The sequence below is a fragment of the Thiothrix nivea DSM 5205 genome, from assembly GCF_000260135.1.
GTDB classification, from domain to species: Bacteria; Pseudomonadota; Gammaproteobacteria; order Thiotrichales; family Thiotrichaceae; genus Thiothrix; species Thiothrix nivea.
In genome coordinates, this window is record NZ_JH651384.1 from 234,379 (window position 1) to 292,049 (window position 57,671).

54 protein-coding genes and 2 pseudogenes (2 of these 56 only partly in view) are annotated in these 57,671 nt (G+C 55.9%); 38 read left to right on the top strand and 18 right to left on the bottom strand.

The genetic code is table 11. The annotated features are described in order from the left end of the window. Nucleotides 1–133 carry the final stretch of a nickel-dependent hydrogenase large subunit gene (locus THINI_RS01425; RefSeq protein ID WP_002706902.1) on the top strand. Its footprint begins 1,589 nt before the window's first position, so only the last 133 of its 1,722 coding nucleotides appear in the window; the start codon falls outside the window, past its left edge; the stop codon is at nt 131–133. 48 nt (nt 134–181) lie between these two features. Here THINI_RS01425 and THINI_RS01430 read toward each other — a convergent pair. Beyond that, a pseudogene (locus THINI_RS01430) lies at nt 182–1,194 on the bottom strand (IS3 family transposase). 148 nt (nt 1,195–1,342) lie between these two features. Next, nucleotides 1,343–1,516, bottom strand: coding sequence for a hypothetical protein (locus THINI_RS24890; RefSeq protein WP_002706903.1), 174 nt, complete (start codon nt 1,514–1,516; stop codon nt 1,343–1,345). A 77-nt stretch (nt 1,517–1,593) separates the two neighbouring features. Here THINI_RS24890 and cmk point away from each other — a divergent pair, with 77 nt between their 5' ends. The 5 genes from cmk to pyrF all read left to right on the top strand — a co-directional run bounded on the left by cmk (nt 1,594) and on the right by pyrF (nt 6,404). Continuing rightward, nucleotides 1,594–2,250 (top strand): (d)CMP kinase, encoded by a 657-nt coding sequence (gene cmk, locus THINI_RS01435; protein WP_002706904.1) that lies wholly within the window; start codon nt 1,594–1,596, stop codon nt 2,248–2,250. 122 nt (nt 2,251–2,372) lie between these two features. Further along, nucleotides 2,373–4,040, top strand: a complete 1,668-nt coding sequence (rpsA, locus tag THINI_RS01440; RefSeq protein ID WP_002706905.1) for a 30S ribosomal protein S1 — start codon at nt 2,373–2,375, stop codon at nt 4,038–4,040. Between the two features lie 132 nt (nt 4,041–4,172). Continuing rightward, entirely contained in the window at nt 4,173–4,478 is a 306-nt protein-coding gene (locus tag THINI_RS01445; protein WP_002706906.1) for an integration host factor subunit beta, read from the top strand. 73 nt (nt 4,479–4,551) lie between these two features. Beyond that, nucleotides 4,552–5,700 carry a tetratricopeptide repeat protein gene (locus tag THINI_RS01450; RefSeq protein WP_002706907.1) on the top strand — a complete coding sequence of 383 codons (1,149 nt, stop codon included), beginning with the start codon at nt 4,552–4,554 and terminating at the stop codon, nt 5,698–5,700. A gap of 17 nt (nt 5,701–5,717) precedes the next feature. Continuing rightward, nucleotides 5,718–6,404 (top strand): orotidine-5'-phosphate decarboxylase, encoded by a 687-nt coding sequence (gene pyrF, locus THINI_RS01455; RefSeq protein ID WP_002706908.1) that lies wholly within the window; start codon nt 5,718–5,720, stop codon nt 6,402–6,404. Here pyrF and hflD read toward each other — a convergent pair. The 5 genes from hflD to THINI_RS01480 all read right to left on the bottom strand — a co-directional run bounded on the left by hflD (nt 6,388) and on the right by THINI_RS01480 (nt 11,802). Then, the gene (gene hflD, locus THINI_RS01460) at nt 6,388–7,029 is read right to left on the bottom strand and encodes a high frequency lysogenization protein HflD (protein ID WP_002706909.1); all 642 of its coding nucleotides are present in this window, start codon (nt 7,027–7,029) and stop codon (nt 6,388–6,390) included. The genes pyrF and hflD overlap by 17 nt on opposite strands. Before the next feature lie 65 nt (nt 7,030–7,094). Then, complete coding sequence (gene mnmA, locus THINI_RS01465; protein ID WP_002706910.1) at nt 7,095–8,204, bottom strand: tRNA 2-thiouridine(34) synthase MnmA; 1,110 nt, start codon at nt 8,202–8,204, stop codon at nt 7,095–7,097. 1 nt (nt 8,205) lies between these two features. Beyond that, on the bottom strand, nt 8,206–8,667 hold the full coding sequence (locus THINI_RS01470; protein ID WP_002706911.1) for an NUDIX hydrolase: 462 nt from the start codon (nt 8,665–8,667) through the stop codon (nt 8,206–8,208). An 80-nt stretch (nt 8,668–8,747) separates the two neighbouring features. Next, a complete protein-coding gene (locus THINI_RS01475; RefSeq protein WP_002706912.1) occupies nt 8,748–9,941 on the bottom strand; it encodes an efflux RND transporter periplasmic adaptor subunit in 1,194 nt (397 codons plus the stop codon). A 61-nt stretch (nt 9,942–10,002) separates the two neighbouring features. Next, nucleotides 10,003–11,802, bottom strand: coding sequence for an endonuclease (locus THINI_RS01480; RefSeq protein WP_002706913.1), 1,800 nt, complete (start codon nt 11,800–11,802; stop codon nt 10,003–10,005). Nucleotides 11,803–11,969: 167 nt separating this feature from the next. Here THINI_RS01480 and icd point away from each other — a divergent pair, with 167 nt between their 5' ends. The 3 genes from icd to clpA all read left to right on the top strand — a co-directional run bounded on the left by icd (nt 11,970) and on the right by clpA (nt 16,035). After that, nucleotides 11,970–13,223, top strand: coding sequence for an NADP-dependent isocitrate dehydrogenase (icd, locus tag THINI_RS01485; protein ID WP_002706914.1), 1,254 nt, complete (start codon nt 11,970–11,972; stop codon nt 13,221–13,223). 185 nt (nt 13,224–13,408) lie between these two features. After that, nucleotides 13,409–13,741, top strand: a complete 333-nt coding sequence (gene clpS / locus THINI_RS01490; protein WP_002706915.1) for an ATP-dependent Clp protease adapter ClpS — start codon at nt 13,409–13,411, stop codon at nt 13,739–13,741. A 5-nt stretch (nt 13,742–13,746) separates the two neighbouring features. Further along, entirely contained in the window at nt 13,747–16,035 is a 2,289-nt protein-coding gene (gene clpA, locus THINI_RS01495; RefSeq protein ID WP_002706916.1) for an ATP-dependent Clp protease ATP-binding subunit ClpA, read from the top strand. Nucleotides 16,036–16,083: 48 nt separating this feature from the next. Here clpA and infA read toward each other — a convergent pair whose 3' ends face one another. Continuing rightward, nucleotides 16,084–16,302 (bottom strand): translation initiation factor IF-1, encoded by a 219-nt coding sequence (gene infA / locus THINI_RS01500; RefSeq protein ID WP_002706917.1) that lies wholly within the window; start codon nt 16,300–16,302, stop codon nt 16,084–16,086. Nucleotides 16,303–16,518: 216 nt separating this feature from the next. Between infA and fabD the strand changes: the two genes are divergently transcribed. From fabD to THINI_RS23035, 22 genes are all read left to right on the top strand, one after another. Next, on the top strand, nt 16,519–17,466 hold the full coding sequence (gene fabD, locus THINI_RS01505) for an ACP S-malonyltransferase (RefSeq protein ID WP_002706918.1): 948 nt from the start codon (nt 16,519–16,521) through the stop codon (nt 17,464–17,466). Next, on the top strand, nt 17,466–18,221 hold the full coding sequence (gene fabG, locus THINI_RS01510) for a 3-oxoacyl-ACP reductase FabG (RefSeq protein ID WP_002706919.1): 756 nt from the start codon (nt 17,466–17,468) through the stop codon (nt 18,219–18,221). Before fabD ends, fabG begins: the two co-directional genes overlap by 1 nt. A gap of 81 nt (nt 18,222–18,302) precedes the next feature. Next, nucleotides 18,303–18,539, top strand: coding sequence for an acyl carrier protein (gene acpP, locus THINI_RS01515; RefSeq protein ID WP_002706920.1), 237 nt, complete (start codon nt 18,303–18,305; stop codon nt 18,537–18,539). A gap of 80 nt (nt 18,540–18,619) precedes the next feature. Beyond that, the gene (gene fabF, locus THINI_RS01520) at nt 18,620–19,864 is read left to right on the top strand and encodes a beta-ketoacyl-ACP synthase II (protein ID WP_002706921.1); all 1,245 of its coding nucleotides are present in this window, start codon (nt 18,620–18,622) and stop codon (nt 19,862–19,864) included. A gap of 6 nt (nt 19,865–19,870) precedes the next feature. Continuing rightward, complete coding sequence (locus THINI_RS01525) at nt 19,871–21,211, top strand: aminodeoxychorismate synthase component I (RefSeq protein ID WP_002706922.1); 1,341 nt, start codon at nt 19,871–19,873, stop codon at nt 21,209–21,211. Further along, complete coding sequence (gene pabC / locus THINI_RS01530; RefSeq protein ID WP_002706923.1) at nt 21,198–22,007, top strand: aminodeoxychorismate lyase; 810 nt, start codon at nt 21,198–21,200, stop codon at nt 22,005–22,007. Before THINI_RS01525 ends, pabC begins: the two co-directional genes overlap by 14 nt. After that, on the top strand, nt 22,004–23,035 hold the full coding sequence (mltG, locus tag THINI_RS01535) for an endolytic transglycosylase MltG (protein ID WP_002706924.1): 1,032 nt from the start codon (nt 22,004–22,006) through the stop codon (nt 23,033–23,035). Before pabC ends, mltG begins: the two co-directional genes overlap by 4 nt. After that, the gene (gene tmk / locus THINI_RS01540; protein WP_002706925.1) at nt 23,032–23,667 is read left to right on the top strand and encodes a dTMP kinase; all 636 of its coding nucleotides are present in this window, start codon (nt 23,032–23,034) and stop codon (nt 23,665–23,667) included. The genes mltG and tmk overlap by 4 nt, the downstream gene beginning before the upstream one ends. After that, nucleotides 23,664–24,611 carry a DNA polymerase III subunit delta' gene (gene holB / locus THINI_RS01545; protein ID WP_002706926.1) on the top strand — a complete coding sequence of 316 codons (948 nt, stop codon included), beginning with the start codon at nt 23,664–23,666 and terminating at the stop codon, nt 24,609–24,611. The genes tmk and holB overlap by 4 nt, the downstream gene beginning before the upstream one ends. Nucleotides 24,612–24,644: 33 nt before the next feature. Next, nucleotides 24,645–25,022 (top strand): PilZ domain-containing protein, encoded by a 378-nt coding sequence (locus tag THINI_RS01550; RefSeq protein WP_002706927.1) that lies wholly within the window; start codon nt 24,645–24,647, stop codon nt 25,020–25,022. Nucleotides 25,023–25,478: 456 nt separating this feature from the next. After that, a complete protein-coding gene (locus THINI_RS01555) occupies nt 25,479–26,171 on the top strand; it encodes a GntR family transcriptional regulator (protein WP_002706928.1) in 693 nt (230 codons plus the stop codon). Nucleotides 26,172–26,210: 39 nt separating this feature from the next. Then, nucleotides 26,211–26,588: a succinate dehydrogenase, cytochrome b556 subunit gene (sdhC, locus tag THINI_RS01560; RefSeq protein WP_002706929.1), complete on the top strand. Its 378-nt coding sequence runs from the start codon at nt 26,211–26,213 to the stop codon at nt 26,586–26,588. 25 nt (nt 26,589–26,613) lie between these two features. After that, on the top strand, nt 26,614–26,994 hold the full coding sequence (sdhD, locus tag THINI_RS01565; RefSeq protein WP_002706930.1) for a succinate dehydrogenase, hydrophobic membrane anchor protein: 381 nt from the start codon (nt 26,614–26,616) through the stop codon (nt 26,992–26,994). An 18-nt stretch (nt 26,995–27,012) separates the two neighbouring features. Beyond that, nucleotides 27,013–28,800: a succinate dehydrogenase flavoprotein subunit gene (gene sdhA / locus THINI_RS01570; RefSeq protein ID WP_002706931.1), complete on the top strand. Its 1,788-nt coding sequence runs from the start codon at nt 27,013–27,015 to the stop codon at nt 28,798–28,800. 24 nt (nt 28,801–28,824) lie between these two features. After that, on the top strand, nt 28,825–29,604 hold the full coding sequence (locus THINI_RS01575; RefSeq protein ID WP_002706932.1) for a succinate dehydrogenase iron-sulfur subunit: 780 nt from the start codon (nt 28,825–28,827) through the stop codon (nt 29,602–29,604). A gap of 79 nt (nt 29,605–29,683) precedes the next feature. Further along, on the top strand, nt 29,684–29,920 hold the full coding sequence (locus tag THINI_RS01580; protein ID WP_002706933.1) for an FAD assembly factor SdhE: 237 nt from the start codon (nt 29,684–29,686) through the stop codon (nt 29,918–29,920). Continuing rightward, nucleotides 29,913–30,197, top strand: a complete 285-nt coding sequence (locus THINI_RS01585) for an FAD assembly factor SdhE (RefSeq protein WP_002706934.1) — start codon at nt 29,913–29,915, stop codon at nt 30,195–30,197. The genes THINI_RS01580 and THINI_RS01585 overlap by 8 nt, the downstream gene beginning before the upstream one ends. Further along, nucleotides 30,190–30,612, top strand: a complete 423-nt coding sequence (locus THINI_RS01590; RefSeq protein WP_002706935.1) for a rhodanese-like domain-containing protein — start codon at nt 30,190–30,192, stop codon at nt 30,610–30,612. The genes THINI_RS01585 and THINI_RS01590 overlap by 8 nt, the downstream gene beginning before the upstream one ends. A 179-nt stretch (nt 30,613–30,791) precedes the next feature. Continuing rightward, entirely contained in the window at nt 30,792–31,919 is a 1,128-nt protein-coding gene (locus THINI_RS01595) for an OmpA family protein (protein ID WP_002706936.1), read from the top strand. A gap of 19 nt (nt 31,920–31,938) precedes the next feature. Beyond that, nucleotides 31,939–32,070, top strand: a complete 132-nt coding sequence (locus THINI_RS26945; RefSeq protein ID WP_002706937.1) for a hypothetical protein — start codon at nt 31,939–31,941, stop codon at nt 32,068–32,070. 3 nt (nt 32,071–32,073) lie between these two features. Next, nucleotides 32,074–32,715, top strand: coding sequence for a hypothetical protein (locus THINI_RS23030; RefSeq protein ID WP_002706938.1), 642 nt, complete (start codon nt 32,074–32,076; stop codon nt 32,713–32,715). A 92-nt stretch (nt 32,716–32,807) separates the two neighbouring features. Further along, on the top strand, nt 32,808–34,193 hold the full coding sequence (locus tag THINI_RS23035; protein ID WP_154724320.1) for a hypothetical protein: 1,386 nt from the start codon (nt 32,808–32,810) through the stop codon (nt 34,191–34,193). 1 nt (nt 34,194) lies between these two features. Here the strand turns inward: THINI_RS23035 and pgsA are convergent, their stop codons facing one another. Next, nucleotides 34,195–34,743 (bottom strand): CDP-diacylglycerol--glycerol-3-phosphate 3-phosphatidyltransferase, encoded by a 549-nt coding sequence (gene pgsA / locus THINI_RS01610; protein WP_002706940.1) that lies wholly within the window; start codon nt 34,741–34,743, stop codon nt 34,195–34,197. Nucleotide 34,744: 1 nt separating this feature from the next. Further along, nucleotides 34,745–36,580, bottom strand: a complete 1,836-nt coding sequence (uvrC, locus tag THINI_RS01615) for an excinuclease ABC subunit UvrC (RefSeq protein ID WP_002706941.1) — start codon at nt 36,578–36,580, stop codon at nt 34,745–34,747. Between the two features lie 154 nt (nt 36,581–36,734). On the opposite strand from uvrC, the gene THINI_RS01620 reads away from it, so the two are divergent. Together THINI_RS01620 and ppdK are read left to right on the top strand one after the other, a co-directional pair. Beyond that, nucleotides 36,735–37,934, top strand: coding sequence for a S8 family peptidase (locus tag THINI_RS01620; RefSeq protein WP_002706942.1), 1,200 nt, complete (start codon nt 36,735–36,737; stop codon nt 37,932–37,934). Between the two features lie 156 nt (nt 37,935–38,090). Beyond that, nucleotides 38,091–40,862 (top strand): pyruvate, phosphate dikinase, encoded by a 2,772-nt coding sequence (gene ppdK, locus THINI_RS01625; RefSeq protein ID WP_002706943.1) that lies wholly within the window; start codon nt 38,091–38,093, stop codon nt 40,860–40,862. A 49-nt stretch (nt 40,863–40,911) separates the two neighbouring features. On the opposite strand, the gene THINI_RS23040 is transcribed toward ppdK, so the two are convergent. From THINI_RS23040 to THINI_RS01645, 5 genes are all read right to left on the bottom strand, one after another. Next, complete coding sequence (locus tag THINI_RS23040; RefSeq protein ID WP_002706944.1) at nt 40,912–45,012, bottom strand: nSTAND1 domain-containing NTPase; 4,101 nt, start codon at nt 45,010–45,012, stop codon at nt 40,912–40,914. A 7-nt stretch (nt 45,013–45,019) separates the two neighbouring features. After that, a complete protein-coding gene (locus THINI_RS01635; protein WP_002706945.1) occupies nt 45,020–45,445 on the bottom strand; it encodes an nSTAND1 domain-containing NTPase in 426 nt (141 codons plus the stop codon). Next, the gene (locus tag THINI_RS01640; RefSeq protein ID WP_002706946.1) at nt 45,442–46,797 is read right to left on the bottom strand and encodes a toll/interleukin-1 receptor domain-containing protein; all 1,356 of its coding nucleotides are present in this window, start codon (nt 46,795–46,797) and stop codon (nt 45,442–45,444) included. Before THINI_RS01640 ends, THINI_RS01635 begins: the two co-directional genes overlap by 4 nt. 119 nt (nt 46,798–46,916) lie before the next feature. Further along, nucleotides 46,917–47,000 (bottom strand): tetratricopeptide repeat protein, encoded by an 84-nt coding sequence (locus THINI_RS27070; protein ID WP_154724502.1) that lies wholly within the window; start codon nt 46,998–47,000, stop codon nt 46,917–46,919. Next, nucleotides 46,979–47,317: a tetratricopeptide repeat protein gene (locus THINI_RS01645; protein ID WP_081485738.1), complete on the bottom strand. Its 339-nt coding sequence runs from the start codon at nt 47,315–47,317 to the stop codon at nt 46,979–46,981. Before THINI_RS01645 ends, THINI_RS27070 begins: the two co-directional genes overlap by 22 nt. Nucleotides 47,318–47,376: 59 nt before the next feature. On the opposite strand from THINI_RS01645, the pseudogene THINI_RS23995 reads away from it, so the two are divergent. Continuing rightward, nucleotides 47,377–47,994, top strand: a pseudogene (locus THINI_RS23995) (putative PEP-binding protein). A 90-nt stretch (nt 47,995–48,084) separates the two neighbouring features. Beyond that, nucleotides 48,085–49,659, top strand: a complete 1,575-nt coding sequence (locus tag THINI_RS01655) for a bifunctional GNAT family N-acetyltransferase/carbon-nitrogen hydrolase family protein (protein ID WP_002706947.1) — start codon at nt 48,085–48,087, stop codon at nt 49,657–49,659. 18 nt (nt 49,660–49,677) lie between these two features. Here the strand turns inward: THINI_RS01655 and THINI_RS01660 are convergent, their stop codons facing one another. Continuing rightward, the gene (locus THINI_RS01660; RefSeq protein WP_002706948.1) at nt 49,678–52,317 is read right to left on the bottom strand and encodes a cation-translocating P-type ATPase; all 2,640 of its coding nucleotides are present in this window, start codon (nt 52,315–52,317) and stop codon (nt 49,678–49,680) included. 275 nt (nt 52,318–52,592) lie between these two features. Here THINI_RS01660 and asd point away from each other — a divergent pair, with 275 nt between their 5' ends. Next, entirely contained in the window at nt 52,593–53,441 is an 849-nt protein-coding gene (asd, locus tag THINI_RS01665; protein ID WP_040839844.1) for an archaetidylserine decarboxylase, read from the top strand. Here asd and THINI_RS01670 read toward each other — a convergent pair. After that, on the bottom strand, nt 53,431–55,230 hold the full coding sequence (locus THINI_RS01670; RefSeq protein WP_002706950.1) for a cation:proton antiporter: 1,800 nt from the start codon (nt 55,228–55,230) through the stop codon (nt 53,431–53,433). The genes asd and THINI_RS01670 overlap by 11 nt on opposite strands. A gap of 69 nt (nt 55,231–55,299) precedes the next feature. Here THINI_RS01670 and pyrE point away from each other — a divergent pair, with 69 nt between their 5' ends. Continuing rightward, nucleotides 55,300–55,941: an orotate phosphoribosyltransferase gene (gene pyrE / locus THINI_RS01675; RefSeq protein ID WP_002706951.1), complete on the top strand. Its 642-nt coding sequence runs from the start codon at nt 55,300–55,302 to the stop codon at nt 55,939–55,941. 11 nt (nt 55,942–55,952) lie between these two features. Here the strand turns inward: pyrE and THINI_RS01680 are convergent, their stop codons facing one another. After that, nucleotides 55,953–57,395 (bottom strand): cytochrome-c peroxidase, encoded by a 1,443-nt coding sequence (locus THINI_RS01680; RefSeq protein ID WP_169314576.1) that lies wholly within the window; start codon nt 57,393–57,395, stop codon nt 55,953–55,955. 201 nt (nt 57,396–57,596) lie between these two features. Between THINI_RS01680 and THINI_RS23045 the strand changes: the two genes are divergently transcribed. Next, on the top strand, nt 57,597–57,671 hold the beginning of the coding sequence (locus THINI_RS23045; RefSeq protein WP_002706953.1) for a helix-hairpin-helix domain-containing protein. Its footprint extends 540 nt past the window's final position; only the first 75 of its 615 coding nucleotides appear in the window; the start codon lies at nt 57,597–57,599; its stop codon lies off the right edge, out of view.

Here is a 57,671-nt window from a genome sequence, read left to right on the forward strand (position 1 = left end):
TCACGAATTGCACGACCCGAAACAGCCGGTCGAAATCCTGCGCACCATCCACAGTTTCGACCCGTGCATTGCCTGCGCCGTGCATGTGACCGACCCGGATGGGGAAGAGCTGATCAAGGTACAAGTGAGGTAATGGTGATGGATAGGTTGAAAGTGATCTGACCCAGCAATTCCGGACATCTCAAGAAGTGAGAGCTTTAGCCTCAAAGTCCACCGGGCTGAGATAGCCAAGTGTACTGTGCAGGCGGTTGCGGTTGTAGTCCGTTTCGATATATTCAAACACGGTTTGCTTCATATGTTCACGGGTGGCAAAGCGTTCACCCTGGATGGCCTCCACTTTCAGGGAATGGAAGAAGCTTTCAGCACAGGCATTGTCATAACAGTTCCCTTTGGCACTCATGCTGCCAAGCAGTTGATACTTTTGTAACAAATCCCGGTAGGCATGTGAACAGTATTGGCTGCCACGGTCAGAATGCACAACCACGCCTTTGGGGCGTTTGCGCTTGAAAATGGCCATTTGCAGGGCATCACACACCAAATCAGCGGTCATGCGCTCACCCATAGCCCAGCCAATCACCTGGCGTGAAAACAGGTCAATCACAACGGCGAGATAGGGCCAGCCTTCGTCTGTCCCCAGGTAGGTGATGTCACCCACCCACTTTTGGTTGGGTGCTGTGGCGGTGAAGTCTTGCCCCAGCAGGTTATCAAATACCGGCAGGTTGTGGTTACTGTTGGTGGTGGCCTTGAACTTACGGGCAGCCTTGGCAACCAGCCCTTGGCGGCGCAGGCTGGCAGCAACGGTCTTGCGGTTACAGGCATGGCCTTGTTTGACCAATATACGTTGCAACCGGCGTGCGCCGGAACGGCTTTTGTGTTTGGTAAACAAGCGGGCAACCTCCTGATCAAACTCAGCTTTTTGTTGCCGCTGGCTTTTTTTAGGATGGACACCTCTTCCTGTGCTACTGCCAGTTCACGGCGCAAGCGGGCGTTTTCGGTTGACAGTTCCTGTTCACGTTGGCTGACCGTCTGTTGGTGCTGTTGCTGGCTGCGCCATTGGTACAGTTGCGGTTCGCGCAAGCCCAATTGCCGCGCTGCTTCAGGTACACCAAGCCGCTCTGCCAGTTTCAGGGCTTCAGCCTTGTAGCTGGCGCTGTGGCGGGTATAGGGCTTTTTGTCGGTTTTTGCAGTTTTCATCGTTCACCTCAAGGTCAAGTACGTAGTGTACTCACTTCTTGCTGTGTCCGGAGGTGCTGGGCCGGATCAGAAAACCGAATTTTCATTTGCCGACGGTATACAACCATTGGGGACAAAGCCCCGATTGAATTTGAGACGGGGCAATGGGCTAAATCCGCTTAACAAGGTGTCCGGTTTTACTTGACCAGAACACCCCCAACAGGTTGGTCAATCCGGTCGCCGTCGCGTAGTCAAAGGTGACGCTCAGGTAGTCTGTGTAGAAGTCGAGGCAGTTCTGTTCATCCTCGAAATATCGCTGGCCACACTGGCTACTGCGTAACATCAGCTATGAATTCCAGATGCCATCCGGAGAGCGATATAGTATCCTTCAGGCTCCGTTTCAGAACCCCTCGTAATGCCATGCACATTGATACTGTTCCTGTCATCACCATCGACGGCCCCGCCGGAGCGGGCAAGGGCACGATTGCCTGCCTGTTGGCGCAAAAACTCGGTTGGCACATGCTCGACAGTGGTGCCATTTACCGCGTAGCCGCATTGGCTGCGTTACAACGCAAGCTGGATTTGCAGGATGAAACCACACTCGCAGCCATGATTCCCATCCTGAAAATCGAATTTCGGGATGGGGAAGCCTGGCTGGATGGCGAAGTCGTTACAGGTGAAATCCGCAACGAAAACTGCGCCAGCGCCACGTCAAAAATTGCCGCTTTGCCTGCTGTACGTGCAGCCCTGCTTGAGCTTCAGCGCAGTTTCCAGCAGTCTCCCGGGCTGGTTGCCGATGGCCGTGATATGGGTACGGTCGTTTTCCCTGGGGCAAACCATAAGTTTTACCTGACGGCCAGCGCCGAAATACGTGCCGAACGTCGCCTGAAACAGTTGAGTGAACAAGGGCTTAGTGCTAAACTCTGCGACCTTATTCAGGACATCAATGCCCGCGATGAGCGCGACGCCAGCCGCCCGGTAGCCCCGCTAAAACCTGCTGATGATGCAGTGTTAATAGATACCAGTTCGCTGGATCGGGGCGAAGTATTCGCGGTAGTTTTACGCCATATTGCGTAACCATTTGATTTGAAAAATAATTTCGAGCTAGCCCTGACCAGGAAGTCCGGGCTTTTTACGTTTTAACCCGTCATGCAAGGAATGCGTTGGCGATAATCATTGTTTAACAGGTATTTTTATTCATGACTGAAAGTTTTGCTGAACTGTTTGAAGAGAGCCTTTCCTACACCCAAATGCAGCCGGGCGCTCTGCTCAATGCAACAGTTCTCGAAGTACGTAACGATTTCATCATCGTTAGCGCTGGCCTGAAATCCGAAGGCGTTATCCCAGCCGAGCAGTTCAAGAACGAGCGCGGCGAAATTACCGTCAAAGTTGGTGATCTGGTAGAAGTGGCTCTGGATACCGTGGAAGACGGTTTCGGCGAAACCCGCCTTTCCCGTGAAAAAGCCCGCCGTCTGCGTGCTTGGGAAATTCTGGAAGAAGCCTTCAACAACGAAGAAATCATCACCGGCACCATCACTGGTAAAGTCAAGGGCGGCTTTGTGGTTGAACTGGGCGACATCCGTGCGTTCTTGCCGGGTTCCCTGGTTGATGTACGCCCTGTGCGCGACACTTCCTATCTGGAAAACAAGGAACTGGAATTCAAGCTGATCAAGCTCGACCAGAAGCGCAACAACGTGGTTGTTTCCCGCCGTGCAGTAGTAGAAGAAGAATACAGCGCGGAACGCGAAGCGCTGATGGAAAACCTGCAAGAAGGTCAGGTAGTCAAGGGTATCGTCAAGAACCTCACCGACTACGGCGCGTTCCTCGACCTGGGTGGCATCGACGGTTTGCTGCACATTACCGACATGGCCTGGAAGCGTGTCAAGCATCCTTCCGAAGTGGTCAATATCGGTGATGAAATCGACGTTAAAGTCCTCAAGTTCGATCGCGACAAGAACCGTGTATCCCTCGGCCTCAAACAGCTGGGCGAAGATCCATGGCAAGATCTGGTGCGCCGTTACCCATCCGGCACCCGCATCTTTGGCAAGGTTAGCAACCTGACCGACTACGGCTGCTTCGTTGAAATCGAAGATGGTGTTGAAGGTCTGGTGCACGTCTCTGAAATGGACTGGACTAACAAGAACGTCAACCCTGCGAAAGTTGTAACCCTGGGCGATGAAGTGGAAGTCATGATCCTCGACATCGACGCAGAGCGCCGTCGTATTTCCTTGGGCATGAAGCAGTGCCAGCCTAACCCGTGGGATGAGTTCGCAGCCAACCACAACAAGGGCGACCGCGTTTCCGGCAAGATCAAATCCATCACTGACTTCGGTATCTTCATCGGTCTGGATGGCGGCATCGACGGCCTGGTTCACCTGTCTGACATTTCCTGGAACATGCCGGGCGAAGAAGCTGTGCGTAGCTACAAGAAAGGTGACGAAGTGGAAGCGGTCGTACTGGCTGTTGACCCAGAGCGTGAGCGTATCTCCCTCGGCATCAAGCAGATGGAGCAGGATCCGTTCTCAAACTTCGTGGCAGCCCATTCCAAAGGCAGCGTAGTCAAGGGTACTGTGGTTGAAGTCACGCCCAAGGCCGCCAAAATTGATCTGGGTGAAGGCATCGAAGGCATCCTGCGCGCTTCTGAACTGTCCCGTGACCGCGTGGAAGATGCTCGTACACTGCTGAAAGAAGGCGACACCATTGAAGCCAAGTTCATGGGTGTTGATCGCAAGACCCGTTCCATTAACCTGTCCATCAAGGCCAAGGATGATGAGGAAGAAGCCCGCGTGATGCGTGAGTACACTGGCCGTTCCGGTGGTGCTTCCACGTCTCTCGGCGATATCTTCAAGGAACAGATGGGCGAATAATAATCGCCATCAGGAAGGTATAAGGGCTATGGATAGCCTATAGTTCTGGCAGATGCGGTTAACCCACATCTGCCAGTTCCCCGGTAAATGCCAATCAGCAATAATCCCGTCGCTTGATCAGGAGTGGAATGGATGACCAAATCTGAAATCATTGATATTTTGTCACGCAAACAAAGCCATCTCAGCAGCCGCGATGTAGAGCTTTCCGTGAAACTGCTGCTGGACAAAATGAGCGAATCACTGGCCGATGGTGGACGTATAGAAGTGCGTGGTTTTGGCAGTTTCTCGTTGCACCACCGCGCTGCGCGTAAAGGCCGCAACCCGAAAACCGGTGATCAAGTAGCCTTGCCGCCCAAGCACGTGCCCCATTTCAAGCCCGGCAAGGAATTGCGTGAACGGGTCAACGAATCCCGCGAACAGTATGCTATTCAGGACTAATTGGGCTGTTGCTGTTTTTGCGCACAAATGCACAAAGGGAGGCACAATGCCTCCTTTTTTATATTAAGCACCCATGCAAGAAATCCTCTTTTTATTATTGCCGATAGCCTTTTATTCAGGCTGGCAAGCTGCCCGCAAACGCTATAAAGGGCGTCAGGAAAAGCGCAAGGAAATTTCCGTGCGTTTTGTCCGTGGGATCAACTACCTGTTGAGTGAGGAACCCGACAAGGCGCTGGATGTCTTCCTCAATTACCCGGAAATTGACGAGTACACAGCCAATACCTTCCTGTTGCTGGGCAATCTTTTCCGTAACCGGGGGGAAATCAATCGCGCCCTGCGTATCCATCAGAATCTGGTGGCACGTTCCGACCTGAGCAAATCGCAGCGCCTATCCGCGATGCTGGCGCTGGGGGAAGATTTTTTTGCTGCTGGTATGCTGGATCGGGCTGAAAGTGTGTTTTCCGAACTGCTCAAGGATGACCCTAAACGTGCTGATGCTTGTGAGCCATTACGCAATATTTATGAACAGCTGCATGAATGGGACAAGGCTATCGAAATTGCCCAGTGCACCCAGCAACGCAGCAAGGTGGATCAGAGCCGCCTGATTGCACATTACTATTGCGAGCTGGCAGCCCAGGAATTGCAGAAGCAAAACCTGTTCAAAGCCGAAGAGACCATCAAAAAAGCTGCCAAAGCCTATCCCGACTCGGCGCGGGTTTTAGTTTTAAAGGGTGACCTTGCTTATGCCCGCGCCCAGCGGGATGAGGCACTGGAGATCTATCAGCAGGCTATTCGCCAGGATACCCGCCTATTAGGTATGCTTTTCAATCAGTTAATTAATAATTTTAAGTATTCACATGAACTTGAGCGCCTGTATGCCTTTATCCAACAAACATTCGCCAAAACGCGGGATGCCAGATTGTTTGGCTACCTGCTGCAATTGGCCTACAAGCTGGGAAAAATCAGGGAAATGCGTGCCGAAGTTGAAGAGCATCTCAACAAAGGCAAGCCGACTTTGAACACCTTGGCCAGTTCTGCCCAAGTATTGGCTTCCTTGTGGCAAGAGGAACACACCTGTGAAATAACCCAGGTGCAAACCGCCTTGCAGCGTCTGGCCGCCAGCCAACCTGATTTTCAATGCAGCCATTGCGGTTATAAAATGCATGGCTACCTCTGGCGTTGCCCAGCTTGCCATCAGTGGGATACTGTCAGTAATGTCTAATTTTCAGGAATGATTGCATGTCCAGCCGTTTAATTATTGCTCTTGATTTCCCTTCCGCCGAACAAGCACTGGCCTTTGTCGCTCCGCTTGATCCTGCCCAATGCAAACTCAAGGTGGGATTTGAATTATTCGTGGCGGCAGGCCCTGATTTTGTGCGCCAACTGACGGGGCGTGGGTTCGATGTTTTTCTGGATCTGAAATTCCATGACATCCCCAATACGGTGGCCTCTGCCTGCAAATCCGCCGCTGCCCTTGGGGCGTGGATGATCAATGTCCATGCTTCCGGTGGCTCCAAAATGATGGCGGCGGCGCGGGCTGCTTTGCAGGAAGTGGGGAACCCGCCCAAGCTGATTGCCGTTACGGTACTGACCTCCATGGACAAGGCGCAACTGGCCGGGACAGGCGTTGGGGCAGAACCTGCCGTACAGGTCAAGCATTTAGCGCAACTGGCTGCTACTAACGGGTTGGATGGGGTTGTGTGTTCAGCGCAGGAAGCGGCTATGCTGCGGGAGGCGCTGGGGAACGATTTCCTGTTGGTGACGCCTGGCATCCGTCCAGCAGGCAGTAGCCAAGGCGACCAGTCACGGGTAATGACGCCTGCACAGGCACGGGAAGCAGGGGTCAGTTACGTCGTTGTGGGCAGGCCAATCACGCAAGCTGCCGACCCGCTAGCGGTGATTGCGCAGATCAATGCGGATTTGTAAGCAGCCGTTGCGCTTCTTTCTGCATCGCTCCACGGGCAAAGATCAGCTTCCAGCGGCTGCCGCCTGCCTGCCGCCACAGCAGGGCAGCACGCACACCAGCCAGTAACAGGGCGCGGATTTTGGCAGCATTTTCAGGTTGGGCAAGGTGGTTCTGGTCACCCTTGATCATGATGCGCGGGCCAATCTTGCTGATGGTATTGCTGTAAATTTCTGCTAGCCGTGCCACCATGTTGGGGTGGTTCATGGCGAAGAAATTGAGTTGCTGCTGGGCATTTTCAATATTTCTCAGTAGTGCTTGGAACATATCCGGGTCATTCGCCAACTTTTTTTCCAGATACAACAGGTTGACAGCGTAGCGGGTGGCTTCAATGTCCTTGAGGCGGCCATCTGGGGTCATGCTACCGGTGCCCAGCTGATGCATCAACACTTTGAAACCAGTGCGTAACTTTTCCAATCCACCGTAGAGGGATTCTGCCGAGTGGTTATCTTCTGTCAACACGCTGTTGATACAAGCGTCGAACAGTTCGCTGTCAACCCTGCCGTGAGTGGCAATCTGGGTGACGCCTTCCACGCACTGGAACAGGGCGGCGAGGGCAATGGTTCGGTTGCGGGTGTTAGCTTCCACGGTTTGTTGTCGTTCCGGATGTCTTTACCAGGGTACAGGATACGGCTTGGGCTATATAATTCAAGTTATCCCTTTGCATTGGGGCAGTCTGTGGCCATGGTTTCAATAATGCCACCGCCAAGACAAGTGTCGCCCTGATAGAACACGATGGATTGCCCCGGTGTGATGGCGCGCTGGGCATCAGGAAAACAAACGTCGCAACTATTGTCTGGCAGAAGCCTCACTTCGCAGGTTTCTTCCGTCTGGCGGTAGCGGATTTTGGCTTTGCATCCAAACCTGTCAGCAGGTGGTTTGCCTGCTATCCAATGAAGTTGGGATGCCAGCAGGAAATGTTTCATCAGGAGTGCGTGCTGATGCCCCTGGGTAACGATCAGGCGGTTATTGGACATGTCCTTGTCAACCACGAACCAAGGGGCTTCCGTTGCATCTTTGCGCCCGCCAATACCCAAGCCCTGCCGTTGGCCAAGGGTGTAATACATCAGACCGTGGTGTTTGCCGATCACTTCGCCATCCGCCGTTACGATGCCCCCAGGGCGCGCAGGCAGGAAGCGTTGCAGGAAATCACGGAATTTGCGTTCACCGATGAAGCAGATGCCGGTGCTGTCCTTCTTGCGGGCGGTGCTGAAACCGACCTCAAGCGCAATGTCCCGCACCCGGCTTTTTTCCAGTTCACCAACAGGAAACAGGCTGCGTTGCAACTGGTGTTGTTGCAGGGTGTAGAGGAAATAGGTCTGGTCTTTGTTGTCGTCCACGCCTTTGAGCATCTGCACACTGCCGTCGGGCTCGTGGGTGATGCGTGCGTAATGGCCAGTAGCGATATAATCCGCCCCCAGTTCCAGTGCGAGATCAAGAAAAGCTCTGAACTTGATTTCCTTGTTGCACATGATGTCTGGGTTGGGAGTACGCCCGGCACGGTATTCGTCGAGGAAATAGGTGAACACCCGATCCCAGTATTCGGTGGCGAAATTACGCGTGTGCAGGGGGATACCCAACTGGTTGGCCACCGCCTGGGCATCGGCGAGGTCAACGGCGGCGGAACAGTAGTCTTCCGTATCATCTTCCTCCCAGTTTTTCATAAACAACCCTTCAACCTGATAGCCCTGCTGGAGCAGGAGAAGGGCTGCAACAGAGGAATCTACCCCGCCGGACATGCCGACCATTACGCGCTTGCCCATCTCAGTCTTCGCTCAGGAAATAGTGCAGCAGCGCCAACGGATGGCGTACCCCAGCTTCATACGCCTCCAGTGACCGCCCGACCAGTTCACTGCGCCACAAGTGTTGTTGGTTACGGATTTCATCGCAGGTCAGCCAGTGGGCGGCGGTAATGTCCGGGTCTATCTGGTAACCTTTGACCGGTTCTGTTTCCAGCAGCCTGCCGGTGAAGGTGAAACGCATGTATACCCGGTCAGAGTCAGGATGCTGGCGGTGAAATACACCCAGCAAGGCCGTCGGCTCGAAGCGGTAGGCGGTTTCTTCCAGGGTTTCGCGGCGCACGGCATCCAGCAGGCTTTCGCCATACTCCATGTGCCCGGCAGGTTGGTTGATGACCAATTGCCCGGCGTGCATTTCTTCCACCATCAGGAAGCGGCCTTCATGTTCAATGACGCTGGCGACGGTGACGCGGGGTTTCCATACCATGTGAGGGGTTCCGTTGCTGGATGAGTTCGCCCGGAACGCTCAGGGGGGAAACCCAAACGCACCGGGCAAGGGGATGCGGCTTACTTGGCAGCTGGGGTCGCTGCCGGTTCGGCAGGAGCAGCAGCTTTAGCTGGTTTTGTCCCTTCTGGCATCCAGCCAGAGGATACGCCAGCAGGCGGGTTGTTGATGATCCTGTCACCGGCTTTCAGGCCGGAAACGACTGCTACCTTGCTGCCGCCATTCTGGTCTGCGCCCAAACGGATCATGCGCAGTTCTGAAGTATTGTCTTCCTTCACCACCAGCACGCCGGGCAGGCTGCTGCCTTTCAGCAGGGCTGATTTGGGGATGACAATCACTTGGCTGCCTTTCTTGCTTTCCGGCACATAGATTTCAGCGTACATGCCGGGGGCTGTGGTGATTTCCATCGGAATGTCAAACTTCACCGTGACGGTATGGCGGCTGGGGTCAGCCACGGGGTAGATTTCCGATACCCGCACCGAGGTATTGGTGCTGCCATCGATACGCGCTGGCAGCAGCATGTCCTTGTTCAGGTTGCCGACCAGACCGGAAGGCACATCCGCCTGCAAGCGCTTGTATTTGACGTAACCAAATTTGATCAGTGGTTGGCCGGGTTGGACGGTATCGCCGACTTCGACCATTTTTTCCATGATGATGCCTTCAAATGGCGCGTAGGCACTGGCGTCACGCAGCGAGGAGTCAATTTCCTGCAATTGTGATAAGGCCTGTTGCACTTGGCTTTGTGCCTGGGAAACACCTGACATGGCGTTGTTCAGATCCGCCTGACGGACTGTGTCTGAATCGTAATTGCCCATAAACGAGTTGGCGAATGGGCGTACCGCCATGCGGTCGAACATGGCAGGCAGGCCAAAGCCGGGCATGGCACCGATGTCCTTGCTGCGCGGTGATGTCAATTCCCGGTAATACTGAGCCTGGGCATTCTGGTAGCCTGCCTGGGCCATGGCGATTTGGGAAGCGACTTCGTTGCGTTTGGCGCGCAGCTGGGTGTCGTCGATCTGGAACACAACAGCGCTTTGCGTCAGGCTGGTGCCGACTGGGCCTGCAACATACTTGACGACGCCGGGTATCTGCGCGCTCAGCGTAACTTCCTTGTACGGGACTACGGTGCTACCTAGCACGGATTGTGAACGTGCCCCGGTTGACTCAACCTGGATGATTTCAGCGGCCTGAGCAGACAGTATGCTGGCACAAAAACCAATCATTGCCAGTCCCAATGCCTTTTTATATCTAGTCATATGGTCTTTTTCCTCAAAAGCGGACGATTCAATATTGCCGCCATTCTAACATAGCATGTGATTATTTCCGGTATTCAATCGCAGACAGCAGGTCATGGTTGTCAAGCAGCAGCAAGGCGTTTTCCGGGGTGTCAATAAACGGGTTACGGATGCCATGGCGCGTATAAACCCAATTATTGTAAGCAATTTCCCAGGCGCTGGGGCTATCGACCTTGGCCCAATGCACCAGGGTATGGATGTGACGATTATAGAGTTCATCAATTTCGTATACCAGCAGCATGTAGAGGATGGCGCGGGCAATATCACCCCGGTTACGGGAGGGGATAACCCATTCATTATCCGCATCAAAGCCAGTGCCGGAAAAATTATCCGGGTGCAGTTCCATGTGGTAAGGGCGCACAATCTGGTCACCATCCAGATCGAAGCGGAAATTGGAACGCTTGGCATTGAGGCCGCGCTCTGACGGTGCGAAATTTAGTGGGTTGACCGTAGCACCGTTACGTACATGGCGCGGCACTCCCTTGCGGGCAAGGTAACGGTCGAGGAAATCACGCGGGATTACGTGTTCGATACTGTGGCGCTGCTTCTGGTAAAGCTCGCTGACCGGGACTGTGCCGTAAATCGAGGTTACCCAGCCGTATTCGCTGTCAAAGAAAAATGACCAGAAGTTTTTCCATTTGTCTTCGCTGCTCCATTGCTTGAAGTGCTTGTAGGACTGGAACACGCCCCCGGCATATTCAACGAAATCCTGCCGGGTAACAATATCGGCCAGCGTCCGTACCGTGTGCGCCGGGCGCTGGTTGATGCCAGTGGCAGCATCCGGTTGCACCGCGCATGGGCGCAGTTCCACGCATACCTGGCCGTGGTCAGATTGCAAGCGGTCATCCACCCCATCGGTGTCCAGATGCCGGTTCCAGATCTGGTAATCGGCGACTTCTGCCCTGGCAGCCGGATTTTTGGGGTTAAGGGCATTGGAGACGAGAATATAATCCAGTACACCACCTGTGCCACGATGGATTTTGGTGAACGGGCGCACACTAAGGCGCATATTGGGCGCGAGCCGAAAGCTGTCGGCCAGCCGGTAATCATAGAGCCAAGTGGTGACATCTTGCGGCCACTGTTCCGGTTCCAGCCCGCCAATGCTGTAAATGCGCTCCTGCATGGTCAGGGCCGCCAGTGGGATAGAGTCCTGGCTGTCATTCATGTCGCCCAGCACCACAATAGGGTGGGAAGCATCAACCGCCAATCGTGCCATCGTGCTGTGGTAGAGCAGGGTGGCTTCCAGCCCGCGTTGCAGCAGGGAGGCGACCGTGCCACGCGAAAGCCGTTGCAGGGTATCGCTGACCCGCTGCCGCCACGCCACTTTGTCAGCGTATGTCATGTCGAGGCTGACCGGGCGCTTGGATTTCAGATGCACGACATATACCGTCAGGGTTCCAATGCCGGGGAAGTCGACATCTGCGCAGACAGGGCGGCGGCTGAAACGGAAATCCACCGGTAGTGGCAAATCAGTGCGGATAGCGGCAGGCACGTCCACCGGGTGTACGGCCTGTATCGGCCAGCGCGACGCCAACGCCACAACCGACTTGATGTAGACCGCCGGGTCGTCTTCCCGGCTACCGGACTCATCAACCGTAATGAAGTGCGGGTAACCGGCTTCTGCACAAAGTTGGCGCAATTCCGGTACGCTGAAAACTTCCTGGAAGCCGACCATATCCGCATTCATTTCCCGCAGACGGGTAGTTACCCAGCGCTGTTTCTGTTCCCATTCCGCCTGCGTGTAGGTGTTGCGCTCGGTTTTGTTATGCCAGTAGTGTCCATGGGCAGCGAACTGGTACAAGTTGAAAGTGGCTAGTTTCATATTGTCAGGCTCATGTTTTTATTGTCGGCCAGGATAGTCAGCATGGCGCGCCATTTGCATCATTGGCCATAGCGTCGGCTCTTGTGGCATTGTATGCCAACTGCGAAGCTTTTTGTTTATAATCCGTCGCAAACGCGCTGAAAGACAACTTCAAATGGAGAGAGTGAATGTACCAACATATCAAGGTTCCCGCACAAGGCGAAAAAATAACGACCAATGCCGATTACTCCCTGAATGTGCCGGATAACCCGATCATCCCTTACGTCGAAGGGGATGGTATTGGCGTCGATATTAGTCCGGTCATGATCAAGGTAGTCGATGCGGCGGTGGGAAAAGCTTATGGTGGCCAGCGCAAAATTTCCTGGATGGAAGTCTATGCGGGCGAGAAAGCCACTCAGGTCTACGGCGAAGATGTGTGGCTGCCGGATGAAACCATTGATGCGGTCAAGGAATACGTCGTTTCCATCAAAGGCCCGTTGACCACCCCGGTTGGCGGTGGCATCCGCTCATTGAACGTGAAACTGCGCCAGGATCTGGATTTGTACGTATGCCTGCGCCCAATCCTTTATTATGACGGCGTTCCCAGCCCCGTGAAAGCGCCGGAAAAAATCAACATGGTTATTTTCCGTGAAAATTCCGAAGACATTTACGCGGGCGTTGAGTGGGCTGCTGGCTCACCAGAAGCGCAAAAGGTCATCAACTTCCTGCTGAATGACATGGGTGTGACCAAAATCCGTTTCCCGGAAACCTCCGGCATCGGCGTCAAACCGGTTTCCGCCGAAGGCACCAAGCGCCTGGTGCGCAAGGCCCTGCAGTACGCCATCGACAATGACCGTGATTCTGTGACCCTGGTGCACAAGGGCAATATCATGAAGTTCACCGAAGGCGGTTTCAAGAACTGGGGCTATGAACTGGCCAAAGAGGAATTCGGTGCCAAGGAACTGGATGGAGGCCCATGGTGTGCTTTCCAGAACCCCAAAACTGGCACTACCATTACCGTCAAGGATGTGATTGCCGACAACTTCCTGCAGCAGATTCTGCTGCGCCCGGAAGACTATTCCGTGATCGCGACCCTGAACCTTAACGGTGACTACATCTCCGACGCATTAGCTGCCCAGGTGGGTGGTATCGGTATTGCACCGGGTGCCAATATGTCCGATACCGTCGCCATGTTTGAAGCGACCCATGGGACAGCCCCCAAGTTTGCCGGTTTGAACCGGGTTAACCCAAGTTCGCTGGTGCTGTCGGCTGAAATGATGCTGCGCCACATGGGCTGGACAGAGGCCGCCGACCTGATCAACAAGGGCACGGCAGGGGCGATTTCCTCCAAGCGTGTCACGTTCGACTTTTCCGACATGATTGACGACGCCGAGGAACTGAGCTGTTCTGAATTTGGGGATAATGTCATTGCCCACATGTAAACGGCCAGCCCGCGTTTCGTGTTGTTGCTGAAACAGGCGGCCAGTGTGCCGCCTGTTTTTTTATTAGCTGCTATTGCAATTGCAGAAGTTGCACCAATCTATGGCAGGAATAGTGACAGCAGGCTGTCAAACCGTTTATAACATATGCATATCAACCCGCAAGCTTGGGGCAAGGTAAATCAGGAATGGCGCAAAAACCCAAAGAAGATCACGGTAACGGCCACGATTCCGGCGTAGCGGTGCAGGAATCCCGCCCGGAGGTGAAAGAACCACCGCGCTTTAAAGTTATACTCTTGAATGATGATTTCACGCCGATGGATTTTGTGGTGGAGGTGCTGCAAACGTTTTTTGGCATGGATCGTGAGAACGCTACCCGCATTATGTTGCACGTACATACCAAGGGCAAAGGCGTGTGCGGCGTCTATACTCGTGACATAGCGGAAACCAAAGTGGCCCAGGTCAGCCGGTTTGCGCGTGAACACCAACATCCCTTGTTGTGCACAATGGAAGAGGCTTGAGTCTTATGCTGAGCGCTGAAGTAGAATATTCGATCAATACCCTGTACGGTGATGCACGCACGCGACGTTACGAATTCGTCACGGTTGAACACCTGTTGCTCATCATGCTGGATAACCCCAGTGCTGCTGAAGCGCTACGCGCTTGCACCGTAGACATCCCGCAATTGCGCCACGAGCTGGAGGCATTTGTGGATGAAAATACCCCACTCATCCCGGAAACTGACCAGCGCGATGTGCAGCCAACCCTCGGGTTCCAGCGGGTCATCCACCGCGCTGTTTACAGCGCCCAAGCATCCCGCAAAGGGGAAGTGACCGGTGATGCCATCCTCGTCGCCATTTTTGGTGAGCCGGATTCACACGCGGTGTATTTCCTGTCCCGCCACCGGGTTTCCCGGCTCGACATCATTAATTTCGTCGCACATGGCATCCGCAAAGACCGCCAGTCCGAACCACCGGGCACGGGGCATGACGATGACGCCCAACAAGGTTCACCCGGCCAGCAGGATGCCGAAGCTGAAGGCAATGACAACGGCAAGCCGCTGGAAAAGTACGCCACCAACCTGAATGAGCAGGCGTTGGAAGGCAAGATTGACCCCCTGATCGGGCGTGATTTGGAAATTGAGCGTACCATTCAGGTGTTGTGCCGCCGCCGCAAGAATAACCCGTTGCTGGTAGGCGAGGCAGGCGTGGGCAAAACCGCGATTGCCGAAGGTCTGGCAAAGCGTATCGTGGATGGTGAAGTGCCGGAAATCCTGGCGGATGCCGTCATCTACTCGCTGGATATGGGCGCATTGCTGGCGGGCACCAAGTACCGGGGTGATTTCGAGAAACGCCTCAAGGCGGTATTAAAACAGATCAAGGCTGAAGCCCATGCGGTACTGTTCATTGATGAAATCCACACCATTATTGGCGCGGGCGCGACCTCTGGCGGCACTATGGACGCTTCCAACCTGATCAAGCCGGTATTGTCCACTGGCGAACTCAAGTGCATTGGTTCTACTACGTTCCAGGAATACCACGGGATTTTCGAAAAAGACCGCGCCTTAGCGCGCCGCTTCCAGAAAATCGACATCAATGAGCCGACGGTGGAAGAAACCATCGACATCCTCAAGGGGCTGAAAACCCGTTTCGAGGTGCACCACAATGTACGTTATACCTTCCCGGCGCTCAAGGCGGCGGCGGAACTGTCCGCTAAGTACATCAATGACCGTCATTTGCCCGACAAGGCGATTGACGTGATCGACGAGGCAGGAGCCAACCGTCAGTTGCAGCCAGCGGCTTCACGCAAGAAAACCATTGGTGTACACGATATTGAAGACATCGTAGCCAAAATTGCGCGGATTCCACCCAAATCGGTTTCCACTTCCGACATGCAAGTCCTGCGTAACCTGGAGCGTGACCTGAAAATGGTCATCTTCGGCCAGGATAAAGCCATTGACCAGTTGACTACCGCGATCAAGATGGCGCGTTCCGGCCTGCGTGATGACAGCAAACCGATTGGCTCCTTCATGTTCGCAGGGCCTACCGGGGTCGGTAAAACCGAGGTTTCCAAGCAGCTTGCACAACGCCTGGGGATTGAGCTACTGCGTTTCGACATGTCGGAATACATGGAGAGGCATACCGTTTCCCGCCTGATTGGCGCACCTCCTGGCTATGTCGGTTACGACGAAGGTGGCCTCTTGACGGATGCCGTCAACAAGCACCCTCATGCCGTACTGTTGCTGGATGAAATCGAAAAGGCACACCCGGACGTGTTCAACATCCTGTTACAGGTGATGGATCACGGCACACTGACCGATGCTAACGGGCGCAAGATTGACTTCCGCAATGTCATCCTGATCATGACCAGTAATGCGGGCGCGGAAAATATCAGCCGCAAATCGCTCGGCTTCACCGTGCAAGATCACACCCTGGATGCAACTGAAGCTGTTAACCGCACCTTTACGCCGGAATTCCGCAACCGTCTGGATGCCGTCATCCAGTTCAACCCACTGACTGCCGATGTGGTTGCATCCGTGGTGGACAAATTCATCATCAAGCTGGAAGCGCAACTCGAACCCAAAAAGGTCATCCTGGTGGTAGATGAAGCTGCCCGCCACTGGCTGGCGGAAAAAGGTTATGACCGCCTGATGGGCGCACGCCCAATGGAGCGCGTAATTCAGGAGCACATCAAGAAGCCACTGGCAGATGCCATCCTGTTCGGGGAGTTAAGCCAGGGTGGCAGGGTCGAAGTATCGGCAGATGATGATGGGCTGGTTATCGAGATGAGCGGCACGGAAGCCGTCCCAGCCTGAACATGATCGGGAAACTGTGACACTAAATGCGCCCTGCGGGGCGCATTTTTATTTGTTGCGGTAGCTGATGCGGCCTTTGGTCAGGTCGTAAGGGGTCAGTTGCACTGTCACCCGGTCGCCAGTCAGGATGCGGATATAGTTTTTACGCATACGCCCGGAAATATGGGCATTGACGACATGTCCATTATCCAGCTCAACCCGGAAAGTCGTATTGGGCAGGGTTTCAACAACCGTGCCTTCCATTTCGATATAATCTTCTTTGGCCATAATGCCTTCAAACACTTGGAAATAATAAACGGCGTATTATCCTTGCCGCACGCCAGATGACAAGCTCTTTTTCCCTAACCTGCGTATATTTAGCCGACAAAACAGCGGAATTCTCAACTTGCTGGTTTTCACGGCATTCCGTTTTGATTAGGATAGGCAGATTTTACTTTGCAGGGCACGCAGATAGCCCGTTTTGACGCTGGAGCAACAAACAAGATGACAATAGCAGGTATTTTTCCGGGACAAGGCTCCCAATCGCTGGGAATGCTGTCGGCGCTGGGCGCAGATTTTGCGGAAGTAGGCGAAACCTTCCAGGAGGCTTCGGCAGTACTGGGCCGTGATTTGTGGCGGCTTGCACAGGAAGGCCCTGACTCTGCCCTCAACAGCACCGAAAATACCCAGCCGCTGATGCTGGCAGCCGGGGTCGCCGTCTGGCGCGTCTGGCTCAAGCAGGGTGGCTGCCAACCTGCCGCAGTAGCAGGGCACAGTCTGGGGGAATATTCCGCGCTGGTCGCTGCTGGTGTGCTGAATTTTGCTGATGCCGTTGCCTTGGTGGCCGAACGCGCCAGCCTGATGCAATCAGCCGTGGCTGAAGGCGAGGGCAGCATGGCCGCAATCCTGGGGCTGGAAGACGCCCAGATTATTACTGCTTGTGAACAGGCTGCGCAAGGTGAAGTCGTGGAGGCGGTCAATTTCAACTCGCCTGGTCAGGTTGTGATTGCCGGTAATGCCGCTGCGGTCGACCGTGCCATTCAGGCGGCTACTGACATCGGGGCTAAAAAAGCGGTCAAGCTGTCCGTCAGCGTGCCTTCGCATTGCGCCCTGATGAAACCGGCTGCGGAAAAGCTGGCTGTCCGGCTGGCTACCATGGCTTTCAGTCCAGTGCAAATGCCTGTGTTGCACAACGTGGATGCCATGGCCCGCAGTAGCGCAGAGGAAACCCGAGCAGCTCTGGAACAGCAACTTTATCGGCCTGTGCGCTGGGTTGACACTATTCAGCGCCTACAAAGCGACTATGGCGTGACGGCGGCGGTTGAGTTTGGCCCCGGCAAGGTGCTGACTGGCCTGAACAAGCGGATTGACCGCAAATTGGGCGCGGTTTGCGTCATGGACAGCAAAACACTGGAAGAAGCATTGAAACTTTGTGAGGAGGCGGGCGCGTAATGGATTCATTGATCAGTTTGCAGGGTGAAATTGCCCTGGTGACCGGCGCAAGCCGTGGTATCGGGCGCAGCATCGCCGAAATGCTGGGCAAGGCTGGCGCAACCGTGATTGGAACTGCCACCAGTGAAAAAGGTGCGGAAGCCATTTCCACCTATATGTCCGAGTTGGGCATCAGCGGCAAGGGCATGATGCTGAACGTTGCCGACAAGGATTCCATTGATGGCATAGTCAAGGCTGTTAATGGCGAATTCGGCGCCATTACCGTACTGGTCAACAATGCGGGTATCACCCGCGACAACCTGTTGATGCGTATGAAAGACGAGGAGTGGGACGACATTATTGCCACCAACCTGACCTCCATTTTCCGCATGAGCAAAGCCTGTATGCGCGGTATGACTAAGGCGAAGAAAGGCCGCATCATTTCCATTTCTTCAGTGGTGGGCGCATCCGGCAACCCGGGGCAGACGAATTACGCCGCTGCCAAGGCTGGTCTGGTCGGCTTTTCCAAGTCACTGGCGCGTGAAATTGGCTCCCGTGGTATCACGGTGAATGTGGTTGCGCCGGGCTTCATCGACACCGACATGACCCGCGAGCTATCCGAAGACCAGCGCAGCAGCCTGTTGCAAAACATTCCGCTGGCGCGCTTGGGGCAGCCTGATGAAATCGCCGGGGCTGTGCTGTTCCTGGCCTCATCACTGGGAGCCTACATAACAGGCGAGACAATTCACGTCAATGGTGGTATGTATATGGCCTAAACCTGCTGGTATGATGGGTGGGTTTTAAATACAATATGCTACCGCTAACGAACACTTTTTATTTACGAGGAATACAAAACCATGAGCGATATCGAAGAGCGCGTCAAGAAAATCGTTGTTGAGCAACTGGGCGTTGACGAAGCCGAAGTGACCAATACAGCTTCCTTCATTGACGACCTCGGCGCGGATTCTCTGGACACCGTCGAGCTGGTTATGGCGCTGGAAGAAGAATTTGGTGCTGAAATCCCTGATGAAGAGGCAGAAAAAATCACTACGGTTCAAGCTGCCATTGACTACATCAAGGGTCAGCAAGGTTAATTCCTGCGCGCAAACCGCAGTCCGTTACTGATGACGGATTGCGGTTTTCTCATTTTTTACGCAAAGATAGGGGCACAAGTTTGTCTAAGCGACGTGTAGTAGTAACAGGACTTGGTATCGTTTCTCCGGTAGGTTCCCAGCTGGAAATAGCCTGGGGTAACATCAAGGCTGGCCATAGCGGCATCAACCGCATCAGTCCTGACCTGTTTGACGCCAGCGCCTTCAGTGTGCAGATTGCGGGCAACGTCAAGGGTTTCAACGCCGATGACTACATCAAACCGAAAGACCAGAAGAAGATGGATACCTTTATCCACTATGGTATCGGCGCTGGGGTTGAGGCCATCCGTGACGCTGGCTTGGAAGTGACCGAAGAAAATGCCGAGCGTATCGGCGTGCTGATGGGTTCCGGTATCGGTGGCCTGGAAACAATTGAACGCAACTACAATGCCTTCCTGAATGGTGGGCCGCGCAAGATTTCCCCGTTCTTTGTGCCTGCAAGCATTATCAACATGGTGGCGGGCAACCTTTCTATCATGTTTGGCCTGAAAGGCCCCAATATGTCCATCGTGTCTGCCTGCGCGACTGCTACCCACAGCATTGGTGATGCGGCACGCATGATCGTTTATGGCGACGCAGACGTAATGGTCGCTGGTGGTGCTGAAATGGGTTCCACCCCACTGGGTATTGGTGGTTTTGCCGCCGCCCGCGCACTGTCTACCCGCAATGATGACCCGGAACGCGCCAGCCGCCCGTGGGATGTTGACCGCGACGGTTTCGTCCTTGGTGACGGTGCTGGCGTGCTGGTGCTGGAAGAATACGAATTTGCCAAAAAGCGCGGTGCACGTATCTACTGCGAATTGGTCGGCTATGGCATGAGTAGCGATGCTTACCATATGACTTCCCCATCCGAAGGTGGTGAAGGCGCTGCCCGTTGCATGGTCAATGCCATGCGCGATGCAGGCCTGAATGCAACCGACATTGACTATATCAACGCGCACGGCACTTCCACGCCTGCGGGTGACAAGGCAGAAACCATGGCGGCCAAACGTGCGCTGGGTGATCATGCCTACAAGGTCGCGGTCAGTTCCACCAAGTCCATGACCGGTCACTTGTTGGGCGCCGCCGGTGGTATCGAAGCGGTGTTCAGCGTGCTGGCAATTCGTGACCAGGTGCTGCCACCAACGATCAACATGGAAAATCAGGATCCCGAATGCGATCTGGACTACGTTCCCAATGTCGCGCGTGAAACCACGGTCAATATTGCCATGAGCAACTCCTTCGGCTTTGGTGGTACCAACGGAACCCTGATTTTCAAGAAAATCTGAAGCTGATTGCATACGAAAATCCTTAAGGGCGAGTTTGATCTGCTCGCCCTTCATGAGCAAAACCCCTCTCGCTACCCGTTTCTGCTGGAAAGCGTTTCTATCTCCCCTCACGCCCGTTACAGCCTGCTGTTTGCGTTTCCGCAGGAGACTTTGCGTCTGGATGATTTGGGGGAGGAAAGCTTTTGTGCGCGGTTGGATAAGGTTTGGGAAGAAACCCCTCCCAGCCTACCCTTGTCAGGGGAGGGGCAAGAGATCCCGTTTCGGGGTGGATGGTTCCTCTATTTGGGGTATGAGCTTGCCGGACAGTTGGAGCCAACCCTGAATTTACCGGCAGAGCAGGGTGGTTTGCCGATTGCGCTGGCTGTCAGGATTCCCGCAGCCATCATTATTGATCATCACACTGATAAAACAATAATTGTTTCAGAGGAAAGTGTTAGAAATGAATTTTCAAGTATTTTAGCAGATATTCAGGGTTTGCCCTCTTGTCCCTCCCCTGATAAGGGGAGGTTAGGAGGGGTTTCTTTAACCGAAGATCCCCCCGAACAATTCACTGCTGGAGTAGAGCGTATCCGCGACTACATCGCTGCTGGTGACGTGTTCCAGGTCAACCTGTCACGCGCATGGCAGATGGAACTACCGGTAGAATACTCCCCCGCCGACCTTTATCGCCTACTGCGTAAAGCAAATCCGGCACCGTTTGCCTGCTTCGCGGATTTCGGTGATTTTGCCATCGTCAGCTCATCGCCAGAGCGTCTGGTAAGGGTGAAAGAAGGGATCGTCGATACACGCCCAATTGCCGGAACCCGCCCGCGTGACGACGACCCTGAACGTGACCAGGCGCTGCTGAACGAACTGGTTGCACACCCCAAGGAACGCGCCGAACACATCATGTTGATTGACCTGGAGCGCAATGACCTTGGCCGCATCTGTGAATATGGAACGGTGGAAGTGGATGAACTGATGGTGGTAGAAAGTTACCAACACGTACACCACATCGTTTCCAACATCCGTGGCAAACTGAAGGCTGGAACGACGCCGGGGCAGGTGATCCATGCCGTTTTCCCCGGCGGCACCATCACCGGCTGCCCCAAAGTGCGCTGCATGGAAATCATCGCGGAACTGGAACAAACGGGCAGAGGTGTCTATACCGGTTCTGTTGGCTACCTCAACCACAACGGGGACATGGATCTGAACATCCTCATCCGCACCATGACGTTGCAAGGCAAGCACCTGACTTTCCGTACCGGCGCAGGCATCGTCATGGATTCCGTTCCCACCAATGAATTGAAAGAAACCCGTCATAAGGCACGAGGGCTACTCAGGGCAATCGGGCATGATACGGGTTAACGGTGTTGAAGCTGACTGTTTGCCAGTTACTGACCGTGGCTTGTTGTACGGTGACGGAGTTTGGGAAACGATTGGCGTGCAGCAGGGCAGGGCGCAACTGCTTGACTGGCATCTGGAGCGTATGCAGGGTGGCTTGCAGGCATTAGGTATCACAGAGCCAGATTGGGGCAGTTTCCGGCAGGAAATCCATGCTGCCTGCGCAAACCAGGAGCGGGCGGTTCTCAAACTGATCATTACCCGTGGCGCGGGGCAGCGTGGTTACAACCCGGCCACTACCTCAGCACCCACCCGTATCCTGCAAATCTCCCCCTGGCCGGAATACCCCTCAAGCTACACAGGGCAGGGCATAAGGCTGGCGCTATGCGAAACCCGTCTGGCACAGCAGCCGCGCTTGGCTGGTTTCAAGCACCTGAACCGGCTGGAGCAGGTGTTGGCGCGCGCTGAATTTGGTAGTGACTTCCAAGAGGGTTTGGTACGCGATTATGTGGGAAATGTGGTGGAGGGCACCATGAGCAACCTGTTTGTTCTCAGTACGCAAGGGGATGTGTGCACGCCCGACTTGAGCCAGTGCGGCATTGCCGGAATTATGCGCCGATTTATTATCCAAAGTCTTGAGAATCTCGGCATTCAGTGCGACATTCGCAGCTTGAGTTTGCGGGAGATTAACGAGGCGCGGGCGTTATTCATGACCAACTCCCTGATTGGTGTGTGGCCTGTGTATGAGTTTTTCGGCAAACATTACAAAATAGTGCCATTAATCAGGGAATTGCAGGTAACCATAAAAGCATTACCATGAAACTAATATTCAAATTATTAGGCTTGCTACTTATCACTACATTCGTCACGGTCGGGTTCCTGCTGTGGTATCAATATGACAATTTTCTGGAAACGCCAGTAACGTCCACAGAAGACCCTACTATCTTCGAAATCAAGCCTGGCAGCAGTATCAGGACTGTTGCCAATCAACTGGAAGAGAGAGGCATCATAGCTCACGGGATACTCTTTTTTGCCCATGCCCGCCTGACCGGTTCAGCCCACAAGCTTAAGGCTGGCGAATACCAGCTCACGTCGGGTATGAAACCGGATGACTTGTTGAAAAAATTTGTTTCCGGCCAAGTGCTGCAATATCAGCTTGGTATCATCGAAGGCAAGACATTCAAGGATATTGTCGCTGACATCCGCCAGCATCCGCAGATCGAGCAAACCCTGACGGATGAGGACTACAAGTCCATCATGCAAAAACTGGATGCACCGGAGGGTATGCAGCCAGAGGGATGGTTCCTTCCAGAGACCTACCATTTCCCGCGTAAAACGACCGACCTACAATTTCTGCAACGCAGCTATCAGGCTATGCAAACTTATCTGGACAAAGCCTGGCAAGGGCGGGAACAGAATCCCCATATCAAGACACCCTATGAAGCCCTGATTCTTGCTTCCATCATTGAAAAAGAAACCGGCCTTCCGGAAGAGCGCCCGCTGATTGCCCGCGTGTTCCTGAACCGTCTGGAAAAGGGGATGCTACTGCAAACCGACCCCACCGTCATTTACGGCATGGGCGAGAGTTACGACGGCAATATCCGCAAGGCAGACCTGCGGACTGACACACCTTACAACACTTATACCCGCAGTGGTTTGCCACCAACGCCAATAGCCACCCCTAGCAAGGCGGCCATTGATGCCGTTATGCACCCGGCCAGCGGTAATGTCTTGTACTTTGTAGCGACAGCACCGGGGGCAGCCTCCCATTTCTCGGTAACGCTGGATGAACACAATCGTGCAGTGCAGCAATACATCCTTAACCGAAACAAAGCGGAGAAACCATGAACCGTGGCCTTTTCATCACCCTGGAAGGCGGGGAAGGGGCGGGCAAAAGTACCAATGCCACCTGGATTGCCGATTATTTGCAGGAAAGGGGCAAATCAGTCCTGGTGACACGCGAACCGGGCGGCACTGAAGTGGCGGAGGCCATCCGTACTGTGCTGTTGTCGCCGAAATTGCCTGCGATGCATCCCGACACTGAATTGCTGCTGATGTTTGCCGCCCGCAATGAACATCTGCGCCAGAAAATTCTGCCAGCGCTGGAGCAGGGGACATGGGTCATCTGTGACCGTTTCACCGACGCGACCTATGCCTACCAAGGCTATGGGCGCAATATTCCACTGGCGCGCATTGGTGAGCTGGAAACCTGGGTGCAGGGGGGGGTACGGCCTGATTACGTACTCCTGTTTGACCTGGATATTGATACCGGCATGTCCCGTGCGCGGGCGCGTGGCCGTGCTGACCGTTTTGAACAGGAGCAGGCGGCATTTTTCGAGCGCATCCGCACAGGTTACCAGCAAAGGGCAGGGCAGATACCGGAACGTTACCCCGTCATTGATGCCGCCAAACCCCTTGGACAGGTCAGGGAACAGCTGCAACAGGTTCTGGAACGCATTCTGGCCGGAGAGGCAGCATGATTTACCCGTGGCAAACCTGTGCATGGGAAACGGTACAACGGGCAATCAATGCCAATCACTTGCACCATGCACTGCTGCTAAGCGGGGAGGAGGGCTGTGGTAACAGCGCATTTGCCCACTCGCTAGCACAGAGCCTGCTATGCCTAAGTCCCGCCGATGATGGCAGTGCTTGTGGGCAATGCCGCAGTTGCCAGGTCTTTGCCGCGCGGGCGCATCCGGATTTCATGCCTGTGGCGTTGCAGGAAGACAAGCAGAGCATCCTGATTGAGCAAATCCGTGAACTCAATTATTTTCTGGGGCTAAGCCGCAGTTATAGCCCACGGCGTGTTGCCGTTATCGCGCCCGCCGAACGCATGAATGTCAATGCCGCCAACAGTTTGCTGAAGTCGTTGGAAGAGCCGGCCCCTGACACCCATATTCTGCTGCTCACCGGCCACCCGGCGGCTTTGCTGCCCACCATCCGTAGCCGCTGCCAAGAAATCCGCTTGCCTGTTCCCAGCCATAATGCTGCCGCCGAATGGCTGCGGGGGCAGGAACTCCGGCATTCCCCCGAGAACCTGCTGGAAGCGTCTGGAGGCAGGCCACTGACAGCCTTGGAACTGGATGCGACAGAAACCCTTGCAGAGCGCCAGCAATGGCTGAAACACCTGCTACAGCTGGCTCAAGGCCAAGGCAACATTGCCGAGATTTCCTCGCATTGGGAAAAGCATGACCGGGTACGTTTGCTCAATTGGCAGCTTAGCTGGATTATCTCCATTGTGAAAGGCAATATCACGCAAGCTCCGGCGTCACTGCCAGCTGAAGTGGAAAGCCTGCGCAGGCTTATTACCCAAAAAAAGGCCTTCAAAATTCATGAGCGTTTGATTGAGCTTAAAAAATTTTCCACTCATCCCCTCAACGCCCGCTCATACATTGAATCCATGCTAGTATTATGGAGCCTGTAGCTTTACAGGCTGGTCAAGTGGTCAGGAACGTGAATGAACAATAACAGCGGGGTACAACACAGCGGAAAGGAGGATGGTAGGCCAGCCAGCCTTTCTATGGCTATTGCTGAAAAATCCGCCCTACACGCCTGCTATATGCCATTCATCAAAGATGGCGGCATTTTCGTGCCTACCACCGACAAGTTCACCCTGCATGATAATGTCGTCCTGCATTTGCGCCTGGTTGAAGAGGGCAAGAAACTGCTGATCCCTGGCCGGGTTGTATGGATTTCGCCGGGTGTTGGTCATCGTGGAGCCAGCCCAGGGGTCGGCCTGCAATTCACGGGTGAACAGCGCCTCCGCGTCAAGCAGTTCATCGAAGACGTCCTTGGCGATTTGGTCAGGCAGGTAGTCCTCAATCCTTCCTACTGAAATACAAGCAAAATACTGCTTGAAACACCCTCTGCGTTAGTATGCAAACATAACTCACCGAAGTAAGCACATGAGCAGAGTAGCCTATGAGACTGATTTTTATAGCTGGAGCCTACAACAGACTGACTTGCTGTAAAAAAAAGCGGTTTGAACAGCTTGATCTTGACAGCTATAAAAGCATTAACAGTTTCATCCTACACCCCTTATTCAGCACGGCAAATATCTATCATTGCAGGCTTGACGCAGTGCAGCAAAATAGTGCATTGTCGACACTTTGGTGTCAGACAGTACACTACAATCCTATCATCCGGGTCATGCCTCGTCACTTTTGAGTTATATTGTCGACATTCTGCTTCAAAAGTGTCAACAATGTCAGGATGTTTTACTTGAAAAAACCCTCTTTCGCGGTATTATTGTCAACATAACAGACAAGATGTCGACAAAATGAGGAGCACCATGGCATTTTCAACTGCATGTAAACTACAGGATCCGGTAACGATTGCAGACAAGCTATTTCTTGACCTGCGCCGCGCCATCCTGGTGGGTGAAATTCCCGCCGGAAAGAAAATCAGTGAGCCTGAGCTAGCCACCTCCTACGGTGTAAGCCGGGGTTCCCTGCGGGAGGCTATAGGCAAGCTGGAAAACTGCAATCTGGTGACGCGCAAGCCCAATATTGGCGCGCGTATCATCGGTTTTTCCACCTTGCAGATGATGGAGATTTACCAGATACGCGAGGCGATGGAAGGCATGGCCGCGCGTTTGGCCGCCGAAAACATGACAGAAGAAGAAATTGGCCGCCTGCGCAGCATCCTGGAGCGCCACAAAGCGGAAATCGACCAGCATCAGGGCTATTCCCAACAAGATGTTGATCTCGATTTCCACTTTTGCATTATCCAGGGCAGCAAGAACATGCGCCTGATCCGCATGCTGTGTCAGGATTTGTATGATCTGGTGCGGTTTTACCGTTTCCGGCTCAAGTCCGGCTTTTACCGCAGCGAACAGGCATTCCAGGAACACAACCTGATCGTATCAGCCATTGAGCGGCGCGACGGGGAAATGGCGGAAACCTTGATGCGCCACCACATCCGTGCTTCGCGGGATTATGCCCGCCAAGCGCTGGAAGACACCGTGGCGCAGGATGAAAGCTGAACCAGTAACCAAGATATTGTCCATTAACGGGGAGCATCCATGAAGAATACGAGCAACCGACCACTTTCACCGCACTTGCAGGTGTACAAAATGCCACTGCCTGCCATTTTGTCGGTGCTGCATCGAGGCACAGGTATCGTCCTGGCTATCGGCACCATTCTGGTCGCTTGGTGGCTAGCCGCGATTGCGGGCGGGGAAGAATCATTCAATACCGCCAACGCTATTCTCGGCTCTTGGTTTGGCAAGCTGGTGTTGTTCGGCTGGTCATGGACGCTGTTCTACCATTTATGCAACGGCATCCGCCATCTGGTATGGGATACCGGCTTTGGCCTTGACCTGCCAACCGTGTACCTGGGTGGCAAGGTGGTTATCGCCGCGTCATTTGTCCTGACTATCCTGCTGTGGATCGTTGCCTGAAACCCCTGTTGAGGAAGTATTACTGATGAGTTTATTGACGCCTTTCAAACAGGCCAGCGGCCTTGGCAGCACCAGCGATGGTGTAAAACACTGGTGGATGCAGCGCATGACTGCGGTGGCGCTGGTTCCGCTAACCTTGTGGGTTGCGTTTGCAGTTGCCGCCCACGCCGGTGCTGATTACGCCAGCGTGGCTGCTTGGTTTGCGCAGCCGTTCACCACCACCATGCTGACACTGTTTGTGTTTACTGCTTTCCTGCACGCCAGCCAGGGGCTGACCGTGGTGATTGAAGATTATGTCCACCATGATGGGGTCAAGGTAACAGCTTTGGTCTGCATCAAATTGATGCTGGTACTGTTGGGGACCAGTAGCGTCTTAAGTATTTTGCGTACCGCATTTTCAGGCTGAGAAGGGAGCAAGTAACCAATGTCCGAATACAAGATTGAACAGCACACCTATGACGTTGTGGTCGTAGGTGCGGGCGGCGCGGGTTTGCGCGCTACTTTCGGCATGGCCGTCAAGGGCCTGTCCACAGCCTGTATTACCAAGGTTTTCCCTACCCGCAGCCATACCGTGGCGGCACAGGGCGGCATGTCCGCAGCCCTCGGCAACATGGGGCCGGATAAATGGCAGTGGCACATGTACGACACTGTAAAAGGTTCCGACTGGCTGGGCGATCAGGATGCGATTGAATACATGTGCCGCGAAGCAATTCCGGCAGTGATTGAACTGGAACACCAGGGCGTGCCGTTTTCCCGCACGGATGATGGCCGCATTTACCAGCGCCCGTTCGGCGGTATGACCACCGAATTCGGCAAAGGCATCGCGCAACGTACCTGCGCGGCGGCTGACCGTACCGGCCACGCCATCCTGCATACCTTGTACCAGCAATCGCTGCGCCACAATGCAGTTTTCTTCATTGAGCATTTCGCCACCGACCTGATCATGGACGAAGATGGCGTATGCCGTGGCGTAATGGCATGGGATCTGGCCAACGGCATCCTGCGCCTGTTCCGCGCCCAACAGGTGGTACTGGCAACAGGTGGTTATGGCCGCGCCTACTTCTCAGCCACCTCTGCCCATACCTGTACCGGCGACGGCAACGGCATGGTGGCACGCGCTGGTCTGCCGTTGCAGGACATGGAATTTACCCAGTTCCACCCCACCGGCATCTACGGCTCCGGCTGCCTGATCACCGAAGGGGTACGCGGCGAAGGCGGCTACCTGACCAACTCACAAGGCGAACGTTTTATGGAACGTTACGCACCGAATGCCAAAGACTTGGCTTCGCGTGACGTGGTAAGCCGTGCCATGACGGTGGAAATCAATGAAGGCCGCGGGGTTGGCCCGCAGAAAGACCATATCCACATCCATCTCGAACACTTGGGTGCGGATGTAATCCATGAACGCCTGCCGGGTATCGCTGAAAGCGCGAAAATCTTCGCTGGCGTGGATGTGACCAAGGAACCGATTCCAGTGCTGCCAACCGTCCACTACAACATGGGCGGCATCCCCACCAACTACCACGGCGAAGTCGTTACCCTGAAAGACGGCAACCCGGACAGCGTGGTTCCAGGCCTGATGGCGATCGGCGAATGCGCCTGTGTATCCGTCCACGGCGCGAACCGCCTCGGCTCCAACTCGCTGCTCGACATCGTGGTGTTTGGCCGCGCCGCCGCCAACCGTTGCGCCGAAACCCTGACGCCGGGCGCAGTACAGCATAACCTGCCGGAATCCGGTGTACAGAAAGCCATGGATCGTTTCAAGCGCATCCACAACGCCAATGGCAGCCAAACCACCGCGCAAATTCGCGACAATATGCAACGCACCATGCAGAAGCACGCCGCAGTGTTCCGTACCGGTGAATCCATGCAGGAAGGCGTGACGAAGATGAACGACATTTACGCCAGCTTCAACGACGTGGCCGTGAAAGACCGCAGCTTGGTGTGGAACTCTGACCTGATGGAAACGTTTGAGCTGGCCAACCTGCTGGATTGCGCGCAAACCTCCATCAACTGCGCCCTCAACCGCGAAGAAAGCCGTGGCGCGCATGCCCGCGAAGACTTCCCTGACCGTAACGACGACACTTGGATGAAGCACTCCATCGCCTGGGTGGATGACAGCGGCAAGGTTGCCATCGACTACCGCCCCGTCCACACCTACACGCTGACGGATGAAGTTGAATACATCGCACCGAAGAAACGTGTTTACTAAGACGTGCCACTAAGGGGAACTGTCATGGCTGAATTCAAATTACCTGCCAACTCTGTGATCAAGGAAGGCAAAACCTGGCCTGCGCCTGCCGGTGCGACCCGTGTGAAAAACTTCCGCATCTACCGTTACGAACCGGAAAGCGGTGAAAACCCGCGCTGGGACACTTACCAGATCGACCTCGACCAATGCGGGCCAATGGTGCTGGACGCATTGCTGAAGATCAAAAATGAGATCGACCCCTCGCTGACCTTCCGCCGTTCCTGCCGCGAAGGGATTTGCGGTTCCTGCTCAATGAACATTGGCGGAACCAACACCCTGGCCTGCATCAAGGCAATCGACGCTTTTGATGGCGACATCCAGATCAGCCCGCTGCCGCACATGGCAGTGGTGAAAGACCTGGTGCCCGATCTGACGCACTTCTACGCGCAATACGCCTCCATCAAGCCGTGGATGCAGACCAAGACCCCCGCCCCGCCTGACCGAGAACACCTGCAATCGCCGGAAGACCGCAAGAAACTGGATGGCCTGTACGAATGCATCCTGTGCGCAAGCTGCTCGACCTCCTGCCCCAGCTACTGGTGGAACAGCGACCGCTACCTTGGCCCGGCGGTGCTGCTGCAAGCCTACCGCTGGGTGGTGGACAGCCGTGATGAAGCCACCGGCGAACGCCTCGACAACCTTGAAGACCCGTTCCGCCTGTACCGCTGCCATACCATCATGAACTGCACCAACACCTGCCCGAAAGGTCTGAACCCGGCCAAGGCGATAGCGGAACTGAAAAAGAAGATGATTGAGCGGCGGTAAGTTTTACTCCCCACCCCCAGCCCTTCCTCCGCAAGGGGGAAGGGAGCAAGAGGAAAAGAATAACCGGATATACAGCACCATGAGCGAACTTTCCCGTTTGAAAATGCGTTGCCGACGCGGCATGAAGGAACTGGATGTGGTATTCCAGCACTATCTGGAAACCTACTACCCCAGTGCCAGTCCGGAAGACATCCAGCACCTGGATGAACTGCTGGACATGCAGGATCCCCTGCTATTCGGTATGGTGCTGGGGCTGGATCCCGTCCCCAATGCTTATGCGTCCCTGATCGAACAGCTAAGGAAGGCGCATGACTGACCCGATGCAGCAGGAACGCATGGTGCGCCTGCGCTGGGCCTGCCGCCGCACCCTGCAAGTGCTGGATCGCCCGTTGGGCAATTTCCTGCGCGACTGTTTCCACGCGCTCGACATGGGGGAACAGTTTGCGTTTGAGCGCCTGCTGAAATCAGGGGATCAGGAAATTCTCGACTGGCTGATCGGTAACCGGGAACCACGCGACGCCGGGATTTGCAGTATCATTGTCAAAATACGCGAACACAATGACAATATCGACGGAGGAGTTACCAATGCCTGATTTACATGACCTCTCCCCCAAACAGGCTTATGCCCTGCTGCAAGAAACACCACACAGTGTCCTGATCGACATCCGTTCTTCGATGGAATACCTGTTTGTTGGCCATCCGGTCGGTTCTGTGCATATAGCCTGGATTGATGAGCCGGATTGGGTGGAAAATCCTGATTTTGTTGCCGAAATCCAGCGCCTGCTGGAAAACCGTTTTAAGGGTTGCAACCCGAAACAGGATGCCAGCGTGGTGTTGATTTGCCGCAGCGGCAAGCGTTCACGCGAGGCTGCTGCTGCCTTGCTGGAAGCTGGCTTCCAGCAAGTCATGCACGTGGACGAAGGCTTTGAAGGTGAACGCGACGAGAACCATCACCGAGGCACGGTGGGCGGCTGGCGCTTCCACGGTTTGCCTTGGGAACAATGCTGATTCCGCCGCTACTAAACCTACCTATCACCCTGATTTATCAGTTCAATTGTCGGAACGTCCATACCATCCGTGCTGTTTTTGGCTTTTCATGATCGGGTTGTAATTCATGGTACCGCATACTATAAACAGTATGTTCCATGAATTATTCACGCTGACTCAAGAAAAGGAGTTGTCCCTGCATGAAAACAAAATCATTACTGGTGCTGCTGCTGGCGGGCATCTGGGGTGTCGGTAGCTGGTGGTGGTACACCTGCAAGGTCAAAGGTTTTTGTGGTGCTGACACCACCGCTGCACAGGTTGCAACCGGCGCTGCTGCTGGCGCAGCTGCCCTTTCCGGTGCCGGTAAAGACACTGGCCAGGGCACTGAAAACAGCAAGGCCGGGGAAACTGCGGAAGGCGATATAGATTCTGATGGTGATGGCGTACCCGATGCCAAGGAAGAAATGCTGGGTACAGACCCCGCCAAGGAAGACAGCGATAGTGATGGCATTTCCGATTTCATCGAACTGGCTCGCGACCCGCAGGATACTGACAGTGATGGCAAGATCGACGCCATTGATGACGATGATGACAATGATGGGGTGCTGACTGTCAACGAAAACGCGGATCCAAACGGCGATGGCAATGTTGATGACGCCGTGGACAGCAATGGTAACCAGATCGCCGATTACCTGGATGCTGGTGCGGATGGCAGCAGCGCAACGCAACAGGCGGCTGGCACAGACAAAGCCGCTGCCGACCAGGCTAAAGCTGACGCAGGCAAAGCCGCTGCCGACCAGGCTAAAGCTGATGCAGACAAAGCTGTTGCCGACCAGGCTAAAGCTGATGCAGACCAAGCCGCTGCCGACCAGGCTAAAGCTGACGCAGACAAAGCTGTTACCGACCAGGCTAAAGCTGATGCAGACCAAGCCAAGGCTGACGAAGACAAGGTAACCATGGAAACCAGCAGCGATACCAAGGCTGGGGACATTGGCCCTGCGACCCTGCACTTCCCCACGGGTTCGGCTAACCCGCAACTGGCGGCTGCTACCAAAGCCTATTTTGAGCAAGTCGCAAAATTCCTCAAGGATAACACCAGCGCCAAGGTCACGATCGTCGGTCATACCGACAACGTGGGTAACCCCGCCAAAAACAAGGCGCTGGGTTTGAAGCGTGCAGAGATGATGCAGCAAATGCTGATTGACCTCGGTGCTCCCAAAGACCGTATCAGCGCGTCTTCCGAAGGCCCCGACAAGCCGGTTGCGGACAACAAGACCGAAGAAGGCCGCAAGAAAAATCGCCGCGTTGAAATCACCCCTGTTAAGTAAAAGATTTGGAGTTGCAAGCATGTTCAAAGACATTACAAGCCGTTTCGACATGACCAGCGCCAGTCTGGATGTCATCATCATGCTGGGAATTGCCTTCCTGCTAGGTTTCCTGTTCTGTTACTTCCGTAATCGTCCAGGGCATGGGGAGTAAGCGATGAACCAGACAAATCCTGACTACACCTTTGGGACTGCCAGCATCGAAATTATCCTTCTGCTGCTGGGTTCATTCCTGCTTGGCATGTTGTTGTGCTGGCTGTTACACAAACTGGGGCTGTGCTGTGCTGGGTCACGGGAAGCCTACGAAGAGGAGGAATACCCCGACAACACGATGCTGCAAGGCGGGCGCAGGCATCGTGAATTTCCGGGGGGCACAACCAGCGGTGGTTACACCGCCGATATCAATAGCCTGTTGCGTAACCGGGAAGCTGCCCCAACATCAACTGCGGGGGCTTCCACCCAGCCCCTGCAAGGGGAAGACACCCCGGTTGATGTTGCGGCGGCTGCAACTGTTTCCGTGGCCTCTGTTGCCAGCATCGGTGGGGGCCATAAGGATGACCTCAAAAAACTGGAAGGCGTTGGGCCTAAAATAGAGCAAGTTCTCAACCTTGCGGGCATCCAGAATTTTGAGCAACTGGCCGCCATGACGCCTGACAGCATCAAGTCGATTCTGGATGCTGCGGGCGGACAATTCAAAATGCACGACCCGAAAAGCTGGCCGTATCAGGCTGAGCTGGCCGCCAAAGGTGAGTGGGAGCGCCTTAAGGAGTACCAAAACCTGTTGATAAGCGGTCATTAAGGCGCTCTGGGTCAACCTGAAAAACCGGCTCCTCTATGCCGGTTTTTCAGCAGCAGGATGCTGTTATTTTCACAAACAAGGAATTGATTATTGTGAATACCGCCAATTCTTCCTATACATTTGGCATGGCCACAGGGGAAATTATTACCCTGTTGTTGTTCTCTTTCCTCGTCGGTGCATTGCTGTGCTGGATTCTGCGTGGCCTTGGGCTTTGTTGCCGACAACGCATACCCAAACCTGCCCCGACGCATATTCCACCTGTTTTGGAAGATGTACCCCGTGCCAAATCCATTGATTTCCCGGTATCAGGTAACAATTTGAACCTCCGTCCTATCAGTGCCGAAACGGGCGCGCGTTTGCACCTGCCTCCCGATGACGTGGTTGATATAGGGCCAACAGCGTTGGCCATCAGTTTGCCAGACAGTATCGACCCACACAAACCTATCATTGACCCGCCTGATATGGAAATGGATATAGATATGGGGGCAGAACTGGAAATGTCCGACCTGCATACCGATATACCTGACCTCAACATGGACATGGATTTGAAAATACCCGACATCGAAGCCGACATCCCGGCATTTGATCCACTGCTGGACGGCATTGACCCTCACAAACCGATTGTCGACCTGCCTGACACCAATATTGACATGGGTGTGCATGCAACTGCCACGGAACCCGAATTACCTGAACTCGACGGCATTGACCCTCATAAACCTATCGTTGATTCACCGGAAAGTGATATGGCCATCGAAATGGCACATGACGCCAACACCCTGCAAGCTGATGTATTACCAGACAATATTGACCCGCACAAACCCATCATTGACCCGCCTGACATGCCCGAAGGTTCATCAGCAGGGACTAACCCCACCACCATCGGCCACAGTGTCGACGACTGGCTGCACAAAGCAAAAGAAAAAGTCAGCAGCCTGAGTGACAAAGCCACCCCGGCAGCCCATGACTGGCTACACAAGGCCAAGGAACGGGTTGAACACCTGACCGACAAAGCTGCGCCTGCTACCAGCGAGTGGCTCAACAAAGCCAAGGAAAAAGTTGATCATTTAAGCGAAAAAACCACCCCGATGACCCATGACTGGTTGCACAAAGCCAAGGAAAAGGGTGGCTCCCTCGGTTCCGAAACCCTGATGAAAGGCAGCTCAACCCTTGCAGCCTTGGCCACCAGCGCCAAGGAGTTGAGCGACAAGCTTGCCCATAACCTGAATATCCATCACGATGACCTGCAAAAGCTGAAAGGCATCGGCCCCACCTTTGCCTCCATCCTGCACCGTGCCGGCATCCACACCTACCAGCAAGTGGCGGAAACCTCCCCGCAGAAACTGCAGGCACTGCTGATTGTGGAAGACGAGCAGTTCAGCCAGCACGATACCTCAAGCTGGCCGCAGCAGGCGGCGCTGGCGGCACAGGAAGAATGGGACAAACTCAAGGAGTATCAGGATACCCTACCAACCGCCTGATTCAGGTGGTAAAGGCGCTGCGCAAATACTGAATCATGGAAACAACCGTCAGCACTGTCGCAACTACCAGTGCAGCCAAGCCACACTCCCGCAGCGGCAGCATCCCGAACAAATCCTGGTTATAGAGCAGGAAAATCAAGGCAATAATCTGCGCGGTCGTTTTCAGCTTGCCGATATAAGCCACCGCCACCTTGGAACGTGCGCCGGATTCCGCCATCCATTCACGCAGCGCTGAAATCACAATTTCCCGGCCAATAATGATAGCCGCCGCCAGTGTCATCCATGCATTGGCTTCCCGCTCCACCAATAGGATCAGGGCAACTGCCACGATCAACTTATCGGCCACCGGGTCGAGGAATGCGCCGAAACGGGATTCCTGCTGCCACAAGCGCGCCAGATAGCCATCCGCCCAGTCGGTCAGCCCGGCAATGCCGAATACGGTGGCCGCCGCCAACGGTGCCCAGTCCCTATCCAGATAGAACAGGAACACCAGCAGCGGAATCAAGGCAATCCGCAGCCATGTCAGCAATACCGGCAGGTTGAACACCATATCAACTCTCTTCCCCGTTAAAAAACTCATAAATCCTGTGCGCCAATGCCGAGCTAATACCGGACACTTTGGCCAGCTCTTCGGCACTGGCGCGCTCAATGGCCTTCAGGCCCCCAAACTGTTTCAGCAATACCTGCCGCCGTTTTGCACCCAGACCTTCGATCTGTTCCAGTGGTGACTGGGTGCGCGCCTTCTGTCGCCGGGCGCGATGGCCGGTGATGGCAAAACGGTGCGCTTCGTCGCGGATTTGCTGGATCAGATGCAAGGCGGCGGAATGTTCCGGCAAGGCCAGCCGCCCACGCCCCTGCTCGATAATCAGGGTTTCCAGACCAGGCTTGCGGCCTTCGCCTTTGGCAACGCCTACCACGTCCACGCCCGTCACCTGCAATTCGCGCAATACGTCCAGCGCCTGCGCCACCTGCCCCTTGCCTCCGTCGATGAAAAGAATATCAGGTCGCTTACCATCCTGCCCAACTGCACGACGAAACCGCCGGGTCAGTGCCTGATGCATGGCAGCGTAATCATCACCGGGCTGGATGCCGTCGATATTATAGCGGCGATATTCGGATTTTACCGGCCCATTCATGTCAAACACGACGCAAGAGGCGACCGTCGCCTCGCCCATGGTGTGGCTGATATCAAAACATTCCATCCGCCCCGGCAATTCTGCCAGCCCCAATACGTCCTGCAAGGCAAACAAACGCTGCTGCATACCGGACTTGGACAGCAACTGCATCTGTAACGACTGCTCCGCATTGCGTTGCGCCAGTTCTACCCACTTGCTACGTTCACCGCGCTGCGGCTGGCGGATCACCACCTTGCGTCCCTGTTTGAGGGTCAGCATATCGGCCAGCACATCCGGCTCATCCGGCATGACCGACACTAGGATTTCACCCGGCACGTCATGGTTAAGGTAATACTGTGCTAAAAAAGACCCCAAAATTTCTGCCGGGTTCACTTCCTCATCGGGCAGATTGGGGAAAAAATTGCGGTTACCGAGGTTATTGCCGTTGCGCACGGTGAACACTTGCACGCTGGCAATGCCGGATTTCACCTCCAGCGCCACCACATCCACATTGCCATGACCACCGCTGACATATTGCTGCTGGGAAATCTGCCGCAGGCTCTCAATCAGGTCACGGTATTCGGCGGCCTTCTCGAAATTAAGCACATGGGCAGCGGCTTCCATTTTTTGCACCAGTTCGTCAATCACCTCCTGGGTGCGGCCTTGCAGAAACTGGATAGCATGGCGGATGCTTTGCGCATACTCCTGCTGGCTGACCAGCCCGACGCAGGGGCCGCTGCAACGCTTGATCTGGTATTCCAGACACGGGCGTGAACGGTTGGCGAAATAACTGTCTTCACACTGACGCGCCTTGAACAGTTTTTTCATCAGGTGCAGGGTTTGCCGTACCGCCCCAACGCTGGGGTACGGCCCGAAATACTGCCCCGGCTGCTTGCGCGACCCCCGGTAAAACTGGATGCGCGGGTATTCCTGCCCGCTGGAAATGTAAATATAAGGGTAACCCTTGCCATCTTTCAGCAGGATATTATACCGCGGGGAATGACGCTTGATCAGGTTGCTTTCCAGCAACAACGCTTCGGCTTCAGTGTTGGTAATGGCGATTTCAACATTGCAGATTTGCTTCACCATCGCGAAGATGCGGGAGTTGGCAACCGTGCCACGGAAATAGCTGGAAAGGCGGTTTTTCAGATCTTTGGCCTTGCCTACATAAAGGATTTTGCCGTCCTTGCCCAGCATACGGTACACGCCCGGCTTGTGCGGCACGGTCTTGAGGAAATCCTTGGGGTCGAAGCTGGGCAAGTCATTTTGCATAGGTGGCTATTTTGCCACACAACATTTGAACTTGCCCGGCCTGCGGAAAAAAACCGTAATCCTGCATAAAATTTACATGCAAGCACCAGCCTACCGGCCTATAGTGTAAAAATGTCTATTCCAACCAACACGGAAAATGATGGGGAGCACAATCATGAGCACAGAAAAATACATTGTCTTGCGTACCAGGGAAACCTCAGCACCTACCCGCGGCGATATGGGCACGCGCGGGGCAGGTTTATCGACCTTCGGCCAACCCAAACCGGAAATCAAACTGGAGGAGGCCGACCTCAGCAAACGCGAACGCAATGACTTGCGCCGCGACCCGCGCACCCGCGCCATTGCCATGCCGATGCCGCTGCGGCTGATTGCGCCGGTCAGCAGTAGCGAAGTTCCACCTGACCCAGCACCAGCCCCGGAAACCTGGGGCGTAAAAGCAATTCGTGCACCCGAATCGCCCTATGACGGCAGCGGCGTTACGGTCGCGGTGCTGGATACCGGCATTGACCCCAACCATCCCGCCTTTGCCAATGCCAAACTGGTGCAGCAAAATTTCACCACTGAAGACCCCAATGACCTGCATGGCCACGGTACCCACTGCGCAGGCACCATCTTCGGTGCGGATGTCAACGGCACGCGCATCGGCATTGCCCGCAACGTCGAACGCGCCCTGATCGGCAAGGTGCTGGGTGAGGGGGGCGGCACCTCCGGTACGCTGGCGAAGGCCATCCAGTGGGCCTTGCAGGAAGGCGCGCATGTCATTTCCATGTCACTGGGCATTGATTTCCCCGGCTATGTCGACTGGCTGGTGCAGCAAAACGGCATGGACGTAAACCCCGCCACCTCGATGGCGCTGGAAGAATACCGCGCCAACGTCAACCTGTTCACCGAGCTGGCGCGTTTCGTGCAGGCTTACGGCGCTTTCGGCCAGGGAGCCATCATCGTTGCCGCTTCCGGCAATGAAAGCAAACGCCCCCAATATGAAATCTCCGTCGCACCACCTGCCGCTGGCACTGGCATCATCGCCGTGGGTGCGTTGGGGCAATCCGATAATGGGCTGATTGTGGCCAACTTCTCCAATAATCAGGCTGATGTCTCTGCCCCCGGCGTCGACATCCAGTCCGCCGAAGCCAACAACACCGGCCTGGTCAGCATGAGCGGCACCAGCATGGCCACCCCGCATGTCGCCGGGGTAGCCGCTTTGTGGGCGCAACGCCAGCTGCAAATGACCGGGCGGGTAGAAAACCAGAGCCTGATGTCACAACTGGTTGCCAGCGGCACCTACGCCCCATTGGCACAAGGTGTTGAGGAAGATGATGTCGGTACCGGCATTGTGCAAGTACCACTGAGTTGATGGCATTTGCTTTCCTCTTGTCATAGAGCAAGGAAAAGCACGGTTAATCTTGTTAGAGTAAGCTGATATTAACAATTTTATTCCCCACTACCGGCTCAGGTAGTGGGGATGTGTTTTATCAACCCCAACAATACGACTCTTACAGGGTGACACCACATGACTAAAAAATGGGTTTATTCCTACCACGAAGGCGATGGCAAAAACAAACAACTACTGGGCGGCAAGGGCGCAAACCTGTGCGAAATCACGCAGATCGGCCTCAATGTCCCTCCTGGTTTCGTCATCAGTACCGAAGCCTGCCTGAACTACCTCGACCAGCCGGATCATCAGTTACCGGATGGCGTCATGCAGCAAACACGCGAACAAATGGCCGCTCTGGAGCAAGCCACCGGCAAACAGTTCGGCAGCGCCAGCAACCCGCTGCTGGTTTCCGTGCGTTCCGGTTCCGCCATGTCGATGCCAGGCATGATGGACACCATCCTCAACCTCGGTCTCAACTCGCAGACGCTGGAGGGGCTTATCGCACAGACCAATAATGAACGCTTTGGCTACGACTCCTATCGCCGCTTCATCCAGCTATTCGGCAAGGTCGCTCTGGGCGTGCCGGACGAGCTGTTTGACGTACAGTTTGAAGCCGTGAAAAAAGACGCGGGCGTACAAGCCGACATCGGCCTGCAAGCCGCCGACCTCAAGGAAATCAGCCAGCGCTTCCTGAGCGTGGTGCGTAACCACACCGGCAAGCCCTTCCCCGAAGACCCTTACGAACAGCTCGAAATCGCCATCAAGGCAGTATTCAACAGCTGGATGGGCAAACGGGCGGTCGACTATCGGCGCGAATTCCAGATCACCAGGGAAATGGCCAACGGCACGGCGGTCAACGTCGTCACCATGGTGTTCGGCAACATGGGCAATGACTGCGCCACCGGCGTCGGCTTCACCCGTAACCCCGGCACCGGTGAAAACATCCTCTACGGCGAATACTTGACCAATGCACAGGGTGAAGACGTGGTGGCAGGCATCCGTACCCCCAAAGCCTTGCAGGAAATGGCGCGTGAAATGCCCGGCCTCTACACCCAGTTGCTGGATCTGCGCAACAAGCTGGAGCGCCACTACCGCGAAATCCAGGACTTTGAATTCACCATCGAAAAAGGCGTGCTGTACTGCCTGCAAACCCGCAACGGCAAGATGAACGCCAGCGCCATGGTACGCACGTCCGTCGAAATGGTGCGCGAAAACCTGATCAGCGAAGAAGAAGCTCTGTTGCGCATCAACCCGCAACATCTGGAACAGATGCTGTATCCACGGCTTGACCCGTCATTCAAGGGCGAAGCGCTCGCCACCGGCCTGCCCGCCTCCCCGGGCGCCGCCAGCGGCCAGGCCGTGTTCGACGCCGACCGTGCAGAGCAATTGGGCAATCAAGGCATCAAGGTCATACTGGTGCGCGAAGAAACCAAGCCGGAAGACATCCACGGCTTCTTCGCTGCCCGTGGCATCCTCACCAGCCGAGGCGGCAAAACCTCGCACGCCGCCGTGGTCGCACGCGGCATGGGCAAACCCTGTGTAGCAGGTGCGGAAGGCATTCACGTTGACGTACAATTACGCAAGGCATTCGTCGGCAACACCGTCATCAAGGAAGGTGATGTCATTACTCTCGATGGCACACGCGGCGACATTTTCCTCGGTGAAATCCCCAAGGTCGAACCGGATTTTTCCGAAGAACTGGTCACTCTGCTGAGCTGGGCGGACAAGGTAGCGCGCCTCAAAGTCATGGCCAACGCCGACACCCCGGTCGACGCCGCCCGCGCCCTCAAGTACGGCGCGATGGGCATCGGCCTGTGCCGTACCGAGCGCATGTTCAACGCGGTTGACCGCCTGCCGCTGGTGATCGACATGATCGTGGCCGACACCCCCGAACAGCGTCAGGCCGCGCTTGATCTGCTGCTACCAATCCAGCGTGGCGATTTCAAGGAACTGTTCAAAACCATGTCGCCGCGCCCTGTCACCGTGCGCCTGCTCGACCCGCCAATCCACGAATTCCTGCCCAGCGAGCAGCAACTGGTGGATGAACTGGAACAACTGCATCATTTGCGCCTGTCCGTACAGGGCATGGAAGTGGTGGTGGAAACCGCCAGGGTCATGGCCAGCAGTCATGGTGAAGCGCTACCTTCCAGCGTGCATGAGCTGGGCGACACCCGGCTAGTTGACAGCATTATTACCCGCAAGAGCCAAATCCTGAACAAGGTGCGGGCGCTGCGCGAAGTCAACCCGATGCTGGGGCATCGCGGCGTGCGTCTGGGCATCACCTTCCCGGAAATCTACACCATGCAAATCCGCGCGGTGCTGGAAGCCGCCGCCGATTGTGTCAAGGCAGGCATCCCGGTCGCGCCGGAAATCATGGTTCCGCAAGTCTGTACCGTGCAGGAACTCAAGTACGTCAAGCGCTTGGCGCAAGCCGTTCACCAGCAGGTCGAAGCCACTTTCGGCGTCAAGGTCGACTACCACTTCGGCAGCATGATGGAAGTGGTGCGCGCCTGTATGCGGGCAGACAGTCTGGCGGAAGAAGCGCAATTCTTCTCCTTCGGCACCAACGACCTGACCCAGGCCAGCTTCTCGTTCTCACGCGAAGACGCCGAGAACAAGTTCCTGCCGATGTACAACGATCGTGGCATCTTGCAGGATAACCCGTTCGAGGTGCTGGACGTGAAAGGTGTCGGGCGCTTGATGGGGCTGGCGGTGGAATGGGGGCGCAGCGCGCATCCGAACCTCAAGGTTGGCATCTGTGGGGAACATGGCGGGCATCCGGCCTCCATCCGCTTCTGCGATGAAATCGGCTTGAACTACGTGTCCTGTTCCGGGCCACGGGTGCCGATTGCGCGGCTGGCGGCGGCTCATGCGCAGATATTGGCGGGGAAGAAAAACACCGATTGATCCTGGTGATTGTGTAGGGGGCAACCCTCGGTGGTTGCCCTCTTCCGGCTCAATGTTCCAGATACGGCGTCAATGTCCCGAACTCCGCCTTGCGGGTTATCACCTCCGCCAGCGCTTTCAGCAGCGGCACATCCGGATGCCCCGCTTGTTCAGCCTGGGCAATAGTGGCGGAAAAGTCCCAGTCATCGCGCACGCCATCCTTCAGCAAGTCCACGATTTCCTGTTTGGCGTAAGGGTAGCTGTCGGGGAAATGAGCGAGGCGGTAGAACCACAGTTCAAGCAACAAGGTTGCATGATACCTCTCGGCATGATTCCCAAATGATTCGTTGATGAGGCTCCGCCCCTCTTCCAGCTCGCCTTTTGCCAGCACGATCTGAGCCAGATTGGCGAAAATATTGGGGTTGTCGGGTACTTCCTGAATGACCTGCCGATAGTATTTTTCGGCTTGATCAAAATCCTTTCGGGTATTTTGTAAAAAGATGGCGTAGCCAGTCAGCGCATCCGCATCCTTTGGATTTTTCTCAATAGCCTGCTGATACTGCTTTTCTGCTTCAGCAAGCGCGGCCTCATCCACTTTGGGCGCTGCTGCTTCCGCTGATGCAGCAGCTGTTGCCGGTTCAACGCTGGTAGCCACCTCCCCGGCGGAATAATCCTTGATCTTCCCCAGGTTATATAAGGCCAGCTTGCCCGAGGTGAGCGACACGGCGATCCAGCAGCCCGTCGGCGTACAGCGGAAGTCGAAGTCCCAAAGGGGCGATGGCGTGGAAAACTCTGTCGGCAAACGCAAACGGAACAGTTCGCTGTGCGTATCCAAATCCCACAGCCGCACGGTCATGTCACTGCTCACCGTTGCCAGTTCGCGGCTGTCCGGGCTGAAAATGGCTTTGTACACCGCCTGTTCATGCCCGTTCAGGCGCAGGGGTGGGGCAGCGCCGCTGGTGGGGTAGACGCTGACGAAGCCTTCGCGCCCCACGCTGGCGAGCGCAGCGCCGTCCGGGCTGAGGCTTGCCCAAAGGAGTGCATCGTTGGCCGTGGCGAGGGTTTTCGCGGTGGACGGTTGGGTGGTCAAGTCCCAGAGTTTGAGTTTGAAATCGTCATTACCAGCGCTCAGCAACAGTTTGCCTGATGGATCAAAGCTGACCGACTCGACTTTCCCTTCATGCGCCTCAAACAACTGTGGTTTCCCCTCACCCTCCAGCGGAAACAGGCCGATGCGCCCATCGTAGCTGGCGGTGGCGAGTTGGGAGCCGTCGGGGGAGAAGGCGACGGCGTGGACAACATCCTTGTGGTCGGTAAAAGTTTTTTCCATTTTTAATTCAAGATGTTTAGACTTGCTATCGTAATGAACTGACCAAACTTTAACTGTATGATCATTGCTACTAGACGCAAATAATGTGCCTGAAGAATTAAAACTAAAACGATCTACAAGATTATTATGAGCATCCTTTATTTCTGCCAAAATCTCACTTTGGGGATCATCAGCAGTTGGTAAACGATACACACGAATACTCCCGTCATAGAATCCAACGACTACAAATTCCCCATCGGGTGAAATAGCATTTGAAAAGGGTTTGACTGGCAACCCCACCAGCCATTGCTGCGGCAAATCCCCGCCCCAGCGTTTCACCGTGCCATCGTTGCTGGCGCTGTACAGCGTCGCGGCAGCTTGCCCCTGCGCCTGCCACAGCGTCAAACCCGTCACCGTCGCCGTATGCCCTTGCAGGATGCGCCGGGTGACGCCGGTTGCCACATCCCACAGGCGGATGGTGTTGTCGCTGCTCGCGGAGGCCAGCAGCCCATCGGGAAGGAATTGCAGGCCGAACACCGCGTTCTGGTGGCCTTTGAGCCGCCGGAGGGCTTGCCCGGTTTGGGCATTCCAGAGGATGATGCTTTGGTCTGCACTGGAGCTTGCCAAGGTTTGCCCATCCGCACTGAACGCAACGCCAGTGGCTTGGGCATTATGCCCCGCCAACACCTGCAAGCTGACGCCTTTCTCCCAATCCCACAAGCGCACGGTATTGTCATACGAGGCGCTGGCGAGTTGCCGCCCATCCGGGCTGAAGGCCAAGCCATGACCTGCGGCAATCAACCGGCTATGCCCTTCCAGCACCCGCAACAGCTTCGGCGGCGCGTCTTTCCCCTCCCCTGACAAGGGGAGGCCGGGAGGGGTTTCTTCTATCGCCCACAACCGTATCTTGCCATCATCATGCCCACTGGCGAGCACCTTGCCATCCGGGGTCAAGGCCAGTGCTTCCACCTTGCCGAATGCCTGGCCTTGCGCATCCGCCGACCACTGCTGCAAGGGCTGGGCGGGCTGCCCGTCGTGCGGCAACGCCCAGCGGATGATCTGGCCATCCTCACCGCCTGAAAACAGCCAGGGTTGTTTGGGGTGGAAAACAATATCCCACACTGTTCCCATCCCATTGCTTCCGGCTGTCTTGTCATGCCCTTCCAGCAGTGGCTTCACCAGCTTGCCGCTGGCGCGTTCAAACAGCGCCACCGTGCCGCGTTCGCCGGAGGCCGCCAGCCAGTGCCCGTCCGGGCTGATGGCGACATCGCCAGTTAATTGGGGCAGGGGCTTGTCGCCGTCCTGATAGGTGGCTTGCGCCGCGCCACCCATGATGCCGGTGAAGCCCGCCAGCAGGTCGCGGGCATGACGGCGGCTGGCCGGGACTTCATCCTCCAGGTTGGCAATCTTGTTGAGCTTTTTGCGGGCTTCGGCAAAGTCCTCCCCCCGCGCCAGCAGGGAGGTGTGGGTCAGGGTGGCGTCAAACAGTTCTTTGGTGCGTTGCTGTTCTGACGCCAGCGCCCGTTCATTCTGTTCACCCGCCCGGTTGCGCTCGATGACCGCCCATGCCGCCAATACCGCCGCAACCACAAACGCCAGCAAGGCGAACATGTACTGCTTCCTGATCCGCGCCAGTTCCGCCTTGCGCCGCGCCTCTTCCGCCGCCTGCTGACGTTTTTCCGCCTCTTCGCTGTCGGCCAGGAAGTTCATCGCCAGATCAAAATAGCTGTACTCCGTAGCCTTCCCCCCCATCCCCAACCCTTCCCCCGCAAGGGGGGCAGGGAGTGAAGAGGAAGAAGCGCCAGAGGGAAGCAGCTCTTGTCCCTTCCCCCCTTGCGGGGGAAGGTTAGGATGGGGGGGAGAGACGGAGGAATCACCCGTCGGGGTATACCGCTGCGCCCACACCGAGTCAGGCTGCGCCTGTTTGCGCCACTCCAGCGCCAGCGCCAGGTCAGTGCCGTGCCAAAGTTCGCCCTGCCCATCCTGATGCCGTTCCGCCGCATCCAGCAGGCGCAGGAACATCCCGGCCTTGTCAGTTTCCTCGTCCACCCATATTTTCAGGCGCTCCCACTGGCGGATCAGGCTTTCGTGGCTGATGTCCAGCACGGTGTCCGGCGTCAGCGGCACATGCGGCGGCGGCATCAGGAAATTGCGCCCGCTCTTGCGGAAGGTGTCCACCACCAGCGTCAGGTTCATCAGGCTGCAACCCGCCAGATCGAGGATTTCCTGCGCCCTGACCGGACGGCGCACGTTCTGCCCGTCACCGCCGCGTTCGGTCAGCGCCCGGAACAGGATTTCGGCAATACGCTTGCCCTCCTCGTCCAGCCGGTTCAGTGTCCGCTCCACATGGTGATTCAGCGTGCCTTTCAAACCCTGGAGTTGCTGATAGCGCTCCAGCGTCAGGTTCTTGTCCTTTTTGTACAGCCCCATCAGCGCATGTTGCAGCAGCGGCAACTGGTCAGGGTCGTTGCCTGCTTCGTTGACCAGATGATTCACCAGCGCCTCGTCCACCTCCCCGCCAAACAGTTGCGCGGGCAGGCTGATGGCATCGTGCAATTCCTCCCGCGTCATGCGCGGCGTGAGATACAAGCCGTGGTTGATTGCTTCTGGCAGGCCGTGGAATTCCGCCGCCTCGCCCAGGAAATCGGAGCGCATGGTGATGACCACGTAAATATCGGGATGCTGGCAGGCTTCCAGCAACAGCGCGACGAACGCGGTGGCCTGATCTTCCTGCTGCTTGCGGTAACGGAAGATTTCCTCGAACTGGTCAACCAGCAACAACAGGCGCGTGCCTTCCGGCAGCGGTGAATACACCAGGATTTCATGCAGGCTGCGGGTGCCCCGGCGCAGTTCAGCCGCCAAAGAACCCTCACCCCCAACCCCTCTCCCGGAGGCAGAAGGGAGCAAAGCACCTGCCGCCAACGCCTCTTTCTCCCCCTCTACCTCCGGGAGAGGGGGGATGGGGGGTGAGGGTTCCCCAAGCTTCCGCAAACGCCTGATCCACCAACAAGGCTTCCGCCAGCCGCATGAACGGCTGATCACCGGGGCGCATTTCGGCAATGCTCCAGCGCGAACCCACCTCGCCCATGTAGCCTTTTTGCAGCCCCGGCAACAATCCCGCTTTCACCAGCGAGGACTTGCCGCTGCCCGAAGAACCCAGCACCGCCAGGAAATGGCTTTCCTTCAGGCGTGTCAGCAGTTCATCCACCTGATGCTGGCGGCCAAAGAAAATGCGTGACTCGTAACGCTCGAAGGAACGTAGGCCCGGATACGGCTGAAGGTTGCGCTTGTTCATTTTTCAACCTCCGCCAGGAACTGCTCCAGACAGTGGTCATCAAAGTTGGCGTTGCATCCCAACATCGTGATCCCGGCTGGAATGAAGAACAGTTCTTCCGCGCCATCATCCTGACAGATCAGGATTTGCGGCTTGACCTCGCGCTTCAGGGTTTGCGCCCGCGCGTCTGAAAGGTAGTCTTCCACCACATCCGCCGAGGCTTTTTGCTGCAACATCAACAGGATGTCGCAACTTTCATAACCGCGCTCGATACTCTTGCGGATACGGGTTGCATCACCCTGATAACGCGGCAGGGCAATGCCGTAGCCTCTGGCCCTCAGCACCTGCGCCAACTGGTAGGCGCGCTCAAAGTCATCCTGACTGGCGTGGACGAAAATCATTTTCTCACCATTGATACGTTCCACCGGTTCCGGCTCCGGTGGCTTGGGCAGCACGGCATCGCGCACCCTGCGGATGAAATCGGGCAACGGGCTGGCGATGACGGTCTTGCCTTCCAGCAGTTTTTTCTGCTCGTCGAAGATACCTTCACGCATGTAATCCAGATTGGGATCGCGCCATTGCAGGATCGGTTTTTTGGCGGCATCAGCGGAGAAGTGCTGGTTGAACGGAATGCCCATCGTCCATTTGGCGTCCAGCAGTTGCACGAAGTGGGAACAGCGCGCCAAGTCCCTGTCCATATTGCCTTCCAGCGTATTATTCTGCGGCAGCACATCAATACCAAACTGGCGCAGCTCACTGATGAGGCTTTCGCGTTGGCTGAATAGCGAGTCATTGACTGGCGCGACATAAACGGTGGGTTTGTCCTCCACTTCTACGACTGGGGCAGCCTGTTTGGCCGCGCGCACGGATTGCGCCAGATGGTGCGACAGATTGACCAGCCGGTTGAAATATTCCGCATCCGTCTTCTGCGGAACCGGGTAGCCCAATTGGTGAATTTCATCCCGGTCATTTTGCTGCCAGAAACGGTAGCTCAGCAGATCGTGTAACCGTTCAGGCTTGCTGGCAGTTTCCACGCTGTCCACTTCAACCACAAAAATGCGGCCAACCGTGTCGGGATGTGTTTGCAGGAAAATGTCCAGTTCGCGCTGGCACCATTCCGACGCCAGCCAGCCCTGCGACATCAGGATCACCAGCATGTCGGTTTTGGCCAACTGCTGTTCGATTTCGGGGGTGAGTTCATCACTGCCCTTGAGACGGAAATCCATCCACAACTGGTAATGTTCCGCCCGCCCGATGCGGCGGCTGACTTCAATGCGCAGATTATTGATGAAATGAGTGATCCAACCTTTCTCCCCACCAGAAAAAGGCTGATTGTCGACATGTGCGTAACTGACAAATATATCCGGCACCATCCGGTGTTCCTTGTGTGAGTTCCTGAGCAAGCCCACACAAAATATAACCTGAATATGCCGGATTGTTAACCGTTATGCACAAAAGATTCCTCTGATAAGGGGAGGCTGGGAGGGGTTTCTTAATAAATCAACGAAAACATCTTGTTCCGGTATTTCTTCACCAGCGGGTTCTTCGCCCCGATCAGTTCAAAGGTGCTGAGCAAACCCTCTGTGCTTGCAGCTTGGCCTTTTTGGCTTCGGCCAGCAACTGACTGAGGATTTCATTTTCGATGGCGTCAGGCGGCACGGCTTGCAGCATGAATTCGGCCTCTTCAGCCCGGTCGGACTGGATCAGCATCCCGGCCAGTTCAATCACGGCTTCGTAGAAATCCGGCTCGTGCTGCACGACCTGTTCCATCAGTTGCAGCGCGCCTTCCAGGTCACCACTTTCGTACATCGCCAGCGCCTGCTGACGGTACGGCTCGGTCTTGCGCACACGATGGCGGTCGATGATCTTGCGGATTTCGCTTTCCGGCTGCACCCCCCATGAATTCGTCGAAGATACACCCACCCTTGATCACCTTCCCGGAAATCTACACCATGCAAATCCGCGCCGTGTTGGAAGCTGCCGCCGATTGTGTCAAGGCAGGCATTCAAGTAGCGCCGGAAATCATGGTGCCGCAGGTCTGTACCGTGCAGGAACTTAAGTACGTCAAACGTCTGGCGCAAGCCGTCCACCAATAGGTCGAAGCCACTTTCGGCGTCAAGGTCGACTACCACTTCGGCAGCATGATGGAAGTGGTGCGCGCCTGTATGCGGGCAGACAGTCTGGCGGAAGAAGCGCAGTTCTTCTCCTTCGGCACCAACGACCTGACCCAGGCCAGCTTCTCGTTCTCACGCGAGGACGCCGAGAACAAGTTCCTGCCGATGTACAACGACCGTGGCATCTTGCAGGACAACCCGTTCGAGGTGCTGGACGTGAAAGGCGTCGGGCGCTTGATGGGGCTGGCGGTGGAATGGGGTCGTAATTCCCACCCGAACCTCAAGGTCGGTATTTGTGGAGAGCATGGCGGGCATCCGGCTTCCATCCGCTTCTGCGATGAAATCGGCCTGAACTACGTTTCCTGTTCCGGACCGCGGGTGCCGATTGCGCGGCTGGCGGCGGCTCATGCGCAGATACTGGCAGGCAAAACAGGCATTGGCGACAAGTCGGCGTAATAAGCAATCCACATACACGCCGGGAGTCTTACTTTGCCAGCCCGGCGTGTATGTTATCATGCCAACTCACATCAACAAGAGAGTGGCAGCATGAGCAAAACCAATACCCTGACCAACCCTAAAACCCAGCTTCAAGTCCGTAACGCCACTCCCGCCGACATCCCGAAAGTTGCGGCACTTTCTCACCGCGTCTACGCCGGAACCGGCATGTACGGTTATTCGGAACCAGTACTGGCAGGCCAGCTCAACCACTTCCCCGAAGGCCAGTTCGTCGTCACAGCAGGTGACAAAATCATCGGCTATTGCGCCACCCTGCGCGTCAGTGAACGGGTCGGGATGAAATCACACACCTGGGAAGCCATCACCGGTAATGGCTACGCCTCCACCCATGACCCCAAGGGCGAATGGTTGTACGGCATGGAAGTGTGTGTAGACCCAGACTACCGTGGCTACCGCATCGGCCAGCGCCTTTACAACGCCCGCAAGCAACTGGCGGAACGGCTGGAACTGCGCGGCATCATGTTCGCCGGGCGCTTGCCTACCCTTACCAACCGCATCAAGCGTTTCGGCACGGTGGAACACTACGTGGCGGCGGTACAGAAAAAGGAACAGCGCGACCCGGTGCTCTCGTTCCAGCTACGCAACGGCTTTGAAATCATCGGCATCATCCCCCACTACCTCGACGCCGACAAACAATCACTCGGCTATGGCATCCACCTGATCTGGCGCAACCCCAAAGTCCAGCAAGCCGCTGACAAGGGCAAAAAGAAAAACTACGGCAGCCGCCTGCCCGACAGCGTGCGCGTCGGTTCCGTGCAATACAAACAGCGCCGGGTGAAATCCTTCGAGGAATTCATCGACATCGTGCGCTACTTCGTTGATGTGGTGGCCGACTACAAGGGCGATTTCGTAGTGTTCCCCGAGCTCTTCACCCTGCAACTGCTGTCAATGGAATCGCAAGAACTGACACCGGTACAGGCTATCGAAGCCCTCACCAAATACACCCCGCAACTCAAGGATGCGCTGCGCGACCTCGCCCTGCGCTACAACATCAACATCATCGGCGGCTCGCACCCGACGCGGATGCCGAACGGGCGGGTGGAAAACATCTGCTACGTGTTCCTACGCGACGGCAGCATCCACGAGCAGGCCAAAATTCACCCCACCCCCAACGAAGCCTACTGGTGGAACATCGAAGGCGGCAGCGAACTCGACGTGATCCAGACTGACTGTGGCCCGATTGGCGTACTGATCTGCTACGACTCGGAATTCCCCGAACTCGCCCGCCACCTCACCGACCAGGGCGCGCAAATCCTGTTTGTGCCGTTCTGCACCGACGAACGCCAGAGCTACCTGCGGGTACGCTACTGCTGCCAGTCGCGCGCGGTCGAAAACCAGATTTACGTGGTCATGTCTGGCAACTGCGGCAATCTGCCCAACGTGGCGAACATGGACATCCAGTACGCGCAAAGCTGCATCCTCACCCCTTGCGACCTGCCGTTCGCACGCGACGGTATCGCGGCGGACACCACGCCCAACACCGAAATGGTGGCAATTGCCGACCTGCGCCCGGAAACCCTGCTCACCGCGCGTCACAGCGGCACGGTGCAAAACCTGCGCGACCGCCGCCACGATTTGTACAGCATCCGCTGGAAGGGGAAATAACCAGACGCGCCACCCATCTCATTCCCGACCCAGATAAACCAGCGCCTTGCGCGCCTCATCCAGCACCAGCACGCTGGCTGCAATCAGGGCAGACATCACCCAGTCCTCCCAGCGCAAATCCGTGGTATTAAACAGGCTCTGCGCGGGCGGCCAATGCACGGCCATTGCCTGCAAAGCCAGTACCGCCCCCAGCGCCAGCCACAGCTTGCCATTACGGAAAAAATTGGCGTTAAACACACTTTCATACTCAGCACGGGCATTGAAAGCATTGAAAAACTGGAACAGTACAAACGTGGTAAACGCCAGCGTTAGCGCGTAAGTCTCACTGTGGTTTTCCAGCCCATGCCGGAACATAAACAACGTCCCCACCATCATGGTGACGCCATACAGTAACAAACGCCCCAAGCGCGCCAGACTGAGGATTTGCGCCTCCAGGTGGCGCGGCCTGTCGTGCATGATACCGTGGCGGGCCGGCTCCACCCCCAGGGTCATGGCAGGCGGCCCATCCATGATGATATTGATCCACAGCAACTGGATGGCTGTAAAGGGTGTGGGCATTCCCGCTAGCGTCGCCGCCAGCACAGTCAGCACCGCGCCAATATTGGTGGAAAGCTGGAAACGTACAAACTTGACTATGTTTTCATACACCACCCTACCTGCCTTGACGGCCTTAACAATGGTGGCGAAATTGTCATCCGTCAGGATCAGGGTGGCCGCCTCGCGCGTAACAGCCGTGCCCGTTATCCCCATTGCCACACCAATGTCGGCGGCTTTCAGCGCTGGCGCATCATTGACGCCATCCCCGGTCATCGCTGTCACCTGCCCTTGCGCCCGCAACGCCTGCACGATTCTCACCTTGTGTTCAGGGGAAACGCGCGCAAACACCCCCACCTCCCCGATCCGCTGGGCAAGCCCCACCTCATCCAGCGCATCCAGTTCCGCGCCACTGAGCACCCCACCCTGCAAACCCAGTTCGTGCCCAATGGCCGCAGCTGTCAGCGGGTGGTCACCGGTAATCATTTTGACCTGGATGCCAGCATCCCGACAGTCGGCAATGGCCTGACGCGCTTCCGCGCGGGGTGGATCCATCAGACCCGCCAACCCCACGAACGTCCAGCCCCCTGCCCACGCCATCAGGTCACCTGCCAGGTCAAACTGGCTGGCAGGAATCTCACGCCGTGCCACCGCCAGCACCCGCAGCGCCTGGTTGGCGAGATGGGTATTTTCCTCCGCTATCCGGTCGCGCTCCCCGGCATCCAGCAGCGAATGTGCCAGCAGCACGTCGGGCGCACCCTTGATGAACATTTCCACCACCTCACCGGCCTGATGGAAGGTCGCCATGAATTTGTGTGCGGAATCAAACGGGATCTCGGCGACACGCGGCAACACCTGCCGTTCATGCTCGGGGTCAATGCCACCTTTTTGCGCCAGCACCCACAGCGCACCTTCGGTCGGGTCGCCAATCAGCACCCCATCCCGCACTTGCGAACCGTTGCACAGCACCAGCGGCAATAGCAGCAGGCGCAAGTCAGCAGTTTCTTCCTCCAACCCCTGAATCTCACCTTCCGCCTGATAGCCCTCGCCACTGACGCTGAAACGCTGGCCAGCAAACCACCCGGCGCGGGCAGTCATCTGGTTGAGGGTTAGCGTACCAGTCTTGTCGGAACAGATGACGGAGGTGGAACCGAGGGTTTCCACCGCAGCCAGTTTCTTCACAATGGCCTTGTTATTGGCCATGTGCCACATGCCGATCGCCAGCGTTACCGTCACTACGGCGGGCAATCCTTCCGGAATCGCGGCCACCGCCAGCGCGACCGCTGTCATTGCCGCCTGCATCCACTCGATACCGCGCATATAGTTCAGCACGAAAATCAGCGTCACCACGGCTCCGGCAATCAGTGCCAGCTTCATGCCGAGGGTATCTAGCTGCTTTTGCAGCGGTGTTTCCGTTTCTGGCGCGCTAGCTATCATGCCTGCCAGATTGCCAATTTCGGTCGCAGTGCCGGTTGCTGTTACCAACAGTTCGGCACGGCCACGGGTAATGACCGTGTTCATGTACAGCATGTTGCTGCGGTCGCCCAGCGGTAAATCCACCCTGTCCAGAGGATCAAGCATTTTCCCGGCAGGCAGCGATTCCCCGGTCAGTGCCGATTCGTCTGCCTCCAGCGCATGGGCTGACAGCAAGCGCCCATCGGCGGGTACACGGTCGCCAGCATCCAGCAGCACAATGTCACCCGGCACCAGCTGGCTGGCGTCAATTTCCTGCACTTCGCCCGCGCGCCGCACCCGTGCCTGCGCTGCCAGCATGTCCTTCAAGGCCACCAGCGTCTGTTCGGCGCGGTATTCCTGATAGAAACCCAGCGCGGCGTTGAACACGACTACGGCCAGGATCACCACAGTGTCTTTCAAATCCCCAACCATCCACGCTAGCGCTGCCGCCAACAGCAGCACAACCACCAGCACATTCCGGAACTGGTCGAGGAATTTTAGCCACAGGGGGCGGGGTTTGGCTTCGGGCAGGCGGTTTTCACCGAAATGGGCAAGACGTTCCTGCACCTCGGCTGGTTGCAGACCTTGCAGGCTGCCTGCCTGTATATCCAGCGCTTGCTGCGTGGTCAGGATATGCCATATTGGGGTTTGTTCTAATAATTTTTCCACCGGTACAGCCTCTTTTCGGCATAAGGAACAGGCAACATCCTACAAACTCTTGCCGTTTCCCGCCAGCAACTGTTGTGGCCAAACCTATTTCACCGATGGGTGGTGTGTGGCCAGATTTGGCATCCTACTGGATATTCTGGACTATATGAATTTGATGGGCGGGACACTTACAGGGTGTACGACAGGCCGCAGGAAGGATGATAGAGCGTAAGGGGGCTTTTTCCTTGCCCAATTTCCCGTATCATCCGCTTTTTGCCCCTGATCGCGAAGTAAAAATGAACATACCCGACATCCTCAAGTCCTGGCCGCTCTATATCCTGCCGCACCACTTCATTTCCCGTCTGGTATTCCGCCTGACTCGTATCCAGTGCCCGACGATTGTACCCGGCACGATCCGTCTGTTTAGCGACGTTTTCAAGGTCAATTTGGAGGAGGCACAGAATCCCGACCCGGCCAGCTACAATACCTTCAACGAATTTTTCACCCGCCCGCTCAAACCGGAACTACGCCCGATTGCAGAGGGTGAAAACGTACTGAGCAGCCCGGTGGATGGAGCGGTCAGCCAGTCCGGCAAAATCGAGGAAGGGCGGATTTTCCAGGCCAAGGGTCATTATTATTCCGCGCTGGAGTTGCTGGGTGGGGATGAAAAACGCGCCGCGCCATTCATGAATGGCCAGTTCATGACCATCTACCTGTCACCGCGTGATTACCACCGCATCCACATGCCGCTGGCTGGCAAGCTGGTGGAGCAAGTGTATGTGCCGGGCAGGTTGTTCAGCGTGGCGGGGCATACCACCCGCACTATACCGCGCCTGTTCGCCCGCAACGAGCGCGTGGTCGCCCTGTTTGATACCGATTATGGCAAGCTGGCGATGGTGCTGGTTGGCGCGATCAACGTGGCCGCTATTGAAACTGTCTGGGATGGCCTGGTGACGCCGCCGCAAGGCTGGGGCGTCAAGCGCCAGGTATTCCCGGATGTAACACTGGCCAAAGGCGAGGAAATGGGCCGTTTCAACATGGGTTCCACCGTCATCCTGCTGCTGGAAAACCCCGGCCTGCAATGGGGGCAGGGTTTGTTGGCAGACAAGCCGCTCAAATTGGGCGAACGGCTAGCTACGCTGTAGCCTCCTCGACCGGCATGACCAGTGCAATGATTTCCCAGCCCGCGACCGGCTTGCTATTGTTCTTTTCCGTCATGATATAAAGCCTGCCCTTGGGGCTTTTGGCAAACAGCGGGATAGCCTTGTCGCCATGCTGTCGCAGGTAGTCCTCATAGCCAAAAGTTTCAGTCAGGCGGGTCTTGTGGATCACCGCGCCATTCCCCAACCACTGCATCAGCAGGGAATAGTGGTACTGGTTGCCGAACAGGCACTGGGCAATACGCAAGGTTTCGTTGCGCGCTTTGCTCTTGGTGGGGCACAGGCTAAAGATGTTCTGCTTGCCGAACTCACGCCGGAAGCGGACGCCAGCCAACTGGTTGGTGGCGTCCCGCGCCGACACAGCGATCAGGCGGCCTAGCCCCACCAAATCCAGATGCCGGTCAGCATGCTCCGAAGTCACGTCGCCGTAGTAGGTATCCAACCCATCCATACGGGCATCGCGGACTTTTTCCCAACTGGTGTCACTGATAAGAATGCGGAAACCTTCGCCCTTAAGCGCGATGCCCAGCGCGCGCCCGACCGGATTTGCGCCGACGATCAGGAAGCCGTGCGGTTCAGGTTCCGACACCTTGAGGAAATTGGCCAGTGGGCGCGCAGTGGCACTCTGGAAGATGACTGTGCCAATAATCAGCATGAAAGTCAGTGGTACCAGCAGGTTGGCATTGGGCATACCGCTTGCTTCCAGCTTCAGGGCGAAAATGGCGCTGACGGCGGCGGCGACGATGCCGCGTGGTGCTACCCAGCCCAGCAATGCCTTTTCCTGCCACTTCAGATCGGAGCCAAGCGTGGAAAGGAAGATTTTCAGCGGGCGGGCGATGAACTGCACGCCGAGGAACACCATTACCCCTGCCATGCCCAGTTGCGCCACCTGATCAAAATTGATGCGCGCCGCCAGAATGATGAACAGGGCGGATACCAGCAGGATGGTCAGCTCTTCCTTGAAAGATAGAATGTCTTCAAAATCCAGCCCCTTGGTATTGGCCAGCCAGATGCCCATGATGGTGACTGCCAGCAGGCCGGATTCCTCGCTCAGGGTATTGGAGGCGACGAAAACGCCGATGACCAGCGTCAGCGCCACCAGGTTGCGCAAGTATTCGGGAACCAGATGTTTTTGCAGGATGACACCCAGCACCCAGCCACCAATTACACCCGCAACCACGCCGGTGAGGATGGTACGGCCAAACATCAGCAACACATGCGCCAACTGGTTTTCACCGCTGGAGGCGATAATGTATTCAAACACCAAGACCGCCAGCAGCGCTCCTATCGGGTCGATCAGGATGCCTTCCCAACGCAATATCTGGGAAATACGGTTATTGGGGCGGATAGTGCGCAACATCGGCACAATCACAGTCGGCCCAGTCACCACCATAATGGCACCAAACAGCCACGACAGCGACCAGGAAAAACCGACCAGGAAATGCGCCAGCAAGGTAATTGTCACCCAGGTCGACAACAGACCGACCGACACCATGTTCAGCACCACCCGCTGGATGCCGTGCAATTGGTGGAAATTGAGTGTCAGGCTGCCCTCAAACAGGATCACGGCGACCGACAGCGAAGCCAGTGGAAACAGCAACTGGCCAAATTGCCCATCCGGATCCAGCCAGCCATTACCCGTCATCGGACCAAGCAAAATACCGGACAGCAGCAAAAACAGGATGGCAGGCAGTTTCAGCCACCAAGCCAGCATCTGGCTGAGGAGGCCAAGACCCAGGATACTGGCCAGCACCAGTACAATATGTTCGCTCATGAATTGGTTCCCCGCGTTGGTATTCCTTATAATCCATCCGTTCTATTATCACGCAAGTATGACAGCCCCATGAAAACCTACCAGAAAGACTTTCTCGATTTTGCTATTGCTCAGGGTGTCCTGAAGTTTGGTGAGTATACCCTGAAATCAGGCCGGGTCAGCCCGTACTTCTTCAACGCTGGCCTGTTCCAGACCGGCTCGGCGCTTTCCCGGTTGGGGAAATTCTATGCCCAGGCGATTGTGGAATCAGGGCTGGAGTTCGACATGCTGTTCGGCCCTGCCTACAAGGGCATACCGTTGGCGGCGGCCACAGCCATTGCCCTGTACGAACATCATGGCAAGGATTATCCCTATGCCTTCAACCGCAAGGAAGCCAAGGATCACGGCGAAGGCGGCATTATTGTCGGTGCACCCTTGCAAAACAGGGTGTTGGTGATAGATGACGTAATGACTGCCGGCACTGCCATCCGCGAATCCGCTGACATCGTGCAAGCACAAGGCGCGTCACTGGCAGGCGTGGCCATTTCCCTCGATCGGCAGGAACGCGGCAAAGGTGAGCAGTCTGCCGTGCAGGAGGTCGAAGCGCTGTATGGCATTTCCGTGATCAGCATTGTCGGCCTGGGGGAAGTCATTAGCCACGTTGGCGATACGTTGCACGACCAAGTGTTGCTGGAACGGGTACGGGCTTACCGTGGGCAGTACGGCATTTGAGCCGGGGTTGGTCACGGTTCAAACCGAGCATCCAACTGCAAGCCTTGCGGGTCTTGTTGCGCTGGCGGTATCCATTTGCTCAAGCAGGCCGTGCTGGTCACGCAAGGGTCGGTCAATGTGTTCAGGAAAGCCACCAGATACTGCACATCCTCCTGCTGGTATGCCTGACCCGCCATATCGGTGTTACTGCCCAGCATTTCGCGCAGGTTCCTCTGTAGTTGCTGGCTGGGGATATTGGCCTGTTGCAATTGCGCCGGGTCGTAGTTGAGCGCTGACTGGAACGGGTTGAGCATGTGTTCGACCATGCCTTCGAGTGACGTGAACACGCCGTTGTGCCCCCACGGCCCGGTTACGGCTACATTCAGCAGGCTAGGTGTGCGGAAGCGGAATTTGTCCTCCGGGTTGCGCGTCACCAGCCAGCGCCCATAGTCCTGCTGGTTGTCGGGGTCGGTGTTCCCCTTGCCGGGGCCGACTGGTGGCATCAGTACGTTACGGAATTGCTCATCCGTGAAAAAATCACCCCGGTGGCAGGCGACGCACTCATGGCCACCTTCCCCACGCTTGCGGAAAAACAGCAGTGCCCCGTGTTTAGCGGTGTCACTGATGGCGGTGAGATCGCCCTGTACATACTGCTTCCAGGGGGTATGGGTGAAAACCTGGGAGCGTTCGTATTCGGCCAAAGCAGAAGCGATGCTTTGTTCCGTGATCAGCTCTTGTGCTTGCGCGTCAGGTTGCTGGTAGGCAGCACGGAATTGCGCCAGCCAGTATTGTGTTTCTGCCGGTTGCAGCAAATTGTCCGGGTTGCCATAGCCCCCGAGGCGCTCGGCCAGCCGCTCCCGGCAAGACTGGGTTGTGCCGCCTGCATCAAAGCTTTCCCCACGCATCTCATGGTTGGAGGTAACCGGAAAGCGTGCCTGGGCATGAGCCAGGTTGGCTCCGGCCAGTGGGTCTGGCTGGGGGTAAGGGACATCCGGCGTGGTGATACCTGCCGCTGTGGCTTCCACCCGCCCGTCATGGAACATGAACTGTTTCCACAGGCCAATATTGAACGTGGTGGGCGCATTGCGTGGTACGCCGGGTGTCAGGTTACCCATGAGCAGGCGCTTGTGGCCCAGTACGTCAGGGTCGCTGGCGTTGACCCCAATGGACAGTGACAGGTTGTCGCCACCGCCCAGCAAGGGATGGTGACAGGTGACACAGGCAACCTCCAAGTCACCGGAGAGGGTTTTGCTGAAAAACAGTTTCATGCCCAGCTGCGCCAGTGGCGTTTCGATGCTTGGTAATGTCCGGTCTTGCGCCGGATCGCCAGTCAGGCCGTGTTGCTGGATCATCTCCGTGAGGGATGCATCCAGATTGGAGCGCAATACCGACGCACTGCCGTTGTCAGGGCGGTAGATCGTATTGCTGGCGTTTTTATCGTTACAGCCCTGTAACAACACAAGTGTGCAGATCAAGGCGGGATAATATAACTGCATGACAAGGAAAATACTTTGGAAACGGGGTGGAACCATTATTGCATTGTCATAGATCAAGGCGGGAGGAGGTTTATCTGCTTAACCCTACCTTTTGGTGTATTCTTTCCCGTGCTGGATTTGTTCTAGAATCCATTTTTTAATAAAAAGCATTAAATACACGCTAAATCATGGAGTTCCACAATGTCTGAATTTATCTCCCACATTTCCCCCTTGGCAGGAATTTTTATCCTGGGGGTATTGGCAGGCTGGATCGTT

Bases quoted from the DNA above. Each gene is read 5' to 3' on its own strand.
- THINI_RS24890 (WP_002706903.1), bottom strand. From the start codon at position 1,516: ATGTTACGCAGTAGCCAGTGTGGCCAGCGATATTTCGAGGATGAACAG.
- cmk (WP_002706904.1), top strand. From the start codon at position 1,594: ATGCACATTGATACTGTTCCTGTCATCACCATCGACGGCCCCGCCGGA.
- rpsA (WP_002706905.1), top strand. From the start codon at position 2,373: ATGACTGAAAGTTTTGCTGAACTGTTTGAAGAGAGCCTTTCCTACACC.
- THINI_RS01445 (WP_002706906.1), top strand. From the start codon at position 4,173: ATGACCAAATCTGAAATCATTGATATTTTGTCACGCAAACAAAGCCAT.
- THINI_RS01450 (WP_002706907.1), top strand. From the start codon at position 4,552: ATGCAAGAAATCCTCTTTTTATTATTGCCGATAGCCTTTTATTCAGGC.
- pyrF (WP_002706908.1), top strand. From the start codon at position 5,718: ATGTCCAGCCGTTTAATTATTGCTCTTGATTTCCCTTCCGCCGAACAA.
- mnmA (WP_002706910.1), bottom strand. From the start codon at position 8,204: ATGGGCAAGCGCGTAATGGTCGGCATGTCCGGCGGGGTAGATTCCTCT.
- THINI_RS01470 (WP_002706911.1), bottom strand. From the start codon at position 8,667: ATGGTATGGAAACCCCGCGTCACCGTCGCCAGCGTCATTGAACATGAA.
- THINI_RS01475 (WP_002706912.1), bottom strand. From the start codon at position 9,941: ATGACTAGATATAAAAAGGCATTGGGACTGGCAATGATTGGTTTTTGT.
- THINI_RS01480 (WP_002706913.1), bottom strand. From the start codon at position 11,802: ATGAAACTAGCCACTTTCAACTTGTACCAGTTCGCTGCCCATGGACAC.
- icd (WP_002706914.1), top strand. From the start codon at position 11,970: ATGTACCAACATATCAAGGTTCCCGCACAAGGCGAAAAAATAACGACC.
- clpS (WP_002706915.1), top strand. From the start codon at position 13,409: ATGGCGCAAAAACCCAAAGAAGATCACGGTAACGGCCACGATTCCGGC.
- clpA (WP_002706916.1), top strand. From the start codon at position 13,747: ATGCTGAGCGCTGAAGTAGAATATTCGATCAATACCCTGTACGGTGAT.
- infA (WP_002706917.1), bottom strand. From the start codon at position 16,302: ATGGCCAAAGAAGATTATATCGAAATGGAAGGCACGGTTGTTGAAACC.
- fabD (WP_002706918.1), top strand. From the start codon at position 16,519: ATGACAATAGCAGGTATTTTTCCGGGACAAGGCTCCCAATCGCTGGGA.
- fabG (WP_002706919.1), top strand. From the start codon at position 17,466: ATGGATTCATTGATCAGTTTGCAGGGTGAAATTGCCCTGGTGACCGGC.
- acpP (WP_002706920.1), top strand. From the start codon at position 18,303: ATGAGCGATATCGAAGAGCGCGTCAAGAAAATCGTTGTTGAGCAACTG.
- pabC (WP_002706923.1), top strand. From the start codon at position 21,198: ATGATACGGGTTAACGGTGTTGAAGCTGACTGTTTGCCAGTTACTGAC.
- mltG (WP_002706924.1), top strand. From the start codon at position 22,004: ATGAAACTAATATTCAAATTATTAGGCTTGCTACTTATCACTACATTC.
- tmk (WP_002706925.1), top strand. From the start codon at position 23,032: ATGAACCGTGGCCTTTTCATCACCCTGGAAGGCGGGGAAGGGGCGGGC.
- holB (WP_002706926.1), top strand. From the start codon at position 23,664: ATGATTTACCCGTGGCAAACCTGTGCATGGGAAACGGTACAACGGGCA.
- THINI_RS01550 (WP_002706927.1), top strand. From the start codon at position 24,645: ATGAACAATAACAGCGGGGTACAACACAGCGGAAAGGAGGATGGTAGG.
- THINI_RS01555 (WP_002706928.1), top strand. From the start codon at position 25,479: ATGGCATTTTCAACTGCATGTAAACTACAGGATCCGGTAACGATTGCA.
- sdhC (WP_002706929.1), top strand. From the start codon at position 26,211: ATGAAGAATACGAGCAACCGACCACTTTCACCGCACTTGCAGGTGTAC.
- sdhD (WP_002706930.1), top strand. From the start codon at position 26,614: ATGAGTTTATTGACGCCTTTCAAACAGGCCAGCGGCCTTGGCAGCACC.
- sdhA (WP_002706931.1), top strand. From the start codon at position 27,013: ATGTCCGAATACAAGATTGAACAGCACACCTATGACGTTGTGGTCGTA.
- THINI_RS01575 (WP_002706932.1), top strand. From the start codon at position 28,825: ATGGCTGAATTCAAATTACCTGCCAACTCTGTGATCAAGGAAGGCAAA.
- THINI_RS01580 (WP_002706933.1), top strand. From the start codon at position 29,684: ATGAGCGAACTTTCCCGTTTGAAAATGCGTTGCCGACGCGGCATGAAG.
- THINI_RS01585 (WP_002706934.1), top strand. From the start codon at position 29,913: ATGACTGACCCGATGCAGCAGGAACGCATGGTGCGCCTGCGCTGGGCC.
- THINI_RS01590 (WP_002706935.1), top strand. From the start codon at position 30,190: ATGCCTGATTTACATGACCTCTCCCCCAAACAGGCTTATGCCCTGCTG.
- THINI_RS01595 (WP_002706936.1), top strand. From the start codon at position 30,792: ATGAAAACAAAATCATTACTGGTGCTGCTGCTGGCGGGCATCTGGGGT.
- THINI_RS26945 (WP_002706937.1), top strand. From the start codon at position 31,939: ATGTTCAAAGACATTACAAGCCGTTTCGACATGACCAGCGCCAGTCTG.
- THINI_RS23030 (WP_002706938.1), top strand. From the start codon at position 32,074: ATGAACCAGACAAATCCTGACTACACCTTTGGGACTGCCAGCATCGAA.
- pgsA (WP_002706940.1), bottom strand. From the start codon at position 34,743: ATGGTGTTCAACCTGCCGGTATTGCTGACATGGCTGCGGATTGCCTTG.
- uvrC (WP_002706941.1), bottom strand. From the start codon at position 36,580: ATGCAAAATGACTTGCCCAGCTTCGACCCCAAGGATTTCCTCAAGACC.
- THINI_RS01620 (WP_002706942.1), top strand. From the start codon at position 36,735: ATGAGCACAGAAAAATACATTGTCTTGCGTACCAGGGAAACCTCAGCA.
- ppdK (WP_002706943.1), top strand. From the start codon at position 38,091: ATGACTAAAAAATGGGTTTATTCCTACCACGAAGGCGATGGCAAAAAC.
- THINI_RS01635 (WP_002706945.1), bottom strand. From the start codon at position 45,445: ATGAACAAGCGCAACCTTCAGCCGTATCCGGGCCTACGTTCCTTCGAG.
- THINI_RS01640 (WP_002706946.1), bottom strand. From the start codon at position 46,797: ATGGTGCCGGATATATTTGTCAGTTACGCACATGTCGACAATCAGCCT.
- THINI_RS01655 (WP_002706947.1), top strand. From the start codon at position 48,085: ATGAGCAAAACCAATACCCTGACCAACCCTAAAACCCAGCTTCAAGTC.
- asd (WP_040839844.1), top strand. From the start codon at position 52,593: ATGAACATACCCGACATCCTCAAGTCCTGGCCGCTCTATATCCTGCCG.
- THINI_RS01670 (WP_002706950.1), bottom strand. From the start codon at position 55,230: ATGAGCGAACATATTGTACTGGTGCTGGCCAGTATCCTGGGTCTTGGC.
- pyrE (WP_002706951.1), top strand. From the start codon at position 55,300: ATGAAAACCTACCAGAAAGACTTTCTCGATTTTGCTATTGCTCAGGGT.